53 protein-coding genes are annotated in these 57,671 nt (G+C 37.0%); 42 read left to right on the forward strand and 11 right to left on the reverse strand.

Features of this window, described 5'->3' with window-relative positions:
• The first annotated feature begins 368 nt into the window (after positions 1 to 368).
• Positions 369 to 1,751: a glycoside-pentoside-hexuronide (GPH):cation symporter gene (locus tag J7E67_RS12125; RefSeq protein ID WP_214713319.1), complete on the forward strand. Its 1,383-nt coding sequence runs from the start codon at positions 369 to 371 to the stop codon at positions 1,749 to 1,751.
• A gap of 72 nt (positions 1,752 to 1,823) precedes the next feature.
• Here J7E67_RS12125 and J7E67_RS12130 read toward each other — a convergent pair whose 3' ends face one another.
• Positions 1,824 to 3,017, reverse strand: a complete 1,194-nt coding sequence (locus J7E67_RS12130; RefSeq protein ID WP_214713318.1) for an ROK family transcriptional regulator — start codon at positions 3,015 to 3,017, stop codon at positions 1,824 to 1,826.
• A 259-nt stretch (positions 3,018 to 3,276) separates the two neighbouring features.
• Here J7E67_RS12130 and uxaC point away from each other — a divergent pair, with 259 nt between their 5' ends.
• The 7 genes from uxaC (at position 3,277) to J7E67_RS12165 (ending at position 11,325) form a co-directional block, all read left to right on the forward strand.
• Entirely contained in the window at positions 3,277 to 4,680 is a 1,404-nt protein-coding gene (gene uxaC / locus J7E67_RS12135) for a glucuronate isomerase (protein WP_214713317.1), read from the forward strand.
• A 73-nt stretch (positions 4,681 to 4,753) separates the two neighbouring features.
• Positions 4,754 to 6,166: an NADP-dependent phosphogluconate dehydrogenase gene (gene gndA / locus J7E67_RS12140; protein WP_214713316.1), complete on the forward strand. Its 1,413-nt coding sequence runs from the start codon at positions 4,754 to 4,756 to the stop codon at positions 6,164 to 6,166.
• 237 nt (positions 6,167 to 6,403) lie between these two features.
• Entirely contained in the window at positions 6,404 to 7,339 is a 936-nt protein-coding gene (locus J7E67_RS12145) for an AraC family transcriptional regulator (RefSeq protein WP_214732018.1), read from the forward strand.
• Positions 7,340 to 8,227 (forward strand): sugar phosphate isomerase/epimerase family protein, encoded by an 888-nt coding sequence (locus tag J7E67_RS12150; protein WP_214713314.1) that lies wholly within the window; start codon positions 7,340 to 7,342, stop codon positions 8,225 to 8,227.
• A 2-nt stretch (positions 8,228 to 8,229) separates the two neighbouring features.
• Positions 8,230 to 9,390 (forward strand): Gfo/Idh/MocA family protein, encoded by a 1,161-nt coding sequence (locus tag J7E67_RS12155; RefSeq protein ID WP_214713313.1) that lies wholly within the window; start codon positions 8,230 to 8,232, stop codon positions 9,388 to 9,390.
• A gap of 67 nt (positions 9,391 to 9,457) precedes the next feature.
• Positions 9,458 to 10,462 carry a Gfo/Idh/MocA family protein gene (locus tag J7E67_RS12160; protein WP_214713312.1) on the forward strand — a complete coding sequence of 335 codons (1,005 nt, stop codon included), beginning with the start codon at positions 9,458 to 9,460 and terminating at the stop codon, positions 10,460 to 10,462.
• A gap of 2 nt (positions 10,463 to 10,464) precedes the next feature.
• A complete protein-coding gene (locus J7E67_RS12165) occupies positions 10,465 to 11,325 on the forward strand; it encodes a sugar phosphate isomerase/epimerase family protein (RefSeq protein ID WP_214713311.1) in 861 nt (286 codons plus the stop codon).
• A gap of 505 nt (positions 11,326 to 11,830) precedes the next feature.
• Here the strand turns inward: J7E67_RS12165 and J7E67_RS12170 are convergent.
• Complete coding sequence (locus J7E67_RS12170) at positions 11,831 to 13,012, reverse strand: ROK family transcriptional regulator (RefSeq protein ID WP_214713310.1); 1,182 nt, start codon at positions 13,010 to 13,012, stop codon at positions 11,831 to 11,833.
• Positions 13,013 to 13,244: 232 nt separating this feature from the next.
• Between J7E67_RS12170 and J7E67_RS12175 the strand changes: the two genes are divergently transcribed.
• The 8 genes from J7E67_RS12175 to tkt all read left to right on the forward strand — a co-directional run bounded on the left by J7E67_RS12175 (position 13,245) and on the right by tkt (position 22,050).
• Positions 13,245 to 14,513, forward strand: coding sequence for a nickel pincer cofactor-dependent isomerase, group 22 (locus tag J7E67_RS12175; RefSeq protein WP_214713309.1), 1,269 nt, complete (start codon positions 13,245 to 13,247; stop codon positions 14,511 to 14,513).
• A gap of 22 nt (positions 14,514 to 14,535) precedes the next feature.
• Complete coding sequence (locus J7E67_RS12180) at positions 14,536 to 15,306, forward strand: SDR family oxidoreductase (RefSeq protein WP_168245983.1); 771 nt, start codon at positions 14,536 to 14,538, stop codon at positions 15,304 to 15,306.
• Between the two features lie 88 nt (positions 15,307 to 15,394).
• On the forward strand, positions 15,395 to 16,198 hold the full coding sequence (gene larE / locus J7E67_RS12185) for an ATP-dependent sacrificial sulfur transferase LarE (RefSeq protein WP_214713308.1): 804 nt from the start codon (positions 15,395 to 15,397) through the stop codon (positions 16,196 to 16,198).
• Between the two features lie 152 nt (positions 16,199 to 16,350).
• Positions 16,351 to 17,823 carry a gluconokinase gene (locus tag J7E67_RS12190; RefSeq protein ID WP_214713307.1) on the forward strand — a complete coding sequence of 491 codons (1,473 nt, stop codon included), beginning with the start codon at positions 16,351 to 16,353 and terminating at the stop codon, positions 17,821 to 17,823.
• Between the two features lie 24 nt (positions 17,824 to 17,847).
• On the forward strand, positions 17,848 to 18,606 hold the full coding sequence (gene larB, locus J7E67_RS12195; RefSeq protein WP_214713306.1) for a nickel pincer cofactor biosynthesis protein LarB: 759 nt from the start codon (positions 17,848 to 17,850) through the stop codon (positions 18,604 to 18,606).
• A complete protein-coding gene (gene larC / locus J7E67_RS12200; protein ID WP_214713305.1) occupies positions 18,603 to 19,448 on the forward strand; it encodes a nickel pincer cofactor biosynthesis protein LarC in 846 nt (281 codons plus the stop codon). Before larB ends, larC begins: the two co-directional genes overlap by 4 nt.
• Before the next feature lie 47 nt (positions 19,449 to 19,495).
• Entirely contained in the window at positions 19,496 to 19,972 is a 477-nt protein-coding gene (gene larC2, locus J7E67_RS12205; RefSeq protein ID WP_168242344.1) for a nickel pincer cofactor biosynthesis protein LarC2, read from the forward strand.
• Positions 19,973 to 20,037: 65 nt separating this feature from the next.
• Entirely contained in the window at positions 20,038 to 22,050 is a 2,013-nt protein-coding gene (gene tkt / locus J7E67_RS12210; protein ID WP_214713304.1) for a transketolase, read from the forward strand.
• A gap of 49 nt (positions 22,051 to 22,099) precedes the next feature.
• Here tkt and J7E67_RS12215 read toward each other — a convergent pair whose 3' ends face one another.
• The 3 genes from J7E67_RS12215 to J7E67_RS12225 form a co-directional block, all read right to left on the reverse strand.
• Entirely contained in the window at positions 22,100 to 22,381 is a 282-nt protein-coding gene (locus tag J7E67_RS12215) for a hypothetical protein (RefSeq protein WP_214732019.1), read from the reverse strand.
• 7 nt (positions 22,382 to 22,388) lie between these two features.
• Positions 22,389 to 23,669 (reverse strand): ArsB/NhaD family transporter, encoded by a 1,281-nt coding sequence (locus tag J7E67_RS12220; protein ID WP_214732020.1) that lies wholly within the window; start codon positions 23,667 to 23,669, stop codon positions 22,389 to 22,391.
• 157 nt (positions 23,670 to 23,826) lie between these two features.
• Positions 23,827 to 24,933, reverse strand: coding sequence for a metallophosphoesterase (locus J7E67_RS12225; RefSeq protein ID WP_214713301.1), 1,107 nt, complete (start codon positions 24,931 to 24,933; stop codon positions 23,827 to 23,829).
• Positions 24,934 to 25,171: 238 nt separating this feature from the next.
• On the opposite strand from J7E67_RS12225, the gene J7E67_RS12230 reads away from it, so the two are divergent.
• Positions 25,172 to 25,513, forward strand: a complete 342-nt coding sequence (locus J7E67_RS12230; protein WP_214713300.1) for a cupin domain-containing protein — start codon at positions 25,172 to 25,174, stop codon at positions 25,511 to 25,513.
• Between the two features lie 36 nt (positions 25,514 to 25,549).
• Here J7E67_RS12230 and J7E67_RS12235 read toward each other — a convergent pair whose 3' ends face one another.
• Complete coding sequence (locus J7E67_RS12235) at positions 25,550 to 27,724, reverse strand: MMPL family transporter (protein ID WP_214732021.1); 2,175 nt, start codon at positions 27,722 to 27,724, stop codon at positions 25,550 to 25,552.
• Between the two features lie 284 nt (positions 27,725 to 28,008).
• On the opposite strand from J7E67_RS12235, the gene J7E67_RS12240 reads away from it, so the two are divergent.
• The 10 genes from J7E67_RS12240 to J7E67_RS12285 all read left to right on the forward strand — a co-directional run bounded on the left by J7E67_RS12240 (position 28,009) and on the right by J7E67_RS12285 (position 38,198).
• Complete coding sequence (locus J7E67_RS12240; RefSeq protein ID WP_214713298.1) at positions 28,009 to 28,950, forward strand: DNA-binding transcriptional repressor DeoR; 942 nt, start codon at positions 28,009 to 28,011, stop codon at positions 28,948 to 28,950.
• Between the two features lie 130 nt (positions 28,951 to 29,080).
• Positions 29,081 to 29,755 (forward strand): deoxyribose-phosphate aldolase, encoded by a 675-nt coding sequence (gene deoC, locus J7E67_RS12245; protein WP_214713297.1) that lies wholly within the window; start codon positions 29,081 to 29,083, stop codon positions 29,753 to 29,755.
• A gap of 24 nt (positions 29,756 to 29,779) precedes the next feature.
• Positions 29,780 to 29,950 (forward strand): DUF1427 family protein, encoded by a 171-nt coding sequence (locus tag J7E67_RS12250; protein ID WP_214713296.1) that lies wholly within the window; start codon positions 29,780 to 29,782, stop codon positions 29,948 to 29,950.
• 25 nt (positions 29,951 to 29,975) lie between these two features.
• The gene (locus J7E67_RS12255) at positions 29,976 to 30,374 is read left to right on the forward strand and encodes a cytidine deaminase (RefSeq protein WP_214713371.1); all 399 of its coding nucleotides are present in this window, start codon (positions 29,976 to 29,978) and stop codon (positions 30,372 to 30,374) included.
• Between the two features lie 115 nt (positions 30,375 to 30,489).
• Positions 30,490 to 31,002: a DUF3189 family protein gene (locus J7E67_RS12260; protein ID WP_214713295.1), complete on the forward strand. Its 513-nt coding sequence runs from the start codon at positions 30,490 to 30,492 to the stop codon at positions 31,000 to 31,002.
• A gap of 13 nt (positions 31,003 to 31,015) precedes the next feature.
• The gene (gene proC / locus J7E67_RS12265; RefSeq protein WP_214713294.1) at positions 31,016 to 31,819 is read left to right on the forward strand and encodes a pyrroline-5-carboxylate reductase; all 804 of its coding nucleotides are present in this window, start codon (positions 31,016 to 31,018) and stop codon (positions 31,817 to 31,819) included.
• A gap of 247 nt (positions 31,820 to 32,066) precedes the next feature.
• Positions 32,067 to 32,489, forward strand: coding sequence for a response regulator (locus J7E67_RS12270; protein WP_214713293.1), 423 nt, complete (start codon positions 32,067 to 32,069; stop codon positions 32,487 to 32,489).
• 1 nt (position 32,490) lies between these two features.
• Entirely contained in the window at positions 32,491 to 33,528 is a 1,038-nt protein-coding gene (locus tag J7E67_RS12275; RefSeq protein WP_214713292.1) for a HEAT repeat domain-containing protein, read from the forward strand.
• A gap of 3 nt (positions 33,529 to 33,531) precedes the next feature.
• A complete protein-coding gene (locus J7E67_RS12280; protein ID WP_214713291.1) occupies positions 33,532 to 34,944 on the forward strand; it encodes a glycosyltransferase family 2 protein in 1,413 nt (470 codons plus the stop codon).
• A complete protein-coding gene (locus J7E67_RS12285; protein WP_214732022.1) occupies positions 34,941 to 38,198 on the forward strand; it encodes a hypothetical protein in 3,258 nt (1,085 codons plus the stop codon). The genes J7E67_RS12280 and J7E67_RS12285 overlap by 4 nt, the downstream gene beginning before the upstream one ends.
• Before the next feature lie 42 nt (positions 38,199 to 38,240).
• On the opposite strand, the gene J7E67_RS12290 is transcribed toward J7E67_RS12285, so the two are convergent.
• The 3 genes from J7E67_RS12290 to J7E67_RS12300 form a co-directional block, all read right to left on the reverse strand.
• Positions 38,241 to 38,828 carry a YitT family protein gene (locus tag J7E67_RS12290; protein WP_214713289.1) on the reverse strand — a complete coding sequence of 196 codons (588 nt, stop codon included), beginning with the start codon at positions 38,826 to 38,828 and terminating at the stop codon, positions 38,241 to 38,243.
• Positions 38,829 to 38,962: 134 nt separating this feature from the next.
• A complete protein-coding gene (locus J7E67_RS12295) occupies positions 38,963 to 39,970 on the reverse strand; it encodes an inorganic phosphate transporter (RefSeq protein WP_214713288.1) in 1,008 nt (335 codons plus the stop codon).
• Between the two features lie 11 nt (positions 39,971 to 39,981).
• A complete protein-coding gene (locus tag J7E67_RS12300; RefSeq protein WP_088085931.1) occupies positions 39,982 to 40,599 on the reverse strand; it encodes a DUF47 domain-containing protein in 618 nt (205 codons plus the stop codon).
• A 326-nt stretch (positions 40,600 to 40,925) separates the two neighbouring features.
• Here J7E67_RS12300 and J7E67_RS12305 point away from each other — a divergent pair, with 326 nt between their 5' ends.
• Positions 40,926 to 41,183: a GlsB/YeaQ/YmgE family stress response membrane protein gene (locus J7E67_RS12305; RefSeq protein WP_214713287.1), complete on the forward strand. Its 258-nt coding sequence runs from the start codon at positions 40,926 to 40,928 to the stop codon at positions 41,181 to 41,183.
• A 57-nt stretch (positions 41,184 to 41,240) separates the two neighbouring features.
• On the opposite strand, the gene J7E67_RS12310 is transcribed toward J7E67_RS12305, so the two are convergent.
• Positions 41,241 to 42,164 (reverse strand): RluA family pseudouridine synthase, encoded by a 924-nt coding sequence (locus J7E67_RS12310; RefSeq protein WP_214713286.1) that lies wholly within the window; start codon positions 42,162 to 42,164, stop codon positions 41,241 to 41,243.
• 107 nt (positions 42,165 to 42,271) lie between these two features.
• On the opposite strand from J7E67_RS12310, the gene J7E67_RS12315 reads away from it, so the two are divergent.
• Together J7E67_RS12315 and J7E67_RS12320 are read left to right on the forward strand one after the other, a co-directional pair.
• The gene (locus J7E67_RS12315; RefSeq protein ID WP_214713285.1) at positions 42,272 to 42,658 is read left to right on the forward strand and encodes a YhcU family protein; all 387 of its coding nucleotides are present in this window, start codon (positions 42,272 to 42,274) and stop codon (positions 42,656 to 42,658) included.
• Between the two features lie 204 nt (positions 42,659 to 42,862).
• The gene (locus tag J7E67_RS12320; RefSeq protein ID WP_214732023.1) at positions 42,863 to 44,605 is read left to right on the forward strand and encodes a phospho-sugar mutase; all 1,743 of its coding nucleotides are present in this window, start codon (positions 42,863 to 42,865) and stop codon (positions 44,603 to 44,605) included.
• A gap of 148 nt (positions 44,606 to 44,753) precedes the next feature.
• On the opposite strand, the gene J7E67_RS12325 is transcribed toward J7E67_RS12320, so the two are convergent.
• Positions 44,754 to 45,008 (reverse strand): YhdB family protein, encoded by a 255-nt coding sequence (locus tag J7E67_RS12325; protein WP_088085936.1) that lies wholly within the window; start codon positions 45,006 to 45,008, stop codon positions 44,754 to 44,756.
• Between the two features lie 149 nt (positions 45,009 to 45,157).
• On the opposite strand from J7E67_RS12325, the gene J7E67_RS12330 reads away from it, so the two are divergent.
• From J7E67_RS12330 to J7E67_RS12385, 12 genes are all read left to right on the forward strand, one after another.
• A complete protein-coding gene (locus J7E67_RS12330) occupies positions 45,158 to 46,144 on the forward strand; it encodes a M14 family zinc carboxypeptidase (protein ID WP_214713283.1) in 987 nt (328 codons plus the stop codon).
• Between the two features lie 92 nt (positions 46,145 to 46,236).
• Positions 46,237 to 47,652, forward strand: coding sequence for a SpoVR family protein (locus J7E67_RS12335; protein WP_214713282.1), 1,416 nt, complete (start codon positions 46,237 to 46,239; stop codon positions 47,650 to 47,652).
• Positions 47,653 to 47,779: 127 nt separating this feature from the next.
• The gene (locus tag J7E67_RS12340) at positions 47,780 to 48,532 is read left to right on the forward strand and encodes a GTP cyclohydrolase II (RefSeq protein WP_214713281.1); all 753 of its coding nucleotides are present in this window, start codon (positions 47,780 to 47,782) and stop codon (positions 48,530 to 48,532) included.
• The gene (gene ribD / locus J7E67_RS12345; protein WP_214713280.1) at positions 48,525 to 49,631 is read left to right on the forward strand and encodes a bifunctional diaminohydroxyphosphoribosylaminopyrimidine deaminase/5-amino-6-(5-phosphoribosylamino)uracil reductase RibD; all 1,107 of its coding nucleotides are present in this window, start codon (positions 48,525 to 48,527) and stop codon (positions 49,629 to 49,631) included. The genes J7E67_RS12340 and ribD overlap by 8 nt, the downstream gene beginning before the upstream one ends.
• Positions 49,631 to 50,203, forward strand: a complete 573-nt coding sequence (locus tag J7E67_RS12350) for a 5' nucleotidase, NT5C type (protein ID WP_214713279.1) — start codon at positions 49,631 to 49,633, stop codon at positions 50,201 to 50,203. Before ribD ends, J7E67_RS12350 begins: the two co-directional genes overlap by 1 nt.
• 194 nt (positions 50,204 to 50,397) lie before the next feature.
• On the forward strand, positions 50,398 to 51,573 hold the full coding sequence (locus J7E67_RS12355; protein ID WP_214713278.1) for a hypothetical protein: 1,176 nt from the start codon (positions 50,398 to 50,400) through the stop codon (positions 51,571 to 51,573).
• 113 nt (positions 51,574 to 51,686) lie between these two features.
• A complete protein-coding gene (locus tag J7E67_RS12360) occupies positions 51,687 to 52,643 on the forward strand; it encodes an NAD-dependent epimerase/dehydratase family protein (protein WP_214713277.1) in 957 nt (318 codons plus the stop codon).
• Entirely contained in the window at positions 52,624 to 53,574 is a 951-nt protein-coding gene (locus tag J7E67_RS12365) for a lysylphosphatidylglycerol synthase transmembrane domain-containing protein (RefSeq protein ID WP_214713276.1), read from the forward strand. Before J7E67_RS12360 ends, J7E67_RS12365 begins: the two co-directional genes overlap by 20 nt.
• Positions 53,571 to 55,019, forward strand: a complete 1,449-nt coding sequence (locus tag J7E67_RS12370; protein ID WP_214732025.1) for an alkaline phosphatase family protein — start codon at positions 53,571 to 53,573, stop codon at positions 55,017 to 55,019. The genes J7E67_RS12365 and J7E67_RS12370 overlap by 4 nt, the downstream gene beginning before the upstream one ends.
• Before the next feature lie 3 nt (positions 55,020 to 55,022).
• The gene (locus tag J7E67_RS12375; RefSeq protein ID WP_214713274.1) at positions 55,023 to 55,802 is read left to right on the forward strand and encodes a glycosyltransferase family 2 protein; all 780 of its coding nucleotides are present in this window, start codon (positions 55,023 to 55,025) and stop codon (positions 55,800 to 55,802) included.
• A gap of 93 nt (positions 55,803 to 55,895) precedes the next feature.
• Complete coding sequence (locus J7E67_RS12380; RefSeq protein WP_214713273.1) at positions 55,896 to 56,648, forward strand: hypothetical protein; 753 nt, start codon at positions 55,896 to 55,898, stop codon at positions 56,646 to 56,648.
• A 37-nt stretch (positions 56,649 to 56,685) separates the two neighbouring features.
• The gene (locus tag J7E67_RS12385) at positions 56,686 to 57,609 is read left to right on the forward strand and encodes an FTR1 family iron permease (protein ID WP_214713272.1); all 924 of its coding nucleotides are present in this window, start codon (positions 56,686 to 56,688) and stop codon (positions 57,607 to 57,609) included.
• The last annotated feature ends 62 nt before the right edge of the window (positions 57,610 to 57,671 follow it).

Here is a 57,671-nt window from a genome sequence, read left to right on the forward strand (position 1 = left end):
GATTTGTCGACAGTCTGAGATAGCTAACATCTGTTAGCTATCTTTTTTCATTATAAGATATCGTACTAGGTAATATTGGCTCCGATTTCATGCGAATCGGAGCCTTTTTTGTTATTTCATGAACTTCCTCCTTGATCTTTGCTGGATAAATGTTTATAAATGGGTTGGACAGGATGATAAACGCTTACAAATTATTATTGACGAAATTTGTCGACGGTGGTATTCTATCAATGAAGTTAATTTGTTAGTTTAATAAACAAATTAAAGAAACCTTTTTCAAGTTTAATATTCCAACCATATAGTCTTTGTAGTTTTGAAAAGGGTTACAGGTAAAACACATTTAATTAATATAAAAGGAAGAGGGAGACATGATGGAGAATAGTGCCCAAAAAAAATTAACCTTAAAAGAAAAAATCTCCTATGGTTTAGGTGATGTGGGTAATGGATTTATGTTTGATATGGGGCAAATTTATTTGCTTAAGTTCTATACAGATATTTTAGGAATATCTGCTTATTGGGGCGGCCTCGTATTTTTAGTATCAAAGATTTTTGATGCATTTGCAGATTCCTCAGTAGGTGCTTTTGTGGATAAACGGAAGGTAGGTAAACGAGGTAAGTTCCGGCCGTTCATCTTATTTGGATCGATTCCGCTTGCCATTATGACTGTCATTTCTTTCATGGCACCTGACTTTTCAGATACAGGAAAAATTGTTTTTGCTTTTATAACCTATATGGCCTTTGGGTTGTCGTATTCCATTGTTAATATTCCTTATGGATCACTCGCAGCTTCCATGACCCAAGATTCTGTGGATCGGGCATCTCTTGGATCCTTCAGAGCTATTGGCAGCCAATTTGCAATGCTTATTTCTGGGATGGTTGTTATCCCAATTGTTTTATATTTTCCAGATCAAAAATTAGGATATACCGTGGGAATCGGTTCGATGGCGTTAATTGGGGTCATATTCCATTATATTTGCTATCGTAATACAAATGAAAATGTGATTAGGGTGCCTAAAAAAGAAGAAGAAAAGCTTCCGATGTCGAAACTCTTCAAATTATTGCTAAGTAATAGACCGCTAATTGCTCTATGTTTCGTTTGTTTGTTTATGGTTGCAGGGAGTAACCTACGCACGGCTGTTCAGTTATATTACTTACAATATAATTTAGGAAATCCAGGTCTTATGTCTTTGCTTTCATTTACTAGTATTGGAATCGCTGTCATTGGTTCATTTTTTATTCCAGCACTTGTTAAAAGACTTGGAAAAAAGAAAACATTTATTATCGGTCTTTTTATTGGAGTTGCCGCGGATGTTGCGAACTTTGTTCTACCAGCTAACGTACCGACTTTCCTTATATTACTTACCATTGGAAGCTTAGGTCTTAGCTTTGCACTAGGTTTACCATGGGTAATGGTTGCGGATGCAGTGGATTATCACGAATGGAAAACAGGACAACGGACAGAAGGGATTGTATATTCAAGTTACAGTTTCTTCCGTAAACTAGCACAGGCGTTAGCTGGTTTTATTCCTGGCGTTGCCCTTGGATTAATCGGTTATGTTCCAAATGCAGAGCAAACTGCTGGCGCACTCCTTGGTATAAAAGGGCTAATGTTCCTCGTTCCAGCCGGACTAAACTTAATTGCTGCGGTTATCTTAATTGTTCTGTATAATTTAACAGAGGATCTTTATAAAAAGATTGTTGATGAACTTAAAGAAAAACAAAAGGTGAATGATAGTTTAAAAAGTGCGTAATGAACATCGATAAAAACCCCTTTTAGCACTAGCTAAAAGGGGTTTTTCCTTGAAAGAAGGGGTAATCAAGTTCTAAATGAGTACGCTTCCAATTCGATTGGATTTTATCTCATAAGGTAAATTTAACATCGGGACATCAAGAAAATGTTTGATAGCAAGTGCACATGCCCCAAGGACACAAGATTCTTTCCCGATAGTAGAGATCATTAATTCCCGGTAATGACTAATTGAAGAATTTAGATTTCCACTAATTTTATCGAGAGAGTCCGGATACATACGCAGCAGTTCACTATCAAGCACGAGTACGTCTGGATTATACATGTTAATCATATTATTCAATCCAATGGAAAGATAGAAAAGGAATTGTTCCATCAATTCGTGCACTTCCACATCGCCTTCATTAAGCCACTTTTGAATATGTTCGTAAGTTAGATTCTTTATTTGTCGTTTTTCAGATAAATGTTCAAAAATGACCGATTCCGAAGCATATTTTTCCCAGCAACCCTTATTTCCACAATTGCATGGTTTACCTTGTGGAACAACAATCATATGACCTATTTCACCAGCATATCCGTCATTTCCTCGGAAAAACTCATTGTTCATCATCATACCTAGGCCGATCCCAGAATAGAGGGTGGCACATAACAAGTTGTCTGTTTCATGGTGCGCAAAGACCCTTTCGGCAAAAGAACTTAGATTTGCATTATTTTCAAGGTAGATAGACGTATCAAATTCTCTTTCTAAATCACGCTTGAGATTAATATCATGCCAATTAAACCGTGGAACATAGTGGATCTCTTCGTCTTTTGTGACCAGACCATGGATGGCAATAACAATTCCTACAATACCATAGCGGCTCGTAGTGCAATCTGTTTTGAACTTTTTGATTTGTTGAATTAAAAGAGGAAGAATCTCTGCATAATTTGAAGTATTTATTTCGATAATATTAGATGAAACAGGACAGCCAAGAAGGTCTGATAATGTAAATGATATTTGACCATAATCAAGGTCAATACCAAGTGCATAGCCAACTTGTCCGTTCAATGAGAGCATAATCGGCTTTCTTCCAACCGAAAAATGCTCAAGCTGTGTCTCTATAATAAGCCCTTCTTCTAATAAGTCTGCAACTTGTGCTGAGATGGTTGCTCTTGTTAAGTTAGTGGCTTTGGATAGATCTGCTCTCGAAATCATTCCTTCTTTAACAATTTCTCTAAGGATTAAAGAGCGATTAATTTTTTTTATATATGCCGCATCACCCGTAACCATTTTTATCCTCCATTTCGTGCATTCCTTTGTTTATATTCTTATTATATCAGTTCTTTCATTAAAAGGTCGTTATTATTCTATTAATTCCTAAATAGTTAATTGACTAAACATATTAAACATGATAAATTAGGAATGTAATTAATTTGTTTAATAAACAAATTAAAAGAGAACGATCTGATAACAAATACTTATATATTTCTGTAAGGGGTTACAGATGTGCATTAACCGTATGAATTTCTATCTAAAGGAGAGGTATTCGATGAAAAAATTTATGGATCAACACTTTTTGTTAAATACAGATACTGCAGTTAAACTGTATGAAAATGCCGCAGCATCTTCACCTATTTTTGATTTTCACTGTCACTTAGATCCGGAGGAAGTTTGGGAAAATAAGTCTTACGATAATATTACTCAAATCTGGCTTGGTGGGGACCATTATAAATGGCGAACAATGCGCATGCATGGTATCGGAGAGCAATACATTACCGGAGATGCGGGTGATTGGGAAAAATTCGCAGCATGGGCAGAGACAGTTCCACATTTAATTGGAAACCCAGTATACCATTGGACGCACTTAGAATTAAAAATGGTCTTTGGTATTGATAAAGTATTAAGTCCTGAGACAGCTCGAGAAATTTGGGAAGAATGTAATGAAAAGTTACAGACGCCTGAATTCAGTGCAAGAGCTTTAATTGAGAGATCAAATGTAAAGTTTATCGGAACAACGGATGATCCAATCTCAACATTAGAATTCCATCAATTACTGAAAAATGATGAGACCTTTAAAACAATTATTGCTCCAACATTCCGTCCGGATGGTGCGCTTTTTATTGAACGTCCAACTTTCAAAAGCTGGATTGAAAAATTGGCGGATGTTTCAGGCATAAAAACGGATTCCTTAGATGGATTTTTAACAGCTTTGAAACAAAGAGTAGAGTATTTTCATGAAAATGGGGGCCGTGCCTCAGACCATGATATTCAAAAAATGGAATATGTAGAAACAACCAAACAAGAGGTTGAAGCGATTTTCAATAAACGTATTAGCGGTGAACAACTTACAAATGATGAAATGATTGCCTATCGTATTTTCCTCTTAAAAGAACTTGGAAAAATGTATGCAGAAAAGCAGTGGGTCATGCAGCTTCACATGGGAGCAATGCGAAACAACAACACAAGGATGAAGGAATTGCTTGGAACAGATGTAGGATTTGACTCAGTTGGAGAAGCTAATATGGCTGAGGGGCTATCCCGATTCCTTGATGCCCTTGATCAGGAAAATGCACTTCCTAGAACTGTATTATTTAACTTGAACCAAAAAGATAATGTAGTCTTAGCTGGAATGATGGGTAACTTCTATGAAGAAGGGATTCCAGGAAAAGTTCAATTAGGCTCAGGCTGGTGGTTTTTAGACCATATCGATGGTATGGAGAGACAAATGAAGGATTTTGCAAATGTCGGATTACTCAGTCACTTTATTGGTATGCTGACAGACTCTCGAAGTTTTCTATCCTATGCACGTCATGATTACTTCCGCCGAATTCTATGTAACCTCCTTGGCGAATGGGTTGAAAAAGGGTTAGCGCCGAATGACATGAAGCAAATGGAGCAAATGGTAAAGAATATTTGTTTTGATAATGCCGAAAAATATTTTTTAAGACGCTAAAAAGCACTTTTTAATTGTATTAATGAAAGAAATATGGTTATCTAAGTAGTATTAATAATGAAAGAGGGATAGTATGTCTAAACAACAAATTGGTGTGATTGGTTTAGCTGTTATGGGTAAAAACCTTGCCCTAAATATCGAAAGCCGTGGTTATTCTGTCGCTGTATTTAATCGTTCATACGATAAAACAGAAGAGTTTTTAAAGAATGAAGCAGAGGGAAAAAACTTTGTAGGTGCACGTACTGTTGAAGAATTCGTTAAATCTTTAGAAAAGCCTCGCAAAATTTTATTAATGGTTAAAGCTGGTACTGCAACAGATGCAACCATCGACTCTTTAAAGCCATTTCTTGAAGAAGGCGATATCCTAATTGATGGTGGGAATACATTCTTCCAAGATACAATCAGACGTAATAAGGAACTAGAGACAGCAGGATTCCATTTCATCGGAACTGGAGTTTCAGGTGGAGAAGAAGGCGCATTAAAAGGTCCTTCTATCATGCCAGGCGGTAAAGAAGAGGCTTATAACCTTGTTAAACCAATCTTAGAAGCCATTTCTGCAAAAGTAGAGGGCGATCCTTGCTGTACGTATATTGGTCCAAATGGTGCTGGTCACTATGTGAAAATGGTTCATAACGGAATTGAATATGGAGATATGCAGTTAATCTGTGAAGCTTATTTTATTTTGAAAAATGTCCTTGGTTTAGATGCAAAAGAGCTTCATGAGGTCTTTGCTGAATGGAATAAAGGCGAATTAGACAGCTATTTGATTGAAATTACGGCTGATATCTTTACGAAAGTGGATGAAGAAACTGGTAAACCAATGGTTGACTTAATCCTCGATACAGCTGGTCAAAAGGGTACTGGTAAATGGACAAGCCAAAATGCTTTAGACTTAGGTGTTCCACTTCCAATTATCACTGAATCTGTATTTGCCCGCTTTATTTCAGCAATGAAGGATGAGCGTGTTAAGGCAAGTCAGGTTCTTAATGGACCAGAAGTTAAGGCGTTTGAAGGCAATAAAGAAGAATTAATCGAAGCAGTTCGTAAAGCATTATATATGAGTAAAATTGTTTCTTATGCACAAGGTTTTGCACAAATGCGTGCTGCCTCTGAAGAATACGATTGGAATCTTCAATACGGTAATATCGCGATGATTTTCCGCGGAGGCTGTATCATTCGTGCACAATTCTTACAAAAGATTAAAGATGCGTATGATCGCGACCCTGAATTAAGAAACTTATTGTTAGATCCATACTTCAAAGAAATTGTTGAAAACTATCAACAGCCATTACGTCAAGTTCTTGCTGTGGCAATTGAGCGTGGTATTCCTGTACCGTCATTCGCTAGCGCGATTGCCTATTATGACAGCTACCGTACAGAAACTTTACCAGCTAATCTGTTACAAGCACAACGTGACTACTTTGGTGCTCACACCTATCAACGTGTTGATAAAGAAGGAGTATTCCATACACACTGGATGGAATAAGCAGTTTGATTTGGACCACTTTCAAAAGAGACAAAACTAGCTCAACAGGAGCTGGTTTTGTCTCTTTTTTTAATAGTCGGTTGTCTAAAATTCATTATTAAAAAGCAATGTGAGTCAAAAAATAACTATTTTTAAGCAGTTTTAGAGAATGATTTTGGTTTCTAAGTGCAATATAATAATAGTATGTTCAGTTAACAAATTAATTTGTTAACGCTTACCTATAAGGGTGTGAGAGTAATGGATGAGTGGAATACATCTCCTAACAAAAAGAAAATAATGGATGAATGGATAAACGCATTCTACCGAGCACAAGGTATGGAGTCCAATATATTTAATTTTCACTCACATCAAGAATATGAGATCTATTTTTTTCATTCGGGTGATTTTAAGTATTTAATTAATAATAGGATTTATGAATTACAGCCAGGTGATATCATTCTTTTGGATGGTATGACATTGCATAAACCGAACCCGAGGACAGGCAGCACGTATACAAGGAGTATTCTTCATTTTTCACCTACGTGGCTGCAAGAGTTATTGACAACTCTTGGAATCCCAAATTTGTTAGATCCTTTTAAAAAACTTAACAATTGTTTGCTGCGAACACGATATGATGAAGCGGGACAATTTGTTGATGGACGGATAAAGGAAATCGCCGCGTCGTTGGAACAGATTAATGAAGAAATGCAACGAACCGGCAAGAAAAATGAACTATTAGAAGCCGAAGTGAAACTTGAGTTAGTTCAATTGTTGTTAGGAATTTTTAAAATGAGTCAAAAAGAGTTATCTCAAGTAACAACTAAAAAGACTGAAAAGGAACATCATGCAGAGGCCATTGCGTCTTGGATTAATGAACACTATAGCGAAAAAATAAGTTTAGATCGAGTGGCTGCAGAGTTGAATCTGAGTAAGTATTATGCTTCGCATGTGTTTAAGGAAGTCACTGGCTTTACGGTGATGGAATATGTGATGGGATGCCGGCTCAATCAGGTGAAATATTTGTTGGAAATGGAGCCTGATCGAACGCTAACAGAGGTGTCACGGGTAACTGGCTTTGAGAGTGTTGCCCATTTTAGTCGGTATTTTAAGGAGAAGGTGGGCACCACACCGTCACGTTATCGTAAAAATAAAATTACTAGCAACATTACTGTGAAAAAGGGGGAACAGACCTAAATGAATAAAGACTTAATGATCTCAGGCTTTTCAGATGAAATCTCTTCTGATTTTGATACCCAGCTTGAAGTTGTCTCAAATCTTGGTATGCATTATCTTTCTTTACGCGGTATTGATGGGAAAAATATTGGTGATTATACTGTTGATGAGATTAAAGAAAATGTACAACCACGGCTTCAAAAGGCAGGTATCGGTGTTTCTTCAATAGGGTCGCCTATTGGCAAGGTGTTCATTAACGATGAAGATGGATTTGCCAATCAAAAGATCATGTTGGACACGCTTTGTCAAATTTCCAACTTATTAAATTGTCAATATATCCGTATATTTAGCTTTTATATTCCTAAAGGCGACAATGCCGACCAATATCGTGAGGAAGTCATTAGTAAGCTCAAGGAATATGCCGCCATTGCAGAAAAATACAATGTTATTTTACTACATGAAAATGAAAAGGATATCTTTGGTGATATCGGAAGACGCTGTCATGAGATTTTAACAGAGGTTGGTTCTCCTTACTTCAAAGGGATTTTCGACTTCGCTAATTTCGTACAGTGCGGTGAGGACACTCAGGAGTGTTACGATCTCTTAAAGAATGAGATTGTTTATATACACATAAAGGATGCTGTAACATCTGACAGTCAAAATGTTGTCTGTGGGACTGGAGAAGGGAAAATACCTGAGCTGCTGAAACAATTCATTCAAAGCGGTTACAAAGGCTTCTTAACGCTTGAGCCACACCTCGTTCTCTTTGATTCACTAAAGGATTTAGAACTTGAGGATGCAACTGAGATTATAAAAGACAACAAGGGGCTGGATGGTGCCGGCGGCTACAAGCTTCAATATGAAGCACTTTTAGAAATTCTTAAAACAATTGAAAGCGAGGAGAAGTAATAATGGAACAAGTTAGATTAGGGATTATTGGTTTAGGTGCAGAAGGCGGTATGTACGCTAATTTCATTTCTGAAGGCAAAGTTAAAAACATGGTGATTGGTGCGATTTGTGATAATGATCCTGCTAAAAAACAAGTAGCGCAAGAGAAGTATCCTGGTGTTCCTTTCTACGATAATTATATCGATATGATGGAAAGCGGTGACGTTAATGCGGTCGTTACAACTGTTCCGCATTATCTTCATCCTGAAATGGGAATCGAAGCACTAAAACGAAACCTCCATGCATTAGTGGAAAAACCAGCTGGTGTTTATACAAAACAAGTTAAAGAGTTAAACGACTTTGCAGCAACAAAGCCTGAAGTTAAGTTTGCCATCTTCTTTAACCAGCGTACAAATCCACTTTATAAAAAAGTAAAAGAAATTATTGATAATGGTGAGATTGGCAGCATTCGTAGTACCAACTGGATTATTACTACTTGGTGGAGACCTCAAGGGTACTACAATCAAAGTGAATGGAGAGCAACTTGGGGCGGAGAAGGTGGAGGTGTCCTTGTAAACCAAGCGCCACACCAAATTGACTTGCTTCAATGGATTTGCGGCATGCCGAAAAAGGTTTATGCAAAAGTAAAATTTGGCTCTCAAAGAGATATTGTTGTTGAAGACGATGTGACAGCAGTATTTGATTATGGAAATGGTGCTACTGGTGTATTTGTAACTCGTACACACGATGTAGTGGGGACTGACCGTCTAGAAATCCTGGGCGATAAAGGAAAAATTGTGGTAGACGATAGTAAGAAAGTAACCATCAAGCGCCTGAAGAAATCTGAAAATGAAATGAGCAATTCCATGGATATGTCAGATGTTATGAAGCTGTTTATGGGCGGCGGTGCAGGTGATATTTTCACTGAGGAAGTACTTGATTTTGGCAATGTTTGGGGCGAACAGCACATTGCTGTATTAGATGACTTTGCTTCTGCGATTGTAGAAGGTACTCCATTATTAGCACCTGGCAGCGACGGCATTAATGGTGTTAGACTTGCAAATGCTATGCACCTGTCAGCCTGGTTAGGCAAGGAAGTGGAAATACCATTTGATGAAGATTTATTCCTAGAAGAATTAAATAAACGGATTGCAGAAGAAGGTAAATATCCGGTTAGAAAGTAATCAAACACATGAAACGAACTCATCGCTAATACAGCTTTGAGTTCGTTTCAAAAAAGGGGAGAAGCTCATGCTAAAAGTAGCAGTAATAGGGCTTGGAGATATTTCAAAAATTCATATTCCAGCTATACAAGCGAACCCAAATGCTGAGTTAGTGGCAGTTTGTGATCTTGATGAATCATTAAAAGATAACGTACCTGGGGTAAATTTTTATCGAGATTATCACGAGATGCTTGAAAAAGAAAACCTTGATGTTGTCCATAATTGCCTGCCTCACTATCTACACTATCCTATAACAAAAGCTTGTGTAGAAAAGGGTGTTCATGTTTTTCAAGAAAAGCCGTTGGGCTTGAACACGGAAGAGGGACAGGCACTCGTAAAACTAGAGGAAGAACACAGTGATGTTAAAATCGGTGTGTGTTTACAAAACCGTTATAATGAGTCGTTTGAAATGCTTATGGAGATTGTCAAAGGCGGCGAATATGGCAAGGTCACAGGAGTTAAAGGATTGGTGGCTTGGTATAGACCAAAAGCTTATTATGATGTGAAACCTTGGCGTGGAAAAATGGCGTATGCCGGGGGCGGTTCCATGATCAATCAATCCCTCCATACACTGGATTTAATCCAGCTAGTCGGCGGAAAAATAGAATCAATAAGAGGTTCAGTGGACCAATTATTGGATTATGGGATTGAAGTGGAAGATACTGCTTCCGCACATATACTCTTCGAAAACGGTGCAAGAGGATTATTTTTTTCAACCAATGCCAATCCAGAGAACTCCAGTGTAGAGCTTGAAGTATATCTTGAAAAGGGTAAATTCATCATTAAAGACAGCATTCTCACAAGAATAAATGAAGAGGGAAAAAAGGAAGAATTGGTAGAAGATGCTAAGCTGCCTGGCTCAAAATTCTATTATGGTGCCAGCCATGCGAAAACGATCAATCAATTCTATAACTGTATTTTACAGGGTACTCATGATTATGTTCATGCAAAGGATGCGGTCGTATCTATTCAAATGATTGATGCCATTCGACTTTCTTCAGAGACAAAACAAAGTATTAAGATGGAGGGATAACCATGAAAAAAGGTAAAATCGGCGTTCAAATGATGATGCTTAAAGGCAAAGTGGAAGAACTAGGTGCTTATGAAACAATGAGAAAAGTTAGTGAGCTTGGATATCACGCTGTTGAAGTATCTCAAATACCTATGACTCCAGAAAACGTAGCGGAATTAAAAAGGGCGAGTGTAGATTTTGATATCAAGATTGCGGCTCTTTCTGCCGCTGTAGAGCCAATGTTGCCTGGAATGCCTGGCGAAACATTGACAAGTGATTTTGAAAAAATAGTTAATGATTGTAAGACACTTGATTGTAATTTCTTACGTATTGGTATGCTTCCGTTAACATGTATGGGCCATAAAGATAAAATCATGGAATTTATTGAAAAGGCAGAAGTAATGGCTCACAGATTAGCTGAGCATGGAATTGAATTGTATTACCATACTCATCATTTAGAATTTCAAAAATATGATGGTGAATATTTGTTAGACATTATTAAAAATAACACCACTAAGCTTGGATTTGAATTAGATGTTCACTGGATTCAAAGAGCAGGCGTAAATCCTGTGGAGTTTGTTAAGGAATATACAGGTCGTATTTCACTCTTACATTTGAAGGATTATCGAATTGGACAAATGGATTTAAGTGAAGTTGACTTCAAAGATATGGCTAAATTCTTTGACAAATTCACGAATACGATTGAATTTGCAGAACTCGGTGAAGGAAACCTTGATATCAAAGCGATTACTGAAGCCGGTCTTGAAAGCGGTGCACAATATTTCTTGGTAGAACAAGATGATACGTATGGTCGCGATCCATTTGAATGCCTAGCAATTTCAGCTAATCACCTGAGAAAACTAGGATTTGGCGAATGGTTTTAAAATTAAAACGACCGAAAAAAGATATGAAGTAAATTGGGTGTCAGGCACTATGGTGTCAGGCACTTTCTTTTTTTTTAGGCTGTGTTATAGGACAATGTTGATTTTATAGCCAAGTTGATTGGAGCGGAAATCAACAGCCAAGTTTAAAAAGCCAAAAAAAAACCCAATTCACATTTTATTTACGTGAATTGGTTCTGACAGGTTCAGATAGATGAAATGGAATGTATTCACCATGTTTTTCAATTTGTTTAACTACTAAATTAATTAAATGTTTCATTACAATTCCTCCTAGTAATTTGATACTCTTATTATCATTTATTATCAAAATTTAAACAAACTCACTGAAAACGGAAACAAACAGGATGAAAACGGGAACATTGGTTATGAAAGTGTTCACATCATCTTTTTTCTTATAATTACGTCGATTTTCTCGCTATTTCATTCATTCCAAATAAAAAGGAAAAAGCCCTCTGGAATGAAGGCTTATAGTTACTTTTTGCTTATTCTATTTATCGAGAAAGCTTTCCTCACACGAAGTTAAACAAAGCTCTGAAACCCCTAAAAAGTTTTGAATGGTCAAAGCACAGGCACCCATGATACACGCCCTTTTGCCAAATTCTGAGATCAACAATTCCGAATAATGACTAATGGAAGAAGAGAGATGGGCTTTAAGTTCTTCAGCTGCATTAGGATATAAACGAAGGATTTCACTATTTACCACTAAGATTTCAGGATTATAAAGGTTAATTAAATTATTTAATCCAATAGAAAGATACATAATAAATCGATCTATCTCTTTGAGGAAAACAGGGTCATGTTCATTGATCCGATTTTGAAAATCTTCAAGGTTGAAAGCTATTTCTTTTTGATTTTCAGCAAATTGGGTAATAAAACTCAATTCGGAAGCGTATTGTTCCCAGCATCCCAAATTTCCGCAACGGCAGGGGAGTCCATTTGGAACGACAATCATATGCCCAATCTCACCTGCGTAACCGTGGAATCCTTTGAATAATCCACCATTGATAATAAATCCAAGACCAATTCCAGAATACAAACTGACAGATAATAGGTTGTTACTTTGGTGGTGTTTATACACTTTTTCCGCAATGGAGCATAAGTTGGCATTATTTTCGAGGTAAACATTGACTCCTATTTCATTTTCTAAGTCTTTTTTTAAGTTTTTGTTTCGCCAACCGTGTTGAGGGACAAAATCAATTATTTCATCTTTATTCACAATTCCATGAATTCCAATGGTAATACCAACAAGACCGTAACGAGTATGGGCGAATTTAAATTTATAACAAGTAATCTGTTCTATTAATAACTTAAGAATGACATCATATTCAGATACTTGTATTTCAATTATATCTGTCTGAATAGAAGTACCAATTAAATCTGATATGGTAAAAGTAATTGAATTTTTATCTAGGTCAATTCCCAGGGCAAAACCTGCCTCTCGGTTAACTGAGAGCATGATTGGCCTTCTCCCCAAACTTTTGTGTTCCTGTTGTGTTTCAATAATTAATTCTTTGTCCAATAAATCTGATACCTGTACAGAGATCGTCGCTTTATTTAATCCTGTAATTTTTGCAAGCTCTGCTCTAGATATCAATTTATGCTCAACAATTTTACTTAAGATTAAAGACTTGTTCATTTTCTTGATAAATGCTGCATCTCCTGTGAGCATAAAGAACCTCCTTGCATTTTTAAAAGGAAATAAGTTATTAATATTGACGTAATTTAGCCATAATGATATTATACAGGTAATTAGTTTGTTTGGTAAACAAATTAATGAATAATACTTTTTTTTAGTTTCTTTTGTAAGGGATTACAGGGGATTTCATTATAGCCTCATCAATACATGGAATGTAATAGAATGAGGAAAACTTTAATAGGTAAAAAAAAGGAGTGATACAAACATGGGTATCCTACAAGAATTATTAAAAGATATTCCAGTTCCTAAAATGGCAAAGGTCAAAGTTCACTTTGATAACACAAAGATTGATGACCTTGGTACTACGCTGAAGGAACAATTACAGCAAGTACATATTCAGAAAAAAGTACAGCCTGGGATGGAAATTGCGGTTGCTGTTGGCAGCCGCGGACTTGATCGCCTCGTTGAAATTACTGAGGTAACGGTCAAGTTTCTTAAAGATTTAGGAGCTAAACCTTTCATTGTACCAAGCATGGGGAGTCACGGGGGGGCGACTGCAGAGGGTCAACGCGAAGTTTTAGCGCATCTTGGTGTAACCGAAGAAAGTGTCTGTTGCGAGATTCGATCTTCAATGGATGTAGTAAAGATTAGTGAGCTGCCGAATGGATTACCAGTCTATGTGGATAAATTTGCATCAGAAGCGGACGGAATCGTTGTTATTAATCGTGTGAAACCACACACAGCTTTTCGTGGACCAGTAGAAAGTGGAATTATGAAGATGATTAGCATTGGATTAGGAAAGCAAAAAGGGGCAGAGGCCTGTCATCAAATGGGATTTAAATATATGGCAGAAAATGTCCCAGCCATGGCAAAGATCATCATGGAAGAGACCCCCATACTTTTCGGAGTTGCAACAGTTGAAAATGCATTTGATAAAGTTGCAATTATTGATGTACTTACTCCAGAAGAGATTATTAATAGAGAACATGAACTTCAAAAACAAGCAAAAGAGTTATTGCCAAAGCTTTTCTTTGATCAATTGGATGTCCTTGTAATAGATGAAATAGGTAAAAATATTAGTGGGGATGGTATGGATCCGAATATTACGGGACGTTACCCAACACCGTATGCATCTGGTGGACCTGAAGTTAACAAAATGGCGGTGCTCGATGTAACACATCAATCAGAGGGTAATGCCAATGGCGTAGGAACGGCTGATTTTACAACACAACGGCTAATAGACAAGATGGACAAAGAAGGAACTTATGCAAATGGTTTAACTTCAACCGTTGTTGCTCCTACAAAAATTGCTACGACATTACCAAACGATAAACAAGCGATCCAAGCGGCTATTAAAACATGCAATATTCTAGATTTTAGAAACGTCAAATTAGTCCGCATTAAAAATACATTAGTGTTAAGTGAAATTGAAGTATCTGAGCCTTTACTTGAATATGTAAAACAGCATCCAAATATGGAACTAAGTTCAGATCTTTATGATATTCCTTTTAATGAAAATGGAAATTTATTTTAACAGAACAAAGGAGAGAAGAATGATGTCAAATTTATTCGATTTAAGTGGAAAAGTTGCAGTCGCAATTGGTGGAAATGGTGTATTGGGTTCAGCAATGGCAAAAGGCTTGGCTTCTCAAGGGGCAAAAGTTGCGATTGTAGGACGTAATCTTGAAAAAGCAGAGGAAGTTGTCAAGGAAATTGAAGAGAACGGCGGGGAAGCAAAGGCGTTTTCTGCAGATGTTAGTTCAAAGGATTCTTTAGTTAACGTTGCGAATGAAATTGAACAATGGTCCGGCGGCTGGGACATTCTTTTAAATGCACCAGGTACAAATAGTGCTACACCATTTTTTGAACTTGGTATGGACGAATGGGACAAAATTATGGATATAAATTTAAAAGGAATTGTGTTAACCTGCCAGATTTTTGCAAAGAAAATGATTGAGCAGGATAGAAAAGGAAGCATCATTAATATCTCATCTGTTTCCTCAACAACACCACTTTCAAGAGTGTTTACTTATTCCGTATCAAAAGCAGGCCTTAACAGCGTTACACAGTTTCTAGCACGTGAATTTGCTCCAAATGGGATTCGTGTTAATGCAATTATTCCAGGGTTTTTCCCTGCTGAACAAAACCGAAAAATTTTAGATAAAGAACGCATTGAATCAATCATGCGACATACCCCAATGAATCGTTTTGGTGAGGCGGAAGAGTTACAAGGTGCTACTGTTTGGCTTGCCTCTGAGAAAGCGTCAAGTTTCGTAACAGGAACTCTCGTTCGTGTTGATGGCGGCTTTGGCAGCATGACTATATAATCCAAGGTACACATAAATCTACAGCTCAATAAATAAATTAACAATGGCTGACTTTAAATTGGATGAGGGATAGGGGGAGAAAAGGACCATGCTAACAGAGAAATACGAAAAATTAACGTCTATTCTCCGAGAAATGGAATCCGTGGTTGTAGCATTTTCAGGAGGAGTGGACAGTACATTTCTATTAAAGGCTGCTGTGAACGCATTAGGTGCTGAACATGTTCTCGCCATTACAGCAGACTCTGAAAGCTACCCTTCTAGTGAGCTTGAAGAGGCAAAAGTACTTGCAAATCAAATTGGTGTCAGGCACCAAGTGATTGAAACATCTGAACTCGCAATCCCAGGATACGCGGAAAACAATAAAAATCGTTGCTATTTTTGTAAAAGCAGTTTATTTGATCACATAATTCCAGTTATGGAAGAAAAGGGCTTTCAAAATGTAGTTTATGGTGTCATTGCTGATGATATGAATGAATTCCGACCAGGTATGCAAGCCGCTAAAGAAAAGGGGATACGCGGTCCACTCCTAGAAGCTAATCTTTTTAAACAGGAGATCAGAGAACTCTCCCGGGAATTTAGTTTGCCGACATGGGATAAACCATCTTTAGCTTGCCTTTCTTCAAGAATTGCCTATGGTGAATATATTACAAAAGAAAAGCTGACGAAGGTTGAAAAAGCTGAAGCTTATTTAAAAACATTAAATATTCATCAAGTACGGGTCCGAACACATCAGGATATTGCAAGGATCGAAGTAGAACCTAATGATATGAAGGAAATTCTTGAAAATCATGACTCGATCGTGCAAGCACTTCAAGGCTATGGTTACAAATATATCACGTTAGATTTAATTGGATATCAGAGTGGAAGCATGAATAAGGTGTTATCTGAATAGCTTTCTGCTCGGCAAATTAGCTTAGGAGTGTACACTGAAAAAATGGCTTTGGATCATCCAAAGCCTCTTATTTTAACGATAATATAAATAGCAATAAAGGATCAAAATAAACTCCAATATTACTTATTGTTATGTGAAAAGGAAGAGGAAGTATGTCAAGAGAAGTTGTAATTGGACTTGATATCGGAACTACAAGTGTTAAAGCATGCGTATTTGACTTACAAGGCAAATTAATCGCAGAAGCCGAGAGAATGAACACATTCAATTATCCACAGCAAGGATGGGTGGAACAAGACCCCATTGAGATTGAACAATCAGCTGTACAAGCAATCAAAGAGGCGATCCAAAAAGCTGGTATTGAGAAAAATGAATTAATTTCAATCGGGTTTTCAGCTGCAATGCATTCACTGATTTGTGTAGGTGAGAATGGCTGTCCAATATCTCCGGCCTTAATTTGGGCTGATGGAAGAAGTTATCTACAAGCAGAATCAGTGATCGAAACAATGGGTAACGAGGTTTATTCAAACACAGGAACACCGGTTCATCCAATGACACCATTCGTTAAGTTGTTATGGATGAAAGAAACAAAATATGAACCCTACCTCCAAGCAAAGTACTTTATGTCGATTAAAGAGTATTTACTACAATGCTGGTTTAATCAGCGGGTTATTGATTATTCGATGGCATCTGCGACAGGTTTATTTAACCCTGCCACACATACTTGGAATCAAACATTATTATCTCTATCGGATATTCATGATGGTCAGCTTTCAAGAATTGTCCCTCCAACTGAGATATTAACAGGGATTAATCCACAAATTGCGGAAGAAATGGGAATTGACCCGGAACTTCCTTTTGTGATTGGTGCTGCCGATGGCCAATTGGCTAACTTGGGAATTGGAGCGATTCTCCCTGGTGAAGTTGCGGTTTCAGTTGGTACTAGCGGGGCCATCAGACAAATCACAAAAGGCGTTAAGATAAGTGAAAATCAAGAAACCTTTTGTTATTCCTTTACTGAAGATTTTTCTATCATTGGAGGTCCAACCAATAATGGCGGGATTGCCTTACAATGGTTAAAAGACCTTTTGAACGACCAAAGAGACTTCTCCGAATTCCTTGCCGATGCAGAAAAGGTTCCGCTTGGCGCAGACGGAATCATCTTCCACCCTTATTTAAATGGCGAAAGAGCGCCGATTTGGAATCAACGGGCAAAAGGGAATTTCTTTGGATTATCTGTAACACATAAAAGAGAACATTTTATCCGAGCTGTTCTAGAAGGAATCACTTTTAACCTCTTTCAAATTGGCAAGGCATTAGAGAGGTTAGCTGGGAAACATCAAAAGATATATGCTAACGGTGGTTTATCCAGATCTCCATTGTGGCTGCAAATGATGGCAGATGTATTCGATGCGGAAATTTATGTGCCTGAGAGCTATCACAGTGCAGCATGGGGAGCAGCTTGGACAGCTTTAGTGGCTACTGGTAAAGTAAATTCATTTGAAGAGATTAAAAAGAATATTCCAATGGGTAAAGCAATCGTTCCTATTAAGGAAAATAGTGAAAAATATAGAATTATATATGAGAACTATGAAAAATTGGCAAGTGGAATGACAAAACATTTTTGAAGTGTATATTAAGGGGGAGAACGAATGCTTGAAGAAATTTTAGAGCAGGTTCAAAGAGGTACCCTAAGTGTTAAAGAAGCTAAGGAGCAATTAGCAACATTTGAAAATTTAGGATTTGCTAAAGTTGACCATCATCGTAAGAAACGTCAAGGATTCCCAGAGGTCGTGTACGGTGAAGGGAAGACGACTGAACAAATTGTTTCAATTATTCAAGTGTTACGAGCTCGAAACAACCAAGTACTCGTCACACGTATTTCCAAAGAAAAGGCAGAAATTGTCCAACGTTCTTGCCCTGATTTTATCTACAAAGAAGAAGCACACATTCTTTTTTGGAAAGAGGACCATGCGAATGAGGGGGATCCACAAGGGTATATTGCTGTGATTTGTGCAGGAACCTCGGATTTAAGGGTTGCAGAAGAAGCTGCAGTGACTGCTGAAGTATTAGGAAGCAAGGTCCATCGTATCTATGATGTCGGTGTTGCTGGAATTCATCGCCTGTTAAGCCATGCTGAGGAAATTCAAAATGCCACGGTTTCCGTTGTAGTTGCAGGTATGGAAGGGGCACTTCCCAGCGTAGTGGGCGGACTTGTATCACATCCTGTAATTGCAGTCCCAACAAGTATTGGATATGGGGCAAATTTTAATGGACTATCTGCCTTATTAACCATGTTAAATTCATGTGCTTCCGGGATTAGTGTCGTGAATATTGATAATGGGTTTGGCGGGGGATATAACGCAGTATTAATTGATCAACTTGCACAAAAAGGGGCCAGAAAAAATTGAAAACACTTTATTTTGATTGTTTTTCAGGTATCAGCGGTGATATGGTCATTGGAGCCCTTATCGATGCCGGAGCAGATCCCAATCGGTTAGTAGAAGAATTAAAAAAACTTCATATTGATGATGAGTATAAGTTGACATGGACAAAGTTAGTAAAGAATGGGATTACAAGTACCAAATTTGACGTGGTGTTATTGAACAATGCTCATGACCATACACACGACCATAATCACGAGCACGATCATGACCATGAGCACGATCATGACCATAATCATGAACAAGATCATAATCACCATCATCACAGTCATAGCCACGAACATGAGCACCATCATCATGAGCACCGTGCATATAAGGATATTGTTGGATTAATTGAGAGTGCTGGTTTTGCTGAGCCAGTGAAAGCAATGGCTTTAAAAATTTTTAAAAGAATCGGTGAAGCAGAAGGACATATCCATGGAATTCCACTAGAGAAGGTCCATTTTCATGAAGTAGGGGCAGTAGATTCGATTATTGACATTATCGGAGCTGCTATCTTAATTCATCAATTAGAAATAGACGTAATCAAGTCATCACCCATCCCAGTAGGAACTGGACGTATCCATATTGACCATGGTATTTATCCTGTCCCTGCACCGGCCACTCTTGAAATTTTGAAAGGTGTACCAATTGAACAATCGGACATTCGCTTCGAGCTCACTACTCCAACGGGGGCAGCGATTGTCGCTGTACTGGCAGAAGAATTTTGCCCCATACCATCCATGAAGGTTACATCCATTGGTTATGGTGCTGGAACGAAGACCTTTATAAACCATCCCAATGTGCTCCGTGTCATCATTGGGGAATAGTAAAAATAGCTCTTAAATCCTTTTTATGAAAGAAAGGAAATGATTTAATGGTCTCTCATCATCCTCCCAGCAATGAGCATCTTGATGATCAGATGGTCAAAATGGAAGTTAATCTCGATGATATTCCTGGAGAATGGCTAGGCTATGTGATGGACTTGCTGTTTGAGGCTGGCGCTAATGATGTCTTCTATACCCCGATTTATATGAAAAAGAATAGACCAGGCGTATTGCTTCAATTGCTTTGCTCGATGAAACATATAAATACAATGAAGGAAATTCTTTTTAAGGAAACCACCACACTAGGAATACGCTATTATCCGTTAACAGTACACCGGTTAGAAAGAATGTTTAGGAAGGTTACAACTGAGTGGGGTGAAGTGACAGTAAAAGAAGGAATTTATGAGGGACATGTTGTGCAAAGAGCTCCGGAGTTTGAGGAATGCAAAAGCATTGCACAACTACATAACATTCCCTTGAAAAAGGTTTACGAAATGGTTTGGAAGGCTTTGGGTAATGAAAACTAAGCCTTTCAAACTGCTCTATAACAAGGTTGATATACAATATTAATAGATTTGGAGTGTAATAGCACATGACAACATTACTTAATGAAACAAAACTTGATCAATTAGCCATAAATACGATTCGTACTTTATCGATTGATGGGATCGAAAAGGCCAACTCCGGTCATCCCGGCATGCCAATGGGTTCAGCCCCAATGGCTTACACGCTTTGGGCAAAAGAAATGAATCATAACCCAGTGAATCCTAAATGGTTTAACAGAGACAGGTTTGTTTTATCAGCAGGTCATGGATCAATGCTTCTATATAGTTTATTACATTTATTTGGTTACGACGTAACCATTGACGATTTGAAAAACTTCCGTCAATGGGGAAGCAGAACTCCTGGTCACCCTGAATTTGGTCATACTCCTGGGATAGAAGCAACTACAGGGCCATTAGGACAAGGGGTTGCTATGGCTGTGGGGATGGCAATGGCGGAAAGACATCTTGCAGCTACATACAATCAAGAGGGATATACAATAGTTAATCATTATACTTATGGTATTTGTGGAGATGGTGATTTAATGGAAGGTGTATCTGCTGAAGCAGCATCCCTGGCAGGTCATCTTAAACTTGGAAGACTAATTGTTATGTATGATTCAAATGACATTTCATTAGACGGAGATTTGCATTTATCTTTCTCTGAAAGTGTGGAGGATAGATTTAAAGCCTATGGATGGCAAGTGATTCGTGTAGAAGATGGAAATGATACTGATGCTATTCAAAAAGCATTACAAGAAGCAAAAACTGAGTTGAATCGCCCTACTTTAATTGAGGTTAAAACCGTGATCGGTTATGGTTCTCCAAATAAAGCTGGTAAGTCTGCTTCCCATGGGTCTCCACTTGGGAAAGAAGAAATTAAGTTAACAAAAGCTGCATATAATTGGGAGAATGAAGAGCCATTTTTCGTTCCCGAAGAAGTAAAAGAGCATTTCAAGCAATTTACGCTAGATGGCCAACTCAAAGAAAATGCTTGGAATGAATTATATGCGAGTTATAAGAAGGAATACGCAGAGCTTGCTAAGCAATTTGAAGCCGCGATCATTGGAGAGCTTCCGGCAAATTGGGAAGAAGCCTTACCTGTTTTTACGGAAGGAGAAAAAATCGCAACTCGCGTATCATCGGGGAAAACACTGAATGCGGCAGCCAATGTTGTCCCACATTTTATCGGGGGGTCTGCTGATTTAGCAGGATCGAACAAAACACTTATTACATCAGAAAAAAATTACTATATTGATAGCTATGCAGGTCGCAATATTTGGTTCGGAGTGCGTGAATTCGCAATGGGTGCCGCACTAAATGGGATGGCTCTTCATGGCGGCGTTAAAGTATTTGGTTCTACTTTCTTCGTATTCTCTGATTACTTACGTCCAGCAATTCGTCTAGCTGCCTTAATGAAGCTTCCTGTTACTTATGTGTTTACACATGATAGCATCGCTGTAGGTGAAGACGGACCTACACATGAACCAGTTGAACAGCTAGCAGCATTACGTGCAATGCCGGGAATTTCCATTCTTCGCCCCGCGGATGCGAAGGAGACTGTTGCCGCTTGGAGATTAGCAATGGAAAGCACAGATACGCCAACAGCCCTTGTTTTAACACGTCAGGACTTACCGACATTAGCGCTTTCACAACAAACGGTTTATGAAGGTGTTAAAAAAGGTGCATATGTTGTTTCAGAAGCAAACGGCAATGCTAACGGTTTATTGCTTGCAACAGGATCAGAAGTGTCCTTGGCGATGGCAGCTCAAAAAGAGCTTGAAAGTGAAGGGATTTTTGTATCAGTTGTAAGTATGCCAAGCTGGGATCGTTTTGAGAAACAATCGCTTGAATATAAAGAATCAATCCTTCCTAAAAATATTAAAGCACGTCTTGGTATTGAAATGGGTTCGTCAATTGGATGGAGAGAATATATTGGGGACAATGGCAGTGTCATTGCCATCAATCAGTTTGGGGCATCTGCGCCTGAAAGTATATTACTTGAGAAGTATGGTTTCACAGTTGACAATGTCGTGAAATGCTTTAAGGAGCTTAAAAATTAAGACGTTAAACGATAATAGAAATGGCTGCCAGATTGATGGCAGCCATTTTTTAGATCCATTTAATCTCTTTCACTATTTGTTGTCTAAACAACTGGATGATAAATTCATTATAAAAGTCTTTTCTAACGATTATTTGAAACCGATTATTCGGGTGAATATAAAAATGGATATCAGTTAGGATGTTATTTGAATCAAAATACCCACGAATTTCTTCGATTTTTTTCTTCCATTTATTTTCAACAAAAGTAAGGGTGAATTCAAAATCATCGCCGTTAGCAGTTTCCTTTAAGTCGAGAAGCTGTTCGTTATATTTATACTCCACTTTCATCATACGCCCCCTAAATTAAATATCTTAGATAAATGTAAACCGTACAGATTATGATCGATAAAATCATTAATGGGAAAGAAATTAACAAGAATTTACCAAAAGTAATCGGATGACCTTCCTTCGCTGCTAGCCCGGCAACAATAACATTGGCACTTGCACCAATTAATGTTCCGTTTCCGCCAAGACATGCCCCTAATGATAGACTCCACCAAAGTGGTTCTAAATTATTTATTCCGAGTTCTCCCATATCTTTTATCATAGGAATCATTGTTGCAACAAATGGGATATTATCAATAAAGGCAGATGCGATTGCACTAACCCAGAGAATTAGAATCGATGTTGATGTAACATCCCCCCCGGTAAGGTGGACAGAGTAATCTGCTAATAACGAAATCACCCCTGTTTCAATTAATCCTGATACCAAAACAAATAGACCGATAAAGAAGAAAATGGTTGTCCATTCAACTTTTGAAAATGCTTTATCTAAATATTTTTCCCCTGTTAAGAGAAGAAGCAGAAAGGCACCCGCCAATGCAACGGTTGCGGATTCGATGTGTAGCAGCTGATGCAAGAAGAACCCCAAAATAGTTAGCGAAAGGGCAATTAATGATTTGATTAATAATTTTTTATCCGTTATTTCTTCCTTTTCATCTAAGTCCATTAGATTGGCCTTTAGTTCGTCTGTTGTTCTAAGCTGTTTCCGATAAATGACTGCTAATATTCCGATATTAACAAATAAGATAAAGAATGATATGGCTGTAAGATTATTAATAAATGCCATAAAGGTAAGTTCTTTCACGGCGCTACCAAGCATTATATTCGGAGGGTCACCAATCAGTGTCGATGTTCCTCCAATATTTGAAGCAATAATTTCAGTAATTAAAAAAGGTATCGGATTTACTCGTAATTGTCTAGTAATACTGAATGTAACAGGAACCATTAATAGAACCGTTGTCACATTATCTAAAAAGGCTGATCCTAATGCAGTGATGATTCCTAGCGCCAGCAAAATTTTTAATGGATCTCCTTTAACTTTTTTTGCAGCCCAAATTGCTATGTATTTGAACAGACCAGTCTCAGAAGTTATGGCAACGATAATCATCATACCAGTCAGCAATCCGAGTGTGTTAAAATCGATATGATGAAGTGCCTTTTCCTGCCCAACAATTCCTAGTAATACCATCATAATTCCGCCGGCCATGGCAATGATCGTGCGATGGATCTTTTCTGTGACAATAAATGCATAGGTAATTAAAAATACCCCAATTGCGATTAGTGCTTGAGTTGACATGTTGCGACCTCTTCTCCCAAATATTTTATCCACTTCTTTAGTGAAAAATGACAAAAAGGAGCCTGATTGACAGACTCCCCCTAATAAAAACACCATATATATATTCTACATTATTTTATAAAATTATACTTTGGATGTAAAGAAAATATTTTGACTATTAAAGCCCCAATTTTTTAATAAAATCTACCGTTTCCTGATGCTCAGGTTTAACTAACTTATATAGTCCTTTATCCTTCCTTACAAGAGAGTTTCCTGACTCATCAGCAATGGGTCTTGTTAAAGATGTCCCTTTTACTACCTTCCACGTACCATTGCTTTTTTGGATTCTGAGATCAATAATCCCAAGACGGCTTCCAAAAGCCCCTGCCATTACAACAGGCTTTCCATTTATTTGTCCCATTTTTATGTCGGTATGAGGAGAATTTTTAAAAAAAGGTCCTGGGAAGACACTATGTGAATGTCCAGCTAACACGGCATCAATTCCAGGGATTTTTGTTAAATAATAGACAGCATTTTCTGATTCAGCATTATATGGCTCGTAGCTGATTCCTGTATGGGCAAGGGCGACAATGATATCTGCTCCTTTAGACTTCATGATTGGTATAAATTCTTTCGCTGTATCAACAATCGGTTTTGCAGTAATCTTCCCTTCAAGATTCGCCTTATCCCATTTCATGATTTGTGTTGGCATAAATGAGATGACCCCAATCTTTAGTTCATGTTTTCTTCCTGTTTGGTCAACCACATTCCTTTTTAAAATAACAAAGGGGGTAAAATAGGGTTCATTCTTTTTAACAGAGAAAACATTTGCATTGATGACTGGCATTTTGGCACCCTTTATGGCGGCATTTAAGAAATCTAGTCCATAATTAAATTCGTGATTACCAATGGCAACCGCATCATAGTCCAAAAAATTAAAGGCACGATAAACTGGATGTATTTTTCCTTTATGAATTCCCCGAATTCTAGCTAAATACTCTCCAAGGGGATTTCCCTTAAGGTGGTCTCCATCATCAAACAATAAAGAATTTTGGACTTCATTCCTTGCAGTACGGATAAGTGTAGCTGTCTTTACAAGTCCAATTCGGTTGTCTGCTTTTGTTTGATAATAATCATAATTGATTAAAGACGCATGCAAATCTGTTGTTTCTAGGATACGTAAATCAACTACTCCTTGTTGATTTGGTGTACTCTCTGCAATAGACAAAAAGGAAGTTTGCGAAAGACATAAAAGAAAAAGGATAAGAAAAGTTTTTTTATGCAAATAGAATACCTCCTTAAGAATCTGACTTTAAAGGTATTCTTAGTATTCATATTTCTAATAGAATTATGACTCTTTTTGACAATCAAGTGAAATGTGACATGGGTCAAAGCGGTTTGAGCTATATTTACCATATAATATAATAAAATTGTGAAATATACACAAAGTGATTACGTTCACTTAGTTGAAAATCATTTTCAATTAAGATAGAAATATTAAGATCAACAAGGAGGAGTTATGAATGGAAAAGAATTCAGTTAAAGCATATATGGAATATAGTGAAGAAAAATTCACAAAAAGAATTATTTACAAAAAAGGTGAAACGACTGCTTTTGTATTGAACTTTTTACCAGGGCAACAACTGCCAACACATAAGCATCCAGGAACAGAAGTTTATATTTATGTCGTAGCAGGCAGTGGTACCATGATCATTGATGGGAAAGAATCAGGAGTATCAGAGGCAGATTTGATTCATGTCAATAGCGAAGAAGAAATGTCTTTTAATACTAGTGGAAAAGAGCCGGTAAGCTTATATGTGGTTTTAAGCAAAATTCCAAATGAACTTTATTCTAAGAACATATAAACTATGAAAAGCTAATTAACGTAAAAGCCAGCCAAATTACGCTGGCTTTTTACTTGATCTATGTAGTCTTTTATTTTTTTTGCCAAAAAACCACCAGTTCCAATCGCCAAGCAACTTCATCAAGGCTGGCACCAAGACCATTCTCACAATCGTCGCATCAATGAAAATTGCTATGGCAATTCCCACCCCTAATTGCTTAACAGGCATAACCCCAGTAAAAGCAAACGCACCAGTAACGACAATCATAATGGCAGCGGCTGAGGTAATAATTTTACTGGTATAAGTCAAACCAGAAATTGTAGCCTCACTATTATCTCCTGTTTTTAAATAGAATTCCTGTATTCTCGAGATGAGAAATACTTCGTAATCCATTGAAAGACCAAAAACAAGTGTAAAAACAAACACAGGTAAAATTAAGGCAATATCAACTGGTGTGATTCCTAAATGACCTTTCTGGAAAATCCAGACAACAATTCCGAAGGTGCAGCCCAGGCTTAACACATTCATTAGGATGGCTTTCAATGGAATAAGAATCGAGCGGAAAGCTGCCATTAATATTACAAACGTAGAAATGACAATCAATAAGAATCCGTAGGGAGCTTTTTGGAATATTTCTGAAAAAATTTCTTGCTCAAATTTTATGGGTCCGCCAAATGAAGCTTTTAAGCCTAAATCTTTATTAGACCAATCCGTTACCCATTGTCTTGCTTTAGAAGAATGTTCGCCTGTTTTTAAATACACCTCTATAAGCATTTTATTATCTCTAATATAGTAATCATAAATAGGAGCCATCTTTGCATTTTTTCCAATGGTGAGGACTTGATAAAGTTGGTCCACATCCTGTAATCCTGTGGCTGAAAATGGTGAGTTTATAGAATTTACGAGCCTCTCGTTATCAAGTTTTTTTATCACTTCACTTACTTTTTCAAGATTGTTTTTTTCAAGAATGCTGCCTTTTGTTTCTAGGACCATCGTCACTTTTTTCTCATCACGCTGTTCTTTTGCCACGAAGTGATCCTTAAATACTTCCAAGGCAGTTCGTGAAGGATAATTTGGCGGCAGAGATTCAGTACCAGGAATTGCTAAAACCATTTGTTTAAGAGGTATCAATCCTGCCAAAAGAATAACGAGGGCTGTAACTGTCATAAGAATAGGGCGCCTCATCACAATCTTAGCAAATCGGTACCATATACTTGTTTGCTCGTCTGCCAAGGGCAGTATACTTAATTTGTTGATCTTGGTTCCCAATATGGCAAGCAATGCAGGAAGAAAGGTTAATGCACAAACGGCAGAAATTAACACTACGGTCATCCCGCCTAGCGCAACATTTTGAAAGATATCAATTTTGATAAACCAAAGAGCCGATAAGCCAATAAAAACACAAAGGCCAGAAAAGATGATGGATCGTCCCGCGGTTGAAACTGTTATTTCAAGTGCAGACTGAATGGATTTGGTTTTTAGTTCTTCTTTATATCGATTGATAAACAATAAAGCAAAATCAATACTCAGTGCCAACCCGATCATTGGAACAATATTTAATATAAAAATGGTTAAATCAGCACCATAACTAAAAAAGTAATTGGTTCCCATTGTACATAATATCGAAACAACACCGATTACAATCGGGAGAGAGGCAGCAACAAGACCTCCGAACGCTAGGATAAGAACGATTAAGGCAATCGGCAAACCGATCATTTCCGCTTTTGCTAAATCTTCCTGACTCGCAGTATTTAGGTCTTGAACAATAATTGGTTCACCAGTCATTGTGACCTTTAAGCCCTTTTTATTTTCAAGTACATCTTTTAATTGGTTAATTTCTTTTCCAAGACTCTCCGCCTTCTTGTTAAAAGTAAGAACTCCATAGGCATAATTATCCTTTACCATCCCGTCCTGATCGAAAGGAAGAATCATTTGTTCACTGTCATGAATAGCCGTTATTTTTTCAAATATATCTTGAATGAACTTCCTGAAATTCTCGTCACTAACCGTTTTATCCTTTTCGAACACAAGGATGATGGAGGATTTAGAATGTCCAAATTCTTGTTCGAGGAGTTTACGTGTATGATTGTATTCGCCTTTATACTCAAAACCATTTCCGCTAAGAACTGAAGGTAATTTTAATGCAAAAAATCCTAATAACAGGATCACAAAAGTCCAAAATACGAGTACCCATTTACGTTTTTGGTATATATATCCGCCTAATTTCTGCAAAGTATCGCCTCCTCAAAAGGAATCATTTTCCTTATTTTATTATACAGAAGAACTGATGATTAGCGGATGCCTTTTTCATGCCTTTTTGTATTGTCAACAACTCAGATAAATATCTTAATAAATGTTCCCCATATTAGATGATGAAAATTCACCGTCCTAATAAAGCCAACTTTTAAATATATTGAAATTAAATTCAACATGGTGTTTACAAATGTAAATTATAAATGAAATCATTTGTTTTTTTTGTTACAATTAAGAAAATATTAAAACATAGGGTGATAGCAGTGGATCGTGAAAAATTAGCGAAAGTCATTGAAGCAGCAAAGTTATATTATCTATTGGATTATAATCAAAATGAAATTGCCAAGAAGCTCGGAGTTTCCCGCCCTACTGTATCCCGTCTGTTACAGCAGGCGAAAAGTGATGGTATTGTCCAAATCAATATTTTGGATCCTACAGAAGATGTTGAGAATCTTGCGATGCAGCTTGAACAAAAGTTCAATCTTAAAAAGGCGGTTGTCGCTTCGATTCCACAATATGAAGATCACATCATAAAGAATTATCTAGGTGAAAAAGCTGCCGTTTATCTTGATGAAATTGTCAAGGATGACGACATAATTGGGGTGACTTGGGGAACAACTTTATACCATGTTGCGGTTGAACTCAAGCAAAAATTTGTAAAAGGGGTAAAGGTTGTTCAATTAAAGGGCGGTGTTAGCCACGCTGAAACAAATACGTATGCATCGGAGATTTTATATCTTTTTGGCAAGGCCTTTCATACAACCCCCCATAACCTACCGCTTCCTGCAATTGTCGATCATGTCGTTGTAAAACAGGCAATGGAGGCTGATCGTCATATTCGAAAAATCCTCGAGCTAGGAAGTCAGGCCAATATTGCTCTCTTTACGATTGGTCCAATTAAAACCGACTCTTTATTATTTCAGTTAGGTTATTTTACAGAAAGTGACTTGAAGTCTCTTTATGGAAAGGCAGTCGGTGATATTTGCTCGCGTTTTTTTGATGAATCTGGAGAAGTATGCAACGAGAGCCTAAATGAAAGGACACTGGGAGTAAATCTTAATGAATTAAAGAAAAAGGACCATTCCATTCTTGTAGCCGGAGGTCCGAATAAAATTGAGGGAATTTATGGAGCATTAAAAGGCGGGTACGCCAATGTGCTCATAACGGATCAATATACAGCACAATTCTTGCTTGATAAGAATTAAAAAAAATTAATTTTTACATTTGTTCAAATATGCATTTACAAATGTTCAATGTGTTTGATATAGTTACATTGTGATAAGTGCCATTAAAATCTTTATATTAATATACAGGAAACAGGGAGGAAGATTGGTTATGACTCAAAATGTTGTTAGAATGATTGATCATACATTATTAAAAGCAGATGCAACAAAAGAAGAAATTGGAAAATTAGTTGAAGAAGCGAAAAAATATTTATTTGCATCGGTGTGTGTAAATCCTACTTGGGTAAATTTTGCAGCTAAAATGCTTGCAGATACCCCAGAAGTGAAAGTATGTACAGTCATTGGTTTCCCGCTTGGGGCCACTACATCAGAAACAAAAGCATTTGAAACAAAAAATGCCATTGAAAACGGTGCAAATGAGATAGATATGGTGATTAACGTCGCTGCGCTTAAAGATAAGCAGGATGATTTGGTTGAAAGAGATATCGCTGCAGTTGTGGGTGCTGCAAAGGGAAAAGCATTGGTAAAGGTAATCATCGAAACTTGCTTGTTAACAAAAGAAGAAAAAATAAGAGCATGTGAAATTTCTGTAAAAGCCGGGGCAGACTATGTAAAAACTTCTACTGGTTTTTCAACAGGTGGTGCAACAGTCGAGGATATTCGCTTAATGCGCCAAACAGTCGGACCTGAAATTGGCGTAAAGGCTTCTGGTGGGGTTCGCAGTCGTGAAGATGCAGTTGCAATGGTAGAAGCTGGAGCAACTCGCATTGGTGCAAGTTCTGGTGTTTCAATCAGTAAAGGTGAGCAATCCTTAAGCAATTACTAAAAATACTATTGTGAGGTTTATTTGATGAGAGACGTATTAATGGCATTAATTGCCGGATTAATAGTTGGTATGTTGTTTAAATTTTTAAAGCTTCCGTTACCTGCACCTCCAGTATTTTCGGCTGTCGTTGGGGTTTTCGGGGTGTACTTTGGCGGCGTGCTGCTTGAATGGATTACAAAAATAGTTCAGCATTAAATTTCCTTGGCGGAGCGTGAACATGATGGAAAAAAACAATCTTATAGTTGAAGCGAATAAAGCGAGAGAATTTGCCTATGCCCCCTATTCAAAATTCAAAGTTGGTGCAGCCCTATTATCAAAAGATGGTCAAGTTTATCATGGGTGTAACATTGAAAATGCAGCATACAGCATGACGAACTGCGCTGAACGAACGGCTTTGTTTAAGGCATACTCTGAGGGTGTCACACAATTTGATTCGCTCGTTGTTGTGGCGGATACTGAAGGACCAGTTTCACCTTGTGGGGCTTGCCGTCAGGTGATTTCAGAACTTTGTGATGCAGAAATGGAAGTAGTGCTAACAAATTTAAAGGGTGATATTTTAAAACTCAAAGTAAAAGACTTACTTCCAGGAGCATTTTCACCTAAAGATTTAAATAAATAAGTAAAAGAAGTTTATCCATTTGTGATAAACTTCTTTTTTTTGCTTTGGTCTGTAACAAGAATTGGCAGTTGCATTAATGTGCATAATATACATAGTAAAAATAAAGGATGATACCATGATTTATATCTATAATGATTTTGGTGGGACACATACAACTTCTTTAGCTGCAGCCTATCACTTAAAACATTTACCACAATCTGAACGGAAACTTACGAAAGAAGAAATATTAAATGTGAAATATTTTAATAAATTAACAAAAGCCGATTTTGGGAAAATTATTTTCCATGGGATCGATGAAGATGGACATTCTGTATACACTATCGGCCGGAAAAGGAACAAATATGTGGTTCCTGCATTAAAAGAAATGTGTTTATTGCTGCAAGAGAAATTTAAATTTGATGAGAAAATTGTCTTCTCCAATACTTCACCAACGGTGCCTTTTGCAATGTCCATGGGGGGATTTTTCTCTAGAGGTTTAAAAATTGATTTTATCGGTGTGCCGTTATTAGTTATTGGTGCAAAACAATGCTGTGATAATATATATAGGTTGGTTGAAAATACAAAAGAAATAGGGAGAATTACGTACGCAGAAAATATAATCGTACTGGAGAATGAAATGTATAAATAGGTGGGGAGTTAACATGAAGAAAAAAATAGGTTTTATTGGAGCTGGAAAAATGGCTCAGGCTATGATGGGGGGAATTGTAAATTCACAAATGATTCCAAAAGAAAACATCATGGCTAGTGCGAATACAGAAAAAACGATTGAAATAATTGAACGAACATACGGTATTATTACTTCATTAAATAATAGGGACGTTGCTAGGTTTGCTGACGTACTCATACTTGCTGTTAAACCTGATCTCTATGACACTGTCATAAAAGAAATAAAAAATGATATAAAGCAGTCTGTAATCATTGTAACGATTGCAGCCGGAATTACATTAATAGATATTGAACAGTCGTTTGGATTCCAAGTAAAGGTTGTTCGAACTATGCCTAATACACCTTCTGTGGTCGGAGAAGGAATGAGTGCAATTTGTGCAAATGAATATCTCTCCGAAAACGAGATAAATGAGATAGAGAGTGTGTTCCACTCCTTTAGTAAAACCGAACGTCTAGATGAAAAACTAATGGATGCCGTACCTGCAATCAGTGGTTCCTCACCAGCATATGTTTATATGCTAATAGAAGCTATGGCAGATGGAGGAGTAAGGCAGGGAATAGCTAGGGATCAGGCTTATCGACTAGCTGCTCAAGCCGTACTGGGTGCAGCAAAAATGGTTCTTGAGACTGGAAAACATCCTGGTGAACTTAAGGATAATGTATGTACCCCAGGCGGTGCAACGATTGAAGCAGTTGTTACCCTTGAGGAAAAGCAATTTAGAGGATCGATATTGGCAGCAATGGACAACTGCACAAATAAAGTAAAAAATCTTTTATAAAGCAGCACTCACGGGATCCAATTTGATGGATCCCTTTTTTCTACTTTCAAAATTGGGGAAATTCGACAAAAATTATTATTTTTCGACACTTTCTGTATTTTACGCGTGACACACGGTTTTATTAATAATAAACTTTAGATACATTCAAACTGTTAGAAAAAAAAGGAATAGTAAAAGCAAAGAATCAAATACTGAGAAGGTCTGTTCATCATAAGTGAATGATTTTCAATCAGGGAGTAGAGCGTTTATGGGCTTAATTAATGAAATTACGAAAAAAACCTTGTTCATTTCGGTTATTGATGACGATGCGATTATTCGAACAATACTAATGAGAATACTTAAGGTAATGGATTTTAATCATTACGAACTGAACCTTGAAGCATTTGAAAATGGTCTACAATTTTTTGAATCCAAGCGCTTAGCGGAAAAAGGAGATCATTTTTTAATACTAGATGGTGTCATGCCTGTCATGGATGGAATCGAAATCCTCCAGAAAGTAAAAAAAATAGAAAATAGAAGAAATATTCATGTCCTTATGTTGACAGGGAGAAAAAGTGAAACGGACATTGAACGTGCATTAAAGCTTGGAGCAGATGATTATATGACCAAACCTTTTAGTATTAAAGAACTTCAATCTAGGATAGAACGGTTAATCAAAGGGATGAAATAGAATGCTGAGAAATGAGTTATTTTTCCTAACAATTCTAACGATAACCATTTTAGGGTTATTAATGGTTTTACTAATATACTTAACGATAAGAAAAGCAATAGATATTAAAAACAGAAAGGCGATTGAACAATATATAGAAAATTATCAATCCATCCTTTTTACGATGCTTATGGAGGGAGGATATTCTAGGGGAATGAATCCTAAATCAGTTCTTGAACGGAAAGCCACCGAAAAACTTCTAAGCATGTATAGTAAAGTTTTAGAGGGCGAGGATGAAAAGAAACGTTTATCAGAATTAGCATCCATGTATTTAGCAGAGTATTATCATAGGCAGCTTAAAAGCAAAAAGTGGAGTCACCGGATGAACACCCTCTATCATATTGAGGATTTCAAACTAAGCCTACTTATCGATGATATACATAAGCTATCCCAGAAAAAACGAATTTCCCATGAAGAACTTATTCATACCTTGAGAATCCTAGCTTTATTCCAATATGAAAGTTTATTTGAAATGCTGACAATCCACTACAATTCTTTATCTGAATTCGAGTATCGTAATATCTTAATACGCCTCGAACAACAACAATTTGAACAGTTTATTCTACATTTTCATAAAAGCAGCCCACCATTACAAAAAGCAATTCTTGATGTAATTTCGATGAAAAAAGAGATTAATTATCTATCTTTTCTTGAAAATATTTTTTCTACCTATAAAGGGGAAATCAAGCTGAGAGCCTTAAAGGCATTATCGGAAATTGGTTATGTAAAAAATTCAGATCCCTATTTAGAACTTCTATATTCCACCAAGTGGGAAGAAAGAATGGTAGCCGCTAAACTTGTGGGTTCATTAAAAGAAGTAAAAGGTATATCGAGATTGATTGAACTTTTACATGATCAAACATGGTGGGTTCGATCGCAGGCCGGCCAAGCAATCTGTCAATTTCCAAATGGGCACGAGATTTTGCGGGAAGTATTTGAAACATCAAAGGATGCATTTGCCAAGGACATGGCCTGGGAATGGCTTCATAAAGGGGTATAAATAATGATAATTTTGCAATGGGGAGATGTTGTAACTGTTTTTGCTTGGTTTATAGCAGTTTATATGGTAGTTGTCATTTCTTTCTACTCCGTTATTTTGGTTATTTCCTTTTTTCAGCTTCGGAAGGAATACCAACTAGACAGAGTTCAAGCTTATGAAGACTACTCGGATGAATTTTATACCAAACCTGTTTCAATTATCGTACCTGCTTATAATGAAGAAGCAGGTATTGTACAGAGTGTGCGCTCATTATTAAGTGTTAATTATCCTACATTTGAAGTGGTTGTGGTAAACGATGGGTCAACTGACCATACACTTGAAAAAGTGATTGAACACTATGGTATGAAGGAAATAAAAAAAGTGGTTAGAAAACAGGTGGAAACAAAACCAATTGGCAGGATTTATCAGTCAGACGTTTTATCAAATTTGTTTCTTATTGACAAGGAAAACGGGGGAAAAGCGGATGCGCTTAATGTCGGTCTTAACTTTTCCCATTACCCTTATTTTTGCTCTTTAGATGGCGACTCAGTTCTTGAGCCAGATGCCTTTTTAAAGGTGATGAAGCCTATAATAGATTCAAATGAAGAAGTTGTTGCCTCAGGTGGGAGTGTTCGAATCGCTAATGGCTGCCAAATCATTAACGGACATATTCAAAAAATCGGGTTATCCAATAAACCATTGGTCGTAATGCAAATCATCGAATATTTACGAGCTTTTTTGATGGGGAGAATTGGCTTAAGCCGTCACAATCTTTTATTAATCATTTCTGGGGCGTTTGGTGTTTTTTCCAAGCACTGGGTGATTGCTGCAGGTGGTTATAAAACAGATACGGTTGGGGAAGATATGGAATTAGTCGTGAGAATCCATAGACTCTTAAAAGAAAAGAATACAAAGAAAAAGATTGTGTATGTTCCTGACCCTGTTTGTTGGACTGAGGTTCCTGAAGACATTACATTCTTACGCAGGCAGAGGAGACGCTGGCATAGAGGACTGTTTGAAAGTTTATGGACTCATAGAAAGATAACATTTAATCCAAAATACGGATCGATTGGTCTTATATCTTTTCCATACTTCTGGATTGTTGAGTTTTTGGGTCCAGTTATTGAATTATTAGGATATCTTTTTATGATCCTTTGTTTATTTTTGGGCGGGATCTATGTTGAATTTTCTATTTTGTTGTTTCTTCTTTCCTGTTTATATGGGTCTATTTTTTCAATGACCGCTGTTCTTTTAGAAGAATGGAGCTTAACAAGGTATCCAAAAATAACAGATATCATCAAGCTATTTTTATACTCTTTAACTGAAACTATATGGTACAGGCCTATGACTGTACTCTGGCGATGTGAGGGAATATGGCAAATGATAATCGGGGATAGAAGTTGGGGAGAAATGAAGAGAAAAGGTGTTTCCGAATGAAAAATCCCATCAATTTAATCATTTATACAATTCTTTTTTTTATTATTTTGACATGCCCTTTTTGGTTATGGCAAATTCAGCCTGTGAAAAAATTAAACGTGTTAATTGTCGACAAGACTGTGCCAAATCCTTCCTACAGAGAACATAAGGGGCTTGTTTGGATATTAAACAATGCTAAATATTATAAAAATGGACAAAGACCTTATTCGGTGATCGATGACTATAAGGGGTTTGAACCAAAAGAAGGACAGAAATATACGATTGCCCCCCTGCCTAAGGACTTAAAAAAATATGATGTTGTCTATTTAACAGACCAATACGGGGTTTATAAAGAAGAGTTTTTCGGACAGAATCTGTCGGGAAAAAGGTCCGCAAAAATATACGGCGGACTTAAATCAAGCGAAGTCAATCTAATTGAAAAAGCACTTATCCAGTCAAAAGGAAAAACATTAATAGCTGAATTTAATACCTTTGCGAGCCCTACATCAGAAACCGCCAAAGCTGAGATTTCTAATTTACTAAATGTAGAATGGTCTGGCTGGATTGGACGATTTTTTTCGGACCTTAAAAGTACGGAAGTACCTGAATGGGTAAAGGAGAATTATGAGAAACAAAATAAGAAATGGTCCTTTACTGGTGAGGGATTCGTTTTTGTCAGTAAAAATAATCATGTAGTTGTAATAGGGAAAAAGGATGTTAATGATGAGGGGCTTCTATTTCAATTAACAGATAAAGGAATGAAACATTTTACACGCGATATTCATGGGAAGTATACCTATTGGTTCGATATTATTGATGCTAAAGATAAAGATGAAATATTAGCAGCTTATCAGCTGCCAATATCAAAGCAAGCAAAGGAAACGCTTAAAGAATATGGGATCCCAACCCATTTTCCTGCAGTTATTTATCACGAAAATGCTAAGTATTCCTCCTATTATTTCTCAGGAGATTATGCAGACGAATCCGAAGTTCCTGAAATTTACCAAACAAAGGGCTTGGATACATGGAAAAGGAATGTTGGAGCAAACGAGTCTTTTTATTGGGAATCATACGTTCCAATGATGAAGGACATCTTAGAAAATGGCTTGCACCACATAGCGAATCAAGAAAAAGTAGAAGTGACAGACCATGATGGAATAAAGTCAAATAGCCAAACAGGAGATTCCTATATACAGGTTCAAAAGAATGGAAAATGGGAGAATCTTTTAATCAAGGGCGTAAACATGGGGATTGGAAAGCCAGGATATTTTCCTGGGGAGACGGCAATTACCAAGGAAGAATACTTCCGATGGTTTAAAGAAATTGGCGCAATGAATGCCAATGCCATCAGAATTTATACGCTTCACCCGCCACAATTTTATGAAGCCTTTTATGAATATAACCAAATTGCTAAAAAGCCGCTCTTTCTATTTCATGGTACATGGGTTAATGAGGAAAATCTCATCCAAACCCAAGACGCCTTTGCCAAAGTTAATCTAGAGGATGCGAAGCTGGAAATTAAAAATATGATTGATATTATCCATGGAAAGGCTAAGCTTCCTGAGCGGTCTGGTCATGCTTCTGGTGTTTATAAATATGACATTTCAAAATATGTCCTCGGAATAATTGTCGGCACAGAATGGGATCCTGCGATGGTTATGAACACAAATGAAAAGCATTCAGCTATCGGTCAATTTTCAGGGGATTACTTTAAAACGGAAAGAGCAAATCCCTTTGAAGTATGGCTGGCTGGTTTAATGGACTATGCCGCTGATTATGAAGCCGATAAATTCATGTGGCAGCATTCGATGAGTTTTACTAACTGGTTAACTACAGATATGTTAAAGCATCCTGCGGAACCGCTTGAGAATGAGGACATGGTATCGGTTAATCCCAATCATATTAAAGCATCCAAGTTGTTTTCTTCAGGTTTATTTGCATCCTACCATGTATACCCATACTATCCTGACTTTCTAAACTTTGAAGAGTCGTACCTTAACTATGTTGATAAGACTGGGAAGAAAAACAATTATGCCGGCTATCTGAATGAACTGCGTGCTGCCCATCAAATGCCAGTACTTGTAGCTGAATTTGGTGTGCCAGCTTCTAGAGGCTTAACCCATAAGAACGCTTATGGGATGAACCAAGGGTTTCATTCGGAAGAGGAACAAGGGAATATTAATAAGTATTTATATCAATCGATTGTTTCAGAAGGATATATGGGTGGGCTTGTCTTCGCCTGGCAGGATGAATGGTTTAAACGAACATGGAACACTATGGATTTTGATAACCCAGACCGAAGGCCATACTGGAATAACATGCAAACAAATGAACAGCATTTTGGTTTAAAAGGTTTTGAACCAGTAAAAAAGGAACAAGAAATCATTGTTGACGGTGTCTCTAAGGATTGGGACTTAGCTGGAGTTAGGAATAGTTATCTTACAAAAGATAAGAAAGACACTTTAAAGGAAGTTCGGTTTTCTTCGGATAATGGGTATTTGTATTTTCTTCTAAAATATATTCGTCCCGTTGATTTTAGTAACCAAGGAACTTTCCTATTACTCGATACCATCAATAAGCAAGGGCAAACTAATATACCATTAGCAGGTAAGAGTTTTATAAAAACAGACTATGGAATTGATTTTTTAATAAAACTTACAGGAACTAATAATTCCAGAATCATGGTTGATAGCTATTATGATACATACTATTATCAGTATGCTCATCTGTTGAAGTTGATTGACGAGCAATCATATGTAAGCAAGAAGAATAATGGAGTGTTTCATCCCATTAGACTTGCCCTTAATAAGGAATTAACGATACCTACAACAAAGACAATCATTCCTTTTGAGGGATACGAAACTGGAAAACTGAAGTTTGGGAATGCCAATCCCAAAAATAAAGAATTCGACTCGTTAACCGATGTAAGTATTAGTAAGGATAAGAAGGTTATCGAAGGAAGGATTCCATGGCAGCTATTAAATGTGAAAGACCCTAGTTTAAGAGAAGTAATGGGAAATGTGTGGGAAAGTGGCTTGGCAAGCAGCATTGAAACAAGCGGAATTAGGGTGGCTATTGTGACAACAGAGAATGGGAAGGTCCAGCAGACATTCCCTAATATAACTAATAATCAGCTGCATCAAACCGATTCATTTTTCTACAGTTGGAAAAAGTGGGAGGAGCCAGCCTTTCATGAACGGTTGAAAAAATCTTATGGAATCATGAAAGAGGCCTTTCGAACGACGGAAATTAAGGATGGTAAGAATAAAAATTAAAACGCTGGCTCAGAACCAGCGTTTCTTTTAAATCTTTTTTTCTCAATAGTAAGGAAAATGCTCATTATTATTACCACTAACAGTTAAGGTAGTCATAAAGCCGACACATATGATCGTAAGAAGGGAATAAAAAAAATTTTCTAAACCGACTATTTGAATGCCGCTCGTTATGACTAGACCATCGATTAAGAATATAATGATACCTACATTTATTGAAGTAAATTTGGTTAGAATCTGTGCGAGTAAATCAGTCCCACCCGTACTTGTTTCATAACGAAGCATAAGACCGATGCCAATGCCGACAAGTAATCCACCAATTATTGTACTTGGTAATATACCCAATTGTATTTTACCGTTCATAAATGAAAGAAAATCAATACAAAACGAAGAAATGATAAGTCCGTGGAGGCTATAGTAGAAGTATCGTCGCTCAAAAAACCAGGCTAAGACATATAAAGGTAGACTTAAAAGGATAATACTTAGACCAGTCGGCCATCCGTAAAAATAATGAATGAGTAGCCCTAAGCCGATTACCCCTCCGTCTAGCAAGTGATAGGGAACTAAAAATCCATTTACCCCAAGACTCAATAGCAAACTCCCAAGCAGCATAGCTGCAATTTTTTCCTTCACAATCTCACCTCAAAACTTGTCCTCTAACATAAAAATATGAAAGTTCGAGGCATTTAGAAGTGGTATCACCAAAAAAAATGACTATTATAAAGGATTAAAAAAATAACCAGGAGAAAAAATTCCTGGTTATTTTTTTAAAAGAAGATATTCAGAATAAAATAAATGATACCTGCTAACAAGGAAGTTATTGGTAATGTAATGACCCAGGTAATTAACATCCGCTGAGCAGTACCCCATTTTACTCCTTTAAGACGATGCGAAGCACCTACACCAAGTATCCCTGAAGAGATGACGTGTGTAGTACTGACAGGTAAGTGGATGTAGGTGGCCCCGAAAATGATCGCTGCACCGGTTAAATCCGCTGCAACACCATTAATCGGACGGATCTTCATAATTTTCCCGCCCACTGTTTTAATGATCTTCCATCCGCCAATCGAGGTACCAAGTCCCATTGCAATCGCACAAGAGAGCTGTACCCAAAAAGGAACCTCATCAGTATGCAGATAACCATTAGCTAACAGAGCCATGGTGATAATCCCCATGGATTTTTGTGCATCATTTGTTCCGTGTGAATAGGATTGTAATGCCGCAGTAGCAATCTGGATAAAACGAAAGTTTCGGTTTGTCTTTGTTAAATTGAAGTTCTTAAACACGACTTTAAAAATGCTGTAAACAATATACCCAACTGTGAAAGCTAAGATCGGTGATAGGACTAATGCTTCAAGGATTTTTATAAAACCTTCTGCTTTTATTACGTCAAATCCTTTGGCAGCAATAGCCGCACCAGCAATAGAACCAATAATTGCATGGGAAGAGCTGCTTGGAATACCGTAATACCATGTGAGTAAGTTCCAAATAATAGCCGATAGCAGCGCCGCAAAAATAACAATTGATCCGGTATGACCACCAGTTAGTGAGAATGGATCAACAATATCCTTAGATATGGTTTTGGCTACACCTGTGAATGTCAAAGCACCAACAAAATTCATTACGGCTGCCAGCAAAATTGCTTGGCGTGGCTTTAGGGCTTTTGTTGATACAGAGGTAGCGATTGCATTTGCAGTATCATGGAATCCATTTATAAAGTCAAATGCAAGGGCACCAATTACAATTAAAATCGTTAGAATTAATACAACGCTCATATTTTTGCTCCTTAAGCATTTTTCATGATAATGGTTTCAAGTGTATTAGCAACGGTTTGGCAATAGTCTGCGATATCTTCAAGATTTTCGTAGATTTCTTTATATTGAATGATACGGATTGGATCTTTTTCAACCGTAAATAAATTTTTAATCGACTGGCGTAAGATATTATCACAGTTGGATTCATAATCTTTTATTTTAATCGCATGTTCTCTTATTTGTTGTAACTTTTTATTTGAAAGCAGTTCAACCGCTTTGTCAATTTCATGAACACTGGCTTGAATAGCATCCACAAATTTCTTCATATAGTCATCTGCATTCGTAATGGAGTACATTTCAAATAATGCCGCACATCCTTCAAGGCCATCCAGAACATCATCCATGCTCATCGCTAGATGAAGAATGTCTTCACGTTCAATTGGAGTGATGAAAGCATCATTCAATTCTTTGATTACTTCGTGAACGAATGTATCTCCTTTGGTTTCCAGTTCTTTCATTTTCTCTGAGAAAATTTTCAAATCACTCACATTTTTTAATTTATAATCAGTGAAGAAATTTGCACTTTCTTTAAGGTTCGCAGAAATATTACTAAGTAATGCCATAAATTTATCAGTTTTTTTGAATGCCATGTAATTACCCCCATTTTAATTTAAAGGTCTTGTAGACCAACTTAGATATTTTATCTGAAAAATGTCGAAGAAAGAAACAAATTCTATGTAACTTTACAAAAACTTAACATTAGAATTTTTTGAATAGTTCATTTTTAAGATGGAGACCTTTTTACTTTTACCTAAATTCATTGATTTATGTATTAAAGGTAGGTTGTAAGATTTTTTCTTTTCTGAGTATAAAAATGAAAATAGGGTACTTTATAGGTACAGGTAGCATGAAAATTAAGTTACTTTTCCAATACTGCCTGAGACAAATAATTGAATACTAAAAAGGAGTGTTCTAAATGAGTTTCATTTGGGCATTAATTATTGGTGGGATTATTGGATGGTTAGCAGGCCTTATCGTTGGAAGAGATATACCGGGCGGCATCATTGGTAACATCATAGCTGGATTTGTTGGGGCGTGGCTTGGGACAGCGATTTTAGGTAACTGGGGGCCGCATGTGGCTGATTTTGCAATAGTACCTGCAATCATTGGTTCTGCAGTATTGGTCTTGCTGCTAAGCTTCATTATGAGATCCTTTAGAAGAACCGATAAATAACCATTGAAAAAGCCTCCTAAATCAGGAGGCTTTTTCAATGGTTTTTGGTTCAATAACCTAAATTGAATATATGTCAATATCTTTAAAAATAGCAGGTTGATCTAAAAATGGAGCATGGCATACAATTTTATTCTGAGTAAATGGGTGAATCAACTCAAGCTTTGCTGCATGGAGTGCTTGTCTTTTAATAATTGCTTTCCCGCCATACAAAGTATCTCCAACTAAAGGATGTCCGAGATGACTTAAGTGAACTCTGATTTGATGGGTTCTCCCAGTATCGAGCCAACATTTAACATAGGATTGTTGTTTGTCTTTGTCTGTCTTTAAGACCATATAATGGGTAAGTGCCTCTTGACCTGTTGGAGAAACTCTTCTTTTGGTTGCATGATGGCGGTCACGGCCGATTGGATCCTTAATTGTTCCGCTTCTATGTTTAACTATCCCATGGACCAAAGCAATGTAGGTTCTTTTAATCTCCCGTTTTTCGAGCATATTGTCCAAAATAGCACCAGCTAAAGCATGTTTAGCAAAAAGGATGGCACCTGATGTATCGCGATCTAATCGATGAACCTGCCGAATGTTTCTTATTTCCCCATTTGATTGCAGATAATATTGCACCGCATTAACAAGGGTATATAGATCTGCGTTTGGGTCATTCGGATGGGTATTCATAAATGGCGGTTTGTTAAGAACCAATACATGGTCGTCCTCATAAAGGATGTCAACATCTATATAGTTTGGTGTGATTAGTAGTTCTTCTTCCTCAAAAAGTTTAACTTGCAGCTTCGAACCATGACTAAGAGGGATATTCCAGTTAGCCTGGTCTCCATTTAGTAAAACCTTATTTTCCATTCTAAAAGAATGAGTTAATTTTTTGGGGGCTCCCCATACGTTTCGAAAAATATCAGCAATGGTTCTTCCATTCCATTCCAATGGAACCGTTAGTTGAAACCATTCACCCATTCGCATTGTTTTTAGCATTTAATTCTCCTTCAGGTTATAATTACCACCGTAAATACAGTCTTTGTTATGTTATTCTTATGATATACAATCAGACAGAAATAAGCGATGGCAAAGGTGGGTTAAAAGTGAAAATTGTTTTTGCCTCCACACCAAGTCAGGAAGAAGAAATTAATGAACTGGTGAGGTACATCTATTCGAATATTTTTCCTCTCTACTATACCGATGAGGAAATTAATCAATTTGAACAGTTAAAGGTTTTGCATACATCTGAAGATTTTAACACATTAAAAGATGCCTTTCAGGTAATGACAAGTATTCAAACATTAATCTCTATTCTTGAGGCCTCTCAACTTGATGTTCAGTATACATTATTATTTAATAAGAATGTTGAGACCTTACAGGAATTTGGATTATTTTTTCCATTTGAATATGAACATTTTGAAGTGGCAAAATGTATCAGAGCAAACATGCTAAGTATCTATTCTAATGCTGATAATGAGTTGCTAGTATAATGAAAAAAAAAGTCTGCAAAATTGCAGGCTTTTTTTTTTTTTCTATTAGTAATGAGTAATTTTAAGGTAATATAGTAAAAGGAAAGAAAATAACAATTTTATATTACTGCAAAATTTGTCGGTTAATTTCAGTAGATTTTTAAAGGAGTAACAAACCTGAAATTAGAAACAATATAGAGTAGACAGAAACTGGAGGGGACACCTATGGATTGGAAGAAGAAAGTAAAAAGTTGGATAGAATTTGAAGGATTAGATGCTGAATTAAGAAATCAATTAACAGAAATAGTGAAGAATGAAGGGCAGCTAGAAGAGGTTTTTTATAAGAACTTAGAATTTGGAACTGGGGGTATGAGAGGCGAAATCGGTGTTGGTACGAATCGAATGAACCTTTATACTGTACGCAAAGCCTCAGCTGGTTTAGCGGGATACATAGAAAACCAAGGTATAGAAGCGAAACAACGCGGTGTTGTGATTGCTTTTGATTCCCGTCATAAGTCACCAGAATTTGCAATGGAGGCCGCTAAAACGTTAGCCTCAAAAGGAATCCAAACATATGTATTTGAAGAATTAAGGCCTACCCCTGAATTATCATTTGCGCTAAGATATTTAAATGCCTTTTCAGGAATTGTCATCACTGCAAGCCATAATCCGCCTGAATATAACGGATTTAAGGTATATGGTTCAGATGGCGGCCAACTTCCGCCAGATGGAGCAGACAAGGTTATTGCCAAGGTAAATGAGATCGAGAATGAATTACTAATTGAGGTTGATAGTGAAGAAAACTTAAGAGCTGCCGGATTAATTAAAACGATCGGTGCTGAAATTGATAATGCTTATATTGAGAAATTAAGAACTATTTCAGAGAATCCAAACCTTGCTGAAGAAACTGATATTAAAATCGTCTTTACCCCTTTACATGGGACTGCTAATAAGCCTGTCCGTGCTGCTTTATCTGCATTGGGCTATAAAAATGTAACAATCGTTAAAGAACAAGAACTTCCAGATCCGGAATTCTCGACTGTAAAAAGTCCTAACCCTGAAGAGCATGCAGCCTTTGAATTGGCCATTCGTGATGGAAAAGAAGTAGGAGCGGATCTTCTCATTGCTACAGATCCCGATGCCGATCGATTAGGTATTGCTGTGCGCAATCCTGAAGGAGAATATGTTGTTCTTACAGGAAACCAAACAGGTGCTTTGTTACTTGATTACATTATCACACAGAAAAAGGAAAAAGGAACACTCCCGGAAAATGGAGTTGTTTTAAAAACTATTGTTACATCAGAAATTGGCAGGAAAATTGCTACAGCTTATGATTTAGAAACAGTTGATGTCTTAACCGGATTTAAATTTATCGCTGAAAAAATTAATGAATATGAGACCACTGGCAATTTGAAATTTCTATTTGGATATGAGGAATCCTATGGCTATTTAATTGGCGACTTTGCTAGGGATAAGGATGCAGTCCAAGCGGCTCTACTAGCAACCGAAGTGTGTGCTTTTTATAAGAAACAAGGAAAAACCCTCTATCAAGGAATGATGGAAGTATTTGAAAAGTATGGTTATTACCAAGAAGGCCTACGTTCCTTAACCTTAAAAGGAAAGGAAGGGGCGGAGACAATCCAACAATTATTGGCTTCTTTCCGATCTGAGCCAATTACGAGTCTTGGAAACTTGACCACCTTCACGACTGAAGATTACTTAACAAGCATCCGTGTAAAGAATAAAGGAGAAGAAGAAATTGATTTACCAAAATCGAATGTTTTAAAATATACTTTCGAGGATGGTTCATGGGTTTGTTTAAGACCATCAGGAACAGAGCCGAAGGTGAAATTCTATTTTGGAGTCAATAGTAAAAGTTTAGAAGAAAGCAAGATAAAACTAAAATCGATTGAAAATGATTTTATGGCTTTAGTTGACGATAAAATGAAAATGGTTCAAGAAATTTAATCCAATCTTAATACGATCTAAGAACCTCATCATGAAAAGAAAAAAATAAAACACGGCTTCCATTTCAGGAAGCCGTGTTTTTTTTGGTGGAATTCTTTGGTCCGGTTGTAAAAAGTTTCTCAGGCAGAAATTGAATTCACTTATCATTTTAGGAAAGACTATACATCGGTATCTCATTAGGGTCAGGCTCTACGGTTTCATTCGCATGGTCAATGTAGCGAAGAAGGTTATATAGTTTGGTTTCAATTACACTGTAATCACGTTCGAAATTGTAGGCATGCAGGAATTGTTCAATTCTTTTTGATAAAAATTGGTCTTTTGTTCGTACCATTAAAATCAGCAAATTATCCCACTCAGATCGATGTGTATAATATAAAGCTCGATCATAATCCATTTTATTCATTTGTTTTATCTCCTCCTTATTAGGAGTTGAGATTATTGTATGATATTTTGACGATAACTTTCACAGCAAATGTTGGACACCCATTGTTTACGCGGTTTTCAACATTTACCTGTATATATTCTTGTCATTATGAACAAGGCGGAGGCGCTATGGTTAAAATTATAATTTGTGTCATGCTCTTTTTATCCCTACAACTGGAAAATGTCGCAAGCGCTAAAATTGTCAAAGCTGATAGACCGTATACTTATGAAATGTTAGAAAATGACCTTTCAATAATTAACGAAAAGTATCAAGAGAAAATAAAAATCAAATCGATCGGAACGTCTCACTTTGGGCGGGATATTTGGGCAATTAAGCTCGGAAAGGGCAAGAAAAATGTGGTTTTGATAGGCTCGCATCATGGGCGGGAGTGGCTGACAAGCTTAATGTTAATGAAAATGCTTGAGTCTTATGCAGCTTCCTATGAGGAGAAGGGCCTTTTCGGATTTAAATCCAATCATATTCTTAATGAAGTATCATTATGGTTTGTGCCAATGTTAAATCCAGATGGAGTGGCCATTCAACAGAATGATCTTAAAAATTTTCCATCTAAACATCAGAAACTTTTGGTGAAAATAAATGAAGGATCAGATAACTTTAAACGATGGAAAGCAAACGGCATGGGCATAGATTTAAATAGGCAATATCCAGCTGGGTGGGAAAGTCTTAATCCTGATCCTGTTTCACCCTCCTATAAACTTTATAAAGGAAAAAAACCATTAGAATCAAAAGAAGCACTCTCCTTAACGAAATTTATTAAGGAAATTAACCCTTCAATTGCAGTTGCTTATCATACAGCGGGAAGAGAAATTTATTGGAATTATAAAAATGGCAAGCATCTTACACGTGATAAACTTGTTGCTAAAAAAATTTCGAAATTAACCGGCTATAAATTAGCCAAACCTGAAAAAAACGCAGTGGGAGGCGGTTTCACGGATTGGTTTATCACTACTTATCACAGACCGGCCATGACAATTGAAATTAGTTATTTAGTTGGCGAAACAAATCCCCCCATCTCAATTTTTAAACAGGAATGGAAACGGAATCGACATGTTGGCTTGAAACTTGCTGTGGAAGCCAAGAAAATCTCTGATTAAAGCAATACTTGCCTATTGTTTTTTCTATCTTGTTTCATCATTCCCCTTTTTACTTCATACATTGTGGTAAGAGGAAAAGGGGGAATGGCAAAATGAATGTGGAAGGTCGTAATTCACTTGAATATGCGATCAGTGAAATCACTGAAATAGCAACCGGGTTTGGTTTGGATTTTTATCCAATGCGTTATGAAATCTGTCCTGCCGAAATTATTTATACATTTGGGGCTTATGGTATGCCAACCCGATTTTCACATTGGAGCTTCGGCAAGCAATTTCACAAAATGAAACTTCATTATGATTTAGGGCTGAGTAAAATTTATGAATTAGTTATCAATTCAAACCCATGCTATGCTTTTTTGCTTGATTCCAATACACTTATTCAAAATAAACTAATTGTTGCCCATGTTTTAGCACACTGTGACTTCTTTAAAAATAATGTTCGTTTTCAAAATACAAAACGTGATATGGTCGAAAGTATGGCTGCCACGGCAGAAAGAATTCATCAATATGAAGTTCAATATGGTAAAAAAGAAGTGGAAACCTTTTTAGATGCGGTATTGGCTATTGATGAACATATAGACCCATCGCTTATGAGGCCTAAGTTATCTTGGTCCATTGGAGACGACGAGGAAGATGATGACCTAGAGCTTCAAGTAACAACGCCATACGATGATCTGTGGAGATTGGATGAAAAAGATAAAAAGGAGACCAATCAACCGCGGAAAAAGAAATTTCCTCCAAGGCCAGAAAAGGATCTGTTGCTATTTATTGAAACATATAGCAGAGAGTTAGAGGATTGGCAGCGGGATATCTTAACAATGATGCGGGAGGAAATGCTCTACTTCTGGCCGCAGCTTGAAACGAAAATAATGAACGAAGGCTGGGCTTCCTATTGGCATCAACGAATTTTACGGGAAATGGATTTAACGAGCGGTGAGGCAATCGAGTTTGCTAAATTGAATGCGGGAGTTGTACAGCCATCAAAAACGGGCATTAATCCTTATTACCTTGGAATAAAGATTTTTGAGGATATTGAAGAACGCTATAACAATCCAACGGAAGAGATGAAGCGAAGAGGCGTGGTTCCAGGATCAGGGCGGGAAAAAATGTTTGAGGTCCGTGAAGTAGAATCCGATATATCTTTTCTTCGCAATTACTTAAATAAGGACCTTGTCATGCGAGAAGATATGTATCTTTTCCAAAAACAAGGAAGAGACTACAAAATTGTTGATAAACAATGGGAACAGATTCGTGATCAACTTGTAAATATGCGCGTAAATGGAGGTTTCCCTTACATCACTGTCAATGATGGCGATTATTTAAAAAATGGGGAACTATATCTAAAACACTGGTATGAAGGGGTGGAACTCGACGTTAAATATCTAGAAAAAGTTCTTCCATATATCCAACAGCTTTGGGGCAGACCTGTTCATATCGAATCGATGATTGAAGATAGAAAAATGTTATTTTCTTATGATGGTAAAGGAGTCCATCGTAAATATTTGTAATTTCTTGAGGCTATCTTGTACTATCAAGATAGCCTATTTCTATTTATGCGTAATAGGAGAGAGGAAATCATTTCATGAATGTATTTGTTAATGTAGTTAAAACTATTCTTAAAAAGGGGATAAATAAATGAAACAAGCTCTTAACTCTAAAGTTCTTTCAGTTTTAGAAGACAAAATTCAATTAATAAAAACAGAAAAAGGTGCGATATATTTAGTAGGACCGATCCGGCTTCCCGTTAATTTATACGGAGAAACAGTTAACTTCAAATGGTATTGTTGGCTAAATTGTGATGAGGTAACAGAGGATTTTGAAAGAATTATTGATAAGTTATCTTCTGCGAATTTAGCAGAGTTTCAACAATCAAGCGTTTTAGTATATGGTGACTTTGAATATGAAGATGATGTCATTATTAGAATGCATTCCATCTGCCATACGGGCGATATATTTGGAAGCAAGCGATGCGACTGTGGATTTCAATTAAAACAATCAATGAAAATGATCTCCGAACATGGAACAGGGGCATTATTTTATCTAGCAAATCACGAAGGAAGAGGAATAGGCTTATTCAGTAAGGCAATGGCCTATGTTCTTCAAGAAAACGGCTATGATACGGTCGAAGCAAATGAAGGCCTTGGTTTTGTCGATGATTCTAGAAACTATGGGGATGCTATTCAAGTCCTTAAAGCATTACGCTCTAAACCAGTCACACTTATGACTAACAATCCAAAAAAATTGGAAGCATTAAAAAGTGCTGGTTTAGAGGTAGCAGGCAGAAAGCCTTTGTGGGGAGATGTATCAGAGTATAACGAAAAATATCTGCAGACAAAAGTAAATAAGTCAGGTCATATAGGAGATAAGGGGACTTGTCCAAATGACTAACCATGAATTCTATATGGAGTTAGCTCTAAAAAATGCTAGTGCAATGAAAGGCCAAACAGACCCAAATCCACTAGTAGGGGCTGTGATTGTGAATGATAACCGAGTAGTGGGAATCGGAGCCCATTTAAAAGCTGGCGAGCCTCATGCTGAGATTCACGCTCTCCGTATGGCTGGCGAAGCAGCAAAAGGCGGAACCATTTATGTTACATTAGAACCATGTTCCCACTATGGCAGGACAGGCCCATGTGCTGTTGCAATAGTAGAAGCCGGTATTAAAAGAGTCGTAATTGCCACACTTGATCCAAATCCTGTTGTGTCAGGGAATGGAGTAAAAATTCTAAAAGACGCAGGAATTGAAGTAATAATCGGGGTTCATCAAGAGGAATCCCAAAAGATGAATGAAGTATTCAATAAATTCATCTTGGAGAAAAAACCATTTGTCACCTTAAAATCAGGGATTACTCTAGATGGGAAAATAGCCACTTATGCATCAAACAGTAAATGGATTACTTCGGAACAATCCAGACAGGATGTCCATCTTCTGAGGAATGAAAATATGGCTATTCTTATAGGGGTTAATACAGTAATAAAAGATAACCCGGAACTGACAGCGCGAATTCCGAATGGAAGAAATCCAATTCGTGTTATTTTGGATTCTACTTTAAAGATCCCTATAGATTCAAAAGTTGTAACAGATAACCTTGCTGAAACTTGGATATTTACGTGTCAGAAATATGATCAGGATAAGGAAAAAACATTAAAGTCCTTAGGGATGAAAGTCTTTCCTACCGATGGGGTGGAAAAAGTTGATCCTAAAGATGTCATGGAAATATTAGGTGAGCACCTTATCTCATCCGTATTAATTGAAGGAGGGGGCACCATAAATGCTTCTTTTCTTGAAAATAAATGTATTGATAAAGTAATTCTTTATTTTGCACCCAAATTAATTGGTGGAAAGGATGCACCTACTTTCTTAGAGGGGGCAGGAATAGAGAAAATGTCTGATGCAGTGGATTTAGTGGATACATCGATCATTAAAATTGGAAAAGACTTTAAATTTATTGGCTATCCGATTTATTCAAAAGAGGGAATTATGTGATGAGATTTGGTTTTGATATCGATGATACATTAATAAATCTACGCGAGCATGCCTTTAACATATACAATCAAAGATTGAATCAAAATGTACCGATTGAAATTTTTCATAACTTAAAACGAGTGGAGATACATGGACCCTTTGGATTAACAGATGAACAAGGGAAAGAAATGTGGCGTAATTCTTTAGAAGAAATTTATTATACGTCATGTCCTGCTTTTCCAGATGCTGTTGAAACTTTACAAGAACTAGAGAAGAAAGGGCATGAAATATATTATATTACGGCAAGACCCAAAGAACATGGGGAAAGAACGAAAGAATGGTTAAAACAAAACGGTTTTCCTGTTCATGAGGAGAGGTTTTTTTATGGTATGCAGGATCATGAAAAGGTAGAAATCATTAAAAAATTAAAACTCGATTATTATTTTGATGATAAACCAGAGGTTTTAAATACATTATTAAACGAATCAATTAAAATTTTTCTCAGGGATCAATCCTATAATCGTCATTTAAATTTACCGAGAATTATAAATTGGAGTGACCTTGAGGAAACAATAAAAGATAAAGTGAAATAAGAGTCGAGTTTTAGTGTGTGTTAAAGCTATCTTGTAAGACAAGATAGCTTTTTAATATATATAGGTTAAAAATGTGAATATTTTGTTACATATTATTAAACAAGTTGACAATGATAATCATTCTCTTTATAATCAGAATTGTGAATGATAATCATTATCAAATATAAAAATTATACAAACCGGGGGAAAACACAATGTCAATCAAATTTAAACTTCTAGCAGCAATGGCAGCCCTTTCATTAGTTCTTGGAGCTTGTGGAAAAGCAGAAGAAACAACAGATAAACCAAAGGTAGAAAACAAAGCAAAATCAGCAGAGAAAGAAGAAGTAAAGGAAAAAGAAGAAGTGAAATATGCTGATGTTTTTAAAGAGGCCGTAACTGAGCTTGAAAAAGCAAAAGAAGGTAAAGATGTTGATTTTGACAAAGTGACAGATTTATATAATTCCAATTTAAAAGAGTTAGTTCAAAAGAGAGACGCAGAATTTGAGGATACAATTGATGAAAAAATCACTGTAGCTTTAGCAGCTGGTAAAGATGGTTCAATGGATAAAGTAATCGTAAAACAAATCTTTGATAAATTAATGCAAAAGGTATTTTATACATCTATTAAACACGATTTTACAGAAGTAACTGAAAAATGGGGCAAAACTGAAGAAGTCAATGCAGAATTAGAAGAAGCAAAAGGATATTATGCCATTCTAAAATCAACTGTAGAAAAGCGTGATGCTGCTTATGGAACAAACCTTGTCAGTGTAATTGATGGGGGATTTAGTGAAATAGAAACAGCAATTAAAAACAATGATCAACTAAGCTTTAACTTAGGTAAGCAAGTGGTTGACAAAACGTTAATGAAGACCTTCTATCTAGCAACGGGTGCACTTCCAAATGGATATGCAACAAAGGCTGCAGCGGAAGCAGGGAAAGATGCTGCTTTAGCCAAAGTAGAACAGGCAGAAGGCTGGGCATTCTTCCAATCTTTATATAGCTATTTGAACAAACATGCAGCTGATGAAACTGCCTTGATTGAAAAACAATTCAATCTTGAATCTGATGTAAAAGCAGTTGATCCAGCTGCTGTTAATAAAGCTTTTGTTCGTGGTTTTGCAAAAATTGCCATTTCTGAGTATGGCGAGAGTAAAGAATTATTTGGTGAAGATAAAGCTGTTATCACTGGTTTAGAGGGTGCGTTATTCATCGATATCATCGGCGAAGATATCAAGGCCCTTCTTGGAGAAGATGGTTATAAGACACTAACTGAAAAAGCACAGAAATATGTTGAAACAGCAAAAGCTAAAGATAAAACCGCTGGTGAAGCACAATTGAACGAGTTAATTTCCACTCTGAATACAATCGTAGAAAAAGCGAAATAATGCAGAGGAAAAACCTTGTTAACTTACGCAAGGTTTTTCCTTTTTTCTCTGATATGAGAGAATAATGTACATAATAAGTCGTGATGACCAACTAGGTATAGAGGTGTTATACATTGAAAGTAATTGTTACTGGCGGAGCAGGGTTTATTGGCTCCCATCTTACAAGGAAATTGTTAAAGGAAGGCCATGAGGTTTTAATCATCGATGAACTGCATCCTTACTATTCTGTTGCTAGGAAAAAACGACAGCTAGAATTTGCACGTGGAGCAGGAGAGTTCGCTTTCTTTCAAAAAAGTCTTCTAAATGACGAAGCGGAAGTAAAGGAAATCTTTCTTTCCTACAAGCCAGAAATGGTAATACACCTAGCGGCCATTCCTGGAGTATCACATTCAATAACGGCCCCGAATGAGTATGTTGACTACGATATTAAAGCCACCATTAATGCACTGCGATTTGCGGGTCAATCAAACGTAAAACATTTTATTTTTGCTTCTTCCTCATCGGTTTACGGAGAACAAAAGAACGTTCCGCTTCAAGAAGAGATGGCGATGGGAAAGGTGGTATCTCCTTATGCAGCAGCTAAATTTGGGGCTGAATCCTTTTGCCATGCCTATTCTTCATTATTTGACTATAAAATTTCTATCCTTCGCTTTTTTACCGTTTATGGACCCTGGGGTAGGCCAGATATGGCCATTACAGGGTTTATTAAAAATTTGCTGAATAAACAGGAAATTACATTGTTTGGAAATAGAACGGCTAGAGACTATACATATATAGATGATTGTATAACAGGGATCATTAGTGCTTTTAACCAAACTGAAAGGGTCGGTACCTATAATATAGGGTCTGGTAAACCGATTTTTATTGAGGAATTAGTTGAGTATTTAAAGCAGCATTTTCCTGATCTAACTGTAAAACAAGGTGGTTTTCGCCAAGGGGATGTCAATTCCACATGGGCGGATATTTCGAAGGCACATCAACAGCTTGGATTTTCCCCATTAATATCTTTTTCAGAGGGACTTGCTAAAACGATAGAATGGGCCAAAAAGCATGTTTCGGAAATCAGTTAAACGTTTGGTTAAAGTGATGGGATTCATTCTAGCAGGAATTTTTATCCTGTTGTCCTGGCGATATTTTCATGCTGAAAACTTCTTAAATGGGTCCAAAAAATTTTTCTTGGGTAATCCTTTGATTATCATAGTTGTTACCGTGGGTTACCTATCCTCATTTATCCTCAGAGCTGAGGCGTGGAGATTATATCTAGGAAAGAAAGCCAAGTTTATAAGCTGTTTACAAGGCATTCTCTTAAGTCTTTTCGTAAATCATATCACTCCAATAAAGGTTGGGGATGCGGTTAGGGTCGGGGTGTTGTCCTGGAAGGAAAAAAACATAAGTCCTGATATTTCTGCACATTCTGTAGTTGTGCTCAGATCGCTTGATATGTTGTTCCTAATGTTATTTTCCATAATTGGACTTGTTGCTTTTTCCAAAGCGTTTATCTTCCACTTGTCATTAGGAGTATTGCTTATTTTAGGTTTAAGCTTTCTAATAGGAGGATTTATAGTCTTTAAATACTGTCCACTCTTTGTGGAAAAGCATATCTTATTATTAAGAACAAGCTTTAAGGGCTGGAATTTTGTTTATATTTTTTTCTTAATTGGATTAAGCTGGGCTATGGAAGGCGCTGTTTTGTGGGGAGTAACAGCTTCGTTAGGTGATGGTCTTTCTATTTATAAGTCAATTTGGGTCAATTCTATTACTGTCGGTGGGCAGGTATTTCAAATTACACCTGGGGGAATATCTACATACGAATCAGTCATGACTGCGGCTTTAACAAGTTTTGGGTTTCCGACAAAGGATGGATATATGGTTGCTCTTATTAGCCATAGTTATAAGTTTATTTTTTCCTATTTCGTTGGTTTCCTGCTTTTGATTCATTCACCTGCATCAAATTTTAAACAAATAAGAGTGTTTCTAAGAATGAGAGGAAGACAAAAATGAAAAAAGCATCTTCTTTTGAAAAAGTGGCGGCAAGGTGTTGGAACCTTCTGAATGAGGGGAAGCCGTTTACTCCAATATTTACAATCGGTACCATGTTGATTTATTCCCTATCTAAGTTGGGATCCCCTTCTTACAGTTTAGATCTATTCTTAGGGTTATTAGCAATCTTACCTCTATTAATTATTTACTACCTGTACGATTATCCATTATTTCTTAGAAACTATTTATGGATCCCATTTACAGCCTTTCTTATCATTTGGGATCATGTGAATATTAGTTTGCTTTTTACTGGCATTGGTTTATATTTCTTCTTTACAGTCTTTTTTTGGGGCACATTTTATTATCATTTGCGCATCGGTACCTCATGGCTGAATTTTACCCGGTTCTGGAAGCTCGTTTTAAAAAATAGTGATTCAACAAGTGGGAATGCCCAAGAACAACTGCCAAAGTTTCTTTTGTTATTATCACTTTGGAATTTGACTATTGAGAAGCAAACCTGGTCGGGAAGTGAAATTGGAGTCATCGTATTCTTCTATTTAGGAATTCTATTGTTTTCTTGGATTCTTCATAAAAATCTGTTCGATTGGAAGCCGAAGATTATCCCTACCTTTACTTCTAATGTTGCAGAGCGGACAGATGCCATTAATAAGAAAGTTATTGTTATGGTCATTGACGGAATGAGGAAAGAGCGTTTTGAAGAAGCGAACACTCCCTTTCTCGACTATTTGAGAAAAAATGGAACAGACTATACTAGAATGGAAACCGTATATCCAGCAAGAACTGTCGTTTGTTTTTCATCGATGTTTTCAGGAACTTACCCATTTGAACATGGAATCAAGTCGAATATGGTTTGGAAGCATGGTATTAAAGTAGAGAGCGTATTTGACACATTAAGAAAAGTAGGGAAAAAGGGTTCATTATTAGCGGTAGCCCATCTCGTTGATTCCTTTGGAAAGGATGTAGAGACATTCACAGCCGTAATGCACAATAATGTTGTTGATCGTAAAATTATTGATCGAGCGAAAAATATCATGGAAGAACAGGATCCCGATTTGCAAATTGTGCAATTAATAAGTACAGACCAAACTGGACATAGCCGAGGAGTATTATATAACGAATATATTCAAAAAATCGAAGAGGCTGACGCCTTAGTTAAAGAATATTTTGAGTGGTTAAAAGAGAAAGGTAAGTTTGAAAATTACACGTTTATTGTTTGTGCTGACCATGGTCAAGCTGATGGGATTGGTGGACATGGCCACCTCGATGAAGGTGAAAGATTCGTACCGTTCTTTATGTATGGTCCGTCTATTGAAACAGGAAAAAGTGTGGAGGAAAAGCATAGCTTGGTTTCCCTCGCTTCAACGATTTCCTATTTGTTGGGGGCACCATATCCTAGTCACAGCCGTGGGCCAGTATTAATAGAGGCAGTAAGGAAGGATGTTTAATCAATGGAGCAGCAAAAAGTAATTGTCTTTCTTCCAGCTTTCAATGAGGAAGAGTCGATTGCCCAAGTCATTCAAAAAATACCAAGAGATTTCGATCCAAAGGTGAAGGTAGAGGTTTTAGTGATAAATGATGGCTCTAATGATCGAACGGTCGAGCAGTCCTGGAAAGCAGGGGCAGATTATGTCCATACCTTTGGTAAAAACCTTGGATTAGGTGCTGCTGTTCGTAAAGGGCTGGAGCTTTGTGTTTTAAATGGAGCAGATATTGGTGTCATGATTGATGCTGATAATGAATACCCTGCTGATCAGATTCCTGATATTGTCAAACCCATCTTAATGGGAACAGCTGATTATGTAATGGGTTCCCGTTTCCTTGGAACGATTGAAGGAATGCGGTGGAACAGGAGAATTGGGAATTATTGTTTTACGTTTCTACAAGCTCTTATACTAAGAAAATGGATTTATGATGGACAGTCTGGGATGAGAGCTTTTTCTAGACAAGCTATGGAAGAAGCTGAAATTGTTCATGATTACAATTATGCACAAGTTGTCACGCTGAATCTCATTAGAAAAGGTTTTCGGATGAAAGAAGTCCCAATTCGATATCAGGTCCGTAAAGCAGGGGAATCATTTATCAAGTTTCGTAGTTATATGACATCGGTCTTACCTGCCATTTTAAAAGAAATGAGAAGGCCAGTGAAAAAGGTGATCCATAATAGGACAACATCTGGTGCAAGAGACAGGGAATTACACCTTTTGAAAGCAAGGGAGATTAATAAGTAAGATAAATATGATAAATATGTGACATTCTAAATCCTTGCATTGACAGCGAGGATGATAATCATTATCATTATCCATGTAGGAGGGAAATTCTTAATGAAGAAATTTTTTGGATTATTTTTTACTTTCGCATTAATTTTTTACAGCATTCCTTTAAGTAGTGCGTTTGCCTATTCCTATGGTGATCCGAATGAGGAGAAGGTAGCTGAGGTGTACAAAGAAATGGTAGTGAAGCTTGATGAGAATCCTCCCAATTACAATTCCGCCAAAAAAAACTTTGAAACTGTTAAAGAAGAGATTGATATGCATATGGGCCAAGAGCCTGCTAAGCTAATTCTGAGTAACCTTAAAGATAAGGACAAGGAAGCCACCATTAACAATATGGAAAAACTACTGGTTTTAAATATTGCGAGGCGTTTAGAGAGTATTGAAAAGGACTTTGCTGAATATGACACAACGAAAAGACTCCTAGCTAAAGCCTTTGCTACATACGATGCGTTGTCTCCTAAAGTGGAAGCTGAAAAACCTGAGAATGATAAGAAAATCAGAACGGATTTTGATCAGGCCCTTGAAGCATTGGGGAATCCCGGACTGTTTGGAGTCGGGAAAAAAGAAGCGAATCTAGACGCATTTAAGGAAAATAAAGACGAGATTTTAAACTCATTAAAAACTGAATTCAACATAAAAAGTCTTGAAGTCGGGCATTTTTCTGAAAGTGCTACAGAATCTGGGACTGTAAAAAAAGACTGGACGGATATTTCGAATATCCGAAACTGGGTACCGCTTGTATTAATCGCAGGTATAATAATAGCGGTAATCATAGTTGTTATCCGCAGAAGAAGAAAATAGAAATTAGGAAACATCACCATTGGGGAGGGACTCGGCTGTGGAAATTCAAGCTCTATTAATCACATTCCGTGAAGTGTTAGAGGCGTTATTGATTGTTGGCATAATAACTACCTATCTAAAAAGAGTGGACCATAAGCAGTACAATAAATATGTTTGGTTAGGAGCAGGTCTTGCCATATTAGCAAGTGTCGGGGTTGCCCTCCTATTCCAAATTGTTTTTACAGGATTCGCTGCAATGGGAAGCGAAATGTATTTGAAAATAGGAATTATGCTCGTTTCGACCGTATTATTAACCCAAATGGTTTTCTGGATGGCAAGCCACAGCCGTGATTTAAAAGGAAATATGGAAGGGAAAATGAATAAATTCATTTCCACAGGTAACGTTGTTGGAATGGTAATCCATTCTTTTCTAGTCGTCCTTCGTGAGGGGGTAGAAACCGTATTCTTTTTTGCTGCAATTACAGGTGGAAACATCGGCGCAGCTATGCAGGGATGGGGCGCGATTACTGGTGTGGTGATCGCGATTATTGTCTCTTATTTGTTCTTTAAAGGAACGATGAGGATTCCTTTGAGCACTTTCTTCAAGTTAACCGGTGCTTTTATTATTCTTATATCTGCTGGACTACTAGTACAAGCGATTTCCATGATGCAGGACCTTAATATCATTGGCAGTGTACTTCCACATGTGTATGATCTTACATGGTTCCTGCCAGAGCATCCGATTGATTACACACATTACCTTCGTGATACTGGTTCGGCTCCGATATTATCCGGGGATATTGGAATATTTCTAAAAGCGCTGTTCGGCTATTCTTCCATGCCTTCTATTGAAGAAATATTGGCTTATATCGGATACTTTGTCGCAATTTTATTGCTTACCTCTTCCAAACCTGCAGGAAGCAAGCAAACAAATAAAACTAATTCAAAGACAACTAAAATTCTTGAGACACAAGTGAAATGAATTTTTGAACATTTAAAGTACAAGGCCGATGCCTTGTACTTTTTCTCTAGATCAGGTGGTGG

It is taken from the genome of Bacillus sp. ISL-46 (genome assembly GCF_018613205.1).

Coding starts and splice junctions, on each gene's coding strand:
- J7E67_RS12125 (WP_214713319.1), top strand. CDS start 369: ATGATGGAGAATAGTGCCCAAAAAAAATTAACCTTAAAAGAAAAAATC.
- J7E67_RS12130 (WP_214713318.1), bottom strand. CDS start 3,017: ATGGTTACGGGTGATGCGGCATATATAAAAAAAATTAATCGCTCTTTA.
- uxaC (WP_214713317.1), top strand. CDS start 3,277: ATGAAAAAATTTATGGATCAACACTTTTTGTTAAATACAGATACTGCA.
- gndA (WP_214713316.1), top strand. CDS start 4,754: ATGTCTAAACAACAAATTGGTGTGATTGGTTTAGCTGTTATGGGTAAA.
- J7E67_RS12145 (WP_214732018.1), top strand. CDS start 6,404: ATGGATGAGTGGAATACATCTCCTAACAAAAAGAAAATAATGGATGAA.
- J7E67_RS12150 (WP_214713314.1), top strand. CDS start 7,340: ATGAATAAAGACTTAATGATCTCAGGCTTTTCAGATGAAATCTCTTCT.
- J7E67_RS12155 (WP_214713313.1), top strand. CDS start 8,230: ATGGAACAAGTTAGATTAGGGATTATTGGTTTAGGTGCAGAAGGCGGT.
- J7E67_RS12160 (WP_214713312.1), top strand. CDS start 9,458: ATGCTAAAAGTAGCAGTAATAGGGCTTGGAGATATTTCAAAAATTCAT.
- J7E67_RS12165 (WP_214713311.1), top strand. CDS start 10,465: ATGAAAAAAGGTAAAATCGGCGTTCAAATGATGATGCTTAAAGGCAAA.
- J7E67_RS12170 (WP_214713310.1), bottom strand. CDS start 13,012: ATGCTCACAGGAGATGCAGCATTTATCAAGAAAATGAACAAGTCTTTA.
- J7E67_RS12175 (WP_214713309.1), top strand. CDS start 13,245: ATGGGTATCCTACAAGAATTATTAAAAGATATTCCAGTTCCTAAAATG.
- J7E67_RS12180 (WP_168245983.1), top strand. CDS start 14,536: ATGTCAAATTTATTCGATTTAAGTGGAAAAGTTGCAGTCGCAATTGGT.
- larE (WP_214713308.1), top strand. CDS start 15,395: ATGCTAACAGAGAAATACGAAAAATTAACGTCTATTCTCCGAGAAATG.
- J7E67_RS12190 (WP_214713307.1), top strand. CDS start 16,351: ATGTCAAGAGAAGTTGTAATTGGACTTGATATCGGAACTACAAGTGTT.
- larB (WP_214713306.1), top strand. CDS start 17,848: ATGCTTGAAGAAATTTTAGAGCAGGTTCAAAGAGGTACCCTAAGTGTT.
- larC2 (WP_168242344.1), top strand. CDS start 19,496: ATGGTCTCTCATCATCCTCCCAGCAATGAGCATCTTGATGATCAGATG.
- tkt (WP_214713304.1), top strand. CDS start 20,038: ATGACAACATTACTTAATGAAACAAAACTTGATCAATTAGCCATAAAT.
- J7E67_RS12215 (WP_214732019.1), bottom strand. CDS start 22,381: ATGATGAAAGTGGAGTATAAATATAACGAACAGCTTCTCGACTTAAAG.
- J7E67_RS12220 (WP_214732020.1), bottom strand. CDS start 23,669: ATGTCAACTCAAGCACTAATCGCAATTGGGGTATTTTTAATTACCTAT.
- J7E67_RS12230 (WP_214713300.1), top strand. CDS start 25,172: ATGGAAAAGAATTCAGTTAAAGCATATATGGAATATAGTGAAGAAAAA.
- deoC (WP_214713297.1), top strand. CDS start 29,081: ATGACTCAAAATGTTGTTAGAATGATTGATCATACATTATTAAAAGCA.
- J7E67_RS12250 (WP_214713296.1), top strand. CDS start 29,780: ATGAGAGACGTATTAATGGCATTAATTGCCGGATTAATAGTTGGTATG.
- J7E67_RS12255 (WP_214713371.1), top strand. CDS start 29,976: ATGGAAAAAAACAATCTTATAGTTGAAGCGAATAAAGCGAGAGAATTT.
- J7E67_RS12260 (WP_214713295.1), top strand. CDS start 30,490: ATGATTTATATCTATAATGATTTTGGTGGGACACATACAACTTCTTTA.
- proC (WP_214713294.1), top strand. CDS start 31,016: ATGAAGAAAAAAATAGGTTTTATTGGAGCTGGAAAAATGGCTCAGGCT.
- J7E67_RS12270 (WP_214713293.1), top strand. CDS start 32,067: ATGGGCTTAATTAATGAAATTACGAAAAAAACCTTGTTCATTTCGGTT.
- J7E67_RS12275 (WP_214713292.1), top strand. CDS start 32,491: ATGCTGAGAAATGAGTTATTTTTCCTAACAATTCTAACGATAACCATT.
- J7E67_RS12280 (WP_214713291.1), top strand. CDS start 33,532: ATGATAATTTTGCAATGGGGAGATGTTGTAACTGTTTTTGCTTGGTTT.
- J7E67_RS12285 (WP_214732022.1), top strand. CDS start 34,941: ATGAAAAATCCCATCAATTTAATCATTTATACAATTCTTTTTTTTATT.
- J7E67_RS12295 (WP_214713288.1), bottom strand. CDS start 39,970: ATGAGCGTTGTATTAATTCTAACGATTTTAATTGTAATTGGTGCCCTT.
- J7E67_RS12300 (WP_088085931.1), bottom strand. CDS start 40,599: ATGGCATTCAAAAAAACTGATAAATTTATGGCATTACTTAGTAATATT.
- J7E67_RS12305 (WP_214713287.1), top strand. CDS start 40,926: ATGAGTTTCATTTGGGCATTAATTATTGGTGGGATTATTGGATGGTTA.
- J7E67_RS12310 (WP_214713286.1), bottom strand. CDS start 42,164: ATGCTAAAAACAATGCGAATGGGTGAATGGTTTCAACTAACGGTTCCA.
- J7E67_RS12320 (WP_214732023.1), top strand. CDS start 42,863: ATGGATTGGAAGAAGAAAGTAAAAAGTTGGATAGAATTTGAAGGATTA.
- J7E67_RS12325 (WP_088085936.1), bottom strand. CDS start 45,008: ATGAATAAAATGGATTATGATCGAGCTTTATATTATACACATCGATCT.
- J7E67_RS12330 (WP_214713283.1), top strand. CDS start 45,158: ATGGTTAAAATTATAATTTGTGTCATGCTCTTTTTATCCCTACAACTG.
- J7E67_RS12335 (WP_214713282.1), top strand. CDS start 46,237: ATGAATGTGGAAGGTCGTAATTCACTTGAATATGCGATCAGTGAAATC.
- J7E67_RS12340 (WP_214713281.1), top strand. CDS start 47,780: ATGAAACAAGCTCTTAACTCTAAAGTTCTTTCAGTTTTAGAAGACAAA.
- ribD (WP_214713280.1), top strand. CDS start 48,525: ATGACTAACCATGAATTCTATATGGAGTTAGCTCTAAAAAATGCTAGT.
- J7E67_RS12350 (WP_214713279.1), top strand. CDS start 49,631: ATGAGATTTGGTTTTGATATCGATGATACATTAATAAATCTACGCGAG.
- J7E67_RS12355 (WP_214713278.1), top strand. CDS start 50,398: ATGTCAATCAAATTTAAACTTCTAGCAGCAATGGCAGCCCTTTCATTA.
- J7E67_RS12365 (WP_214713276.1), top strand. CDS start 52,624: ATGTTTCGGAAATCAGTTAAACGTTTGGTTAAAGTGATGGGATTCATT.
- J7E67_RS12370 (WP_214732025.1), top strand. CDS start 53,571: ATGAAAAAAGCATCTTCTTTTGAAAAAGTGGCGGCAAGGTGTTGGAAC.
- J7E67_RS12375 (WP_214713274.1), top strand. CDS start 55,023: ATGGAGCAGCAAAAAGTAATTGTCTTTCTTCCAGCTTTCAATGAGGAA.
- J7E67_RS12380 (WP_214713273.1), top strand. CDS start 55,896: ATGAAGAAATTTTTTGGATTATTTTTTACTTTCGCATTAATTTTTTAC.